This is a genomic window from Vagococcus carniphilus, from assembly GCF_014397115.1.
GTDB classification, from domain to species: domain Bacteria; phylum Bacillota; class Bacilli; order Lactobacillales; family Vagococcaceae; genus Vagococcus; species Vagococcus carniphilus.
The window spans coordinates 115,343-173,013 of record NZ_CP060720.1 but is presented as its reverse complement, the minus strand read 5'-3'; the positions used below and the strand labels follow the sequence as shown (position 1 = coordinate 173,013).

The 57,671-nt window shown below is 32.9% G+C and carries 54 protein-coding genes, 1 pseudogene and 1 riboswitch (2 of these 56 running past the window's edge); of the genes and pseudogenes, 34 read left to right on the top strand and 21 right to left on the bottom strand.

The features are described 5' to 3' along the window. From H9L18_RS00825 to H9L18_RS00810, 4 genes are all read right to left on the bottom strand, one after another. On the bottom strand, nt 1-647 hold the 5' portion of the coding sequence (locus tag H9L18_RS00825) for a ParB/RepB/Spo0J family partition protein (RefSeq protein ID WP_126795795.1). Its footprint begins 250 nt before the window's first position; only the first 647 of its 897 coding nucleotides appear in the window; it begins with the start codon at nt 645-647; the stop codon falls past the left edge of the window. Beyond that, nucleotides 634-1,401: a ParA family protein gene (locus H9L18_RS00820; protein ID WP_126795797.1), complete on the bottom strand. Its 768-nt coding sequence runs from the start codon at nt 1,399-1,401 to the stop codon at nt 634-636. Before H9L18_RS00820 ends, H9L18_RS00825 begins: the two co-directional genes overlap by 14 nt. A 69-nt stretch (nt 1,402-1,470) precedes the next feature. Further along, complete coding sequence (rsmG, locus tag H9L18_RS00815) at nt 1,471-2,190, bottom strand: 16S rRNA (guanine(527)-N(7))-methyltransferase RsmG (RefSeq protein WP_126795799.1); 720 nt, start codon at nt 2,188-2,190, stop codon at nt 1,471-1,473. Between the two features lie 135 nt (nt 2,191-2,325). Beyond that, nucleotides 2,326-2,496 carry a hypothetical protein gene (locus H9L18_RS00810; RefSeq protein WP_185847529.1) on the bottom strand — a complete coding sequence of 57 codons (171 nt, stop codon included), beginning with the start codon at nt 2,494-2,496 and terminating at the stop codon, nt 2,326-2,328. A gap of 139 nt (nt 2,497-2,635) precedes the next feature. On the opposite strand from H9L18_RS00810, the gene H9L18_RS00805 reads away from it, so the two are divergent. After that, complete coding sequence (locus tag H9L18_RS00805; protein ID WP_126795801.1) at nt 2,636-3,064, top strand: GNAT family N-acetyltransferase; 429 nt, start codon at nt 2,636-2,638, stop codon at nt 3,062-3,064. A gap of 355 nt (nt 3,065-3,419) precedes the next feature. Here H9L18_RS00805 and H9L18_RS00800 read toward each other — a convergent pair whose 3' ends face one another. From H9L18_RS00800 to H9L18_RS15545, 3 genes are all read right to left on the bottom strand, one after another. Continuing rightward, the gene (locus tag H9L18_RS00800; RefSeq protein WP_126795803.1) at nt 3,420-4,862 is read right to left on the bottom strand and encodes an ATP-binding protein; all 1,443 of its coding nucleotides are present in this window, start codon (nt 4,860-4,862) and stop codon (nt 3,420-3,422) included. A 168-nt stretch (nt 4,863-5,030) separates the two neighbouring features. Continuing rightward, nucleotides 5,031-5,834, bottom strand: coding sequence for a DNA primase family protein (locus H9L18_RS00795; RefSeq protein WP_126795805.1), 804 nt, complete (start codon nt 5,832-5,834; stop codon nt 5,031-5,033). Next, entirely contained in the window at nt 5,831-5,953 is a 123-nt protein-coding gene (locus H9L18_RS15545; RefSeq protein WP_126795807.1) for a primase C-terminal domain-containing protein, read from the bottom strand. The genes H9L18_RS00795 and H9L18_RS15545 overlap by 4 nt, the downstream gene beginning before the upstream one ends. A 182-nt stretch (nt 5,954-6,135) precedes the next feature. Between H9L18_RS15545 and H9L18_RS00785 the strand changes: the two genes are divergently transcribed. Beyond that, nucleotides 6,136-7,305, top strand: a complete 1,170-nt coding sequence (locus tag H9L18_RS00785) for a tyrosine-type recombinase/integrase (protein WP_126795809.1) — start codon at nt 6,136-6,138, stop codon at nt 7,303-7,305. A gap of 69 nt (nt 7,306-7,374) precedes the next feature. Here the strand turns inward: H9L18_RS00785 and mnmG are convergent, their stop codons facing one another. Continuing rightward, on the bottom strand, nt 7,375-9,276 hold the full coding sequence (gene mnmG, locus H9L18_RS00780) for a tRNA uridine-5-carboxymethylaminomethyl(34) synthesis enzyme MnmG (protein ID WP_126795811.1): 1,902 nt from the start codon (nt 9,274-9,276) through the stop codon (nt 7,375-7,377). A gap of 16 nt (nt 9,277-9,292) precedes the next feature. Then, nucleotides 9,293-10,687 carry a tRNA uridine-5-carboxymethylaminomethyl(34) synthesis GTPase MnmE gene (gene mnmE / locus H9L18_RS00775; RefSeq protein ID WP_126795813.1) on the bottom strand — a complete coding sequence of 465 codons (1,395 nt, stop codon included), beginning with the start codon at nt 10,685-10,687 and terminating at the stop codon, nt 9,293-9,295. A 239-nt stretch (nt 10,688-10,926) separates the two neighbouring features. Here mnmE and H9L18_RS00770 point away from each other — a divergent pair, with 239 nt between their 5' ends. Beyond that, nucleotides 10,927-11,145, top strand: coding sequence for a hypothetical protein (locus H9L18_RS00770; RefSeq protein ID WP_126795815.1), 219 nt, complete (start codon nt 10,927-10,929; stop codon nt 11,143-11,145). A gap of 72 nt (nt 11,146-11,217) precedes the next feature. Here the strand turns inward: H9L18_RS00770 and argS are convergent, their stop codons facing one another. The 5 genes from argS to rpmH all read right to left on the bottom strand — a co-directional run bounded on the left by argS (nt 11,218) and on the right by rpmH (nt 15,441). Then, nucleotides 11,218-12,912, bottom strand: coding sequence for an arginine--tRNA ligase (gene argS / locus H9L18_RS00765; protein ID WP_126795817.1), 1,695 nt, complete (start codon nt 12,910-12,912; stop codon nt 11,218-11,220). 330 nt (nt 12,913-13,242) lie between these two features. Continuing rightward, a complete protein-coding gene (gene jag, locus H9L18_RS00760; RefSeq protein ID WP_126795819.1) occupies nt 13,243-13,992 on the bottom strand; it encodes an RNA-binding cell elongation regulator Jag/EloR in 750 nt (249 codons plus the stop codon). A 25-nt stretch (nt 13,993-14,017) separates the two neighbouring features. Beyond that, nucleotides 14,018-14,833: a YidC/Oxa1 family membrane protein insertase gene (locus H9L18_RS00755; RefSeq protein WP_126795821.1), complete on the bottom strand. Its 816-nt coding sequence runs from the start codon at nt 14,831-14,833 to the stop codon at nt 14,018-14,020. A gap of 15 nt (nt 14,834-14,848) precedes the next feature. Then, nucleotides 14,849-15,187, bottom strand: coding sequence for a ribonuclease P protein component (rnpA, locus tag H9L18_RS00750; RefSeq protein ID WP_126795823.1), 339 nt, complete (start codon nt 15,185-15,187; stop codon nt 14,849-14,851). 119 nt (nt 15,188-15,306) lie between these two features. Then, the gene (gene rpmH / locus H9L18_RS00745) at nt 15,307-15,441 is read right to left on the bottom strand and encodes a 50S ribosomal protein L34 (RefSeq protein WP_126795825.1); all 135 of its coding nucleotides are present in this window, start codon (nt 15,439-15,441) and stop codon (nt 15,307-15,309) included. Nucleotides 15,442-15,911: 470 nt separating this feature from the next. On the opposite strand from rpmH, the pseudogene dnaA reads away from it, so the two are divergent. The 14 genes and pseudogenes from dnaA to H9L18_RS00675 all read left to right on the top strand — a co-directional run bounded on the left by dnaA (nt 15,912) and on the right by H9L18_RS00675 (nt 31,190). Next, nucleotides 15,912-17,256: pseudogene (gene dnaA, locus H9L18_RS00740) on the top strand (chromosomal replication initiator protein DnaA). A 154-nt stretch (nt 17,257-17,410) separates the two neighbouring features. Beyond that, nucleotides 17,411-18,541, top strand: a complete 1,131-nt coding sequence (gene dnaN / locus H9L18_RS00735) for a DNA polymerase III subunit beta (protein ID WP_126795829.1) — start codon at nt 17,411-17,413, stop codon at nt 18,539-18,541. 214 nt (nt 18,542-18,755) lie between these two features. Then, on the top strand, nt 18,756-18,989 hold the full coding sequence (yaaA, locus tag H9L18_RS00730) for a S4 domain-containing protein YaaA (RefSeq protein WP_126795831.1): 234 nt from the start codon (nt 18,756-18,758) through the stop codon (nt 18,987-18,989). A 4-nt stretch (nt 18,990-18,993) separates the two neighbouring features. Next, nucleotides 18,994-20,094, top strand: coding sequence for a DNA replication/repair protein RecF (gene recF / locus H9L18_RS00725; protein ID WP_187559353.1), 1,101 nt, complete (start codon nt 18,994-18,996; stop codon nt 20,092-20,094). 21 nt (nt 20,095-20,115) lie between these two features. Further along, on the top strand, nt 20,116-22,062 hold the full coding sequence (gene gyrB / locus H9L18_RS00720; RefSeq protein WP_126795899.1) for a DNA topoisomerase (ATP-hydrolyzing) subunit B: 1,947 nt from the start codon (nt 20,116-20,118) through the stop codon (nt 22,060-22,062). A gap of 23 nt (nt 22,063-22,085) precedes the next feature. Next, entirely contained in the window at nt 22,086-24,590 is a 2,505-nt protein-coding gene (gene gyrA / locus H9L18_RS00715; protein ID WP_126795835.1) for a DNA gyrase subunit A, read from the top strand. A 262-nt stretch (nt 24,591-24,852) separates the two neighbouring features. Beyond that, nucleotides 24,853-25,152, top strand: coding sequence for a 30S ribosomal protein S6 (gene rpsF, locus H9L18_RS00710; protein WP_126795837.1), 300 nt, complete (start codon nt 24,853-24,855; stop codon nt 25,150-25,152). Nucleotides 25,153-25,194: 42 nt separating this feature from the next. Next, the gene (gene ssb / locus H9L18_RS00705; protein WP_126795839.1) at nt 25,195-25,716 is read left to right on the top strand and encodes a single-stranded DNA-binding protein; all 522 of its coding nucleotides are present in this window, start codon (nt 25,195-25,197) and stop codon (nt 25,714-25,716) included. A gap of 23 nt (nt 25,717-25,739) precedes the next feature. Beyond that, nucleotides 25,740-25,982: a 30S ribosomal protein S18 gene (gene rpsR, locus H9L18_RS00700; protein WP_086340744.1), complete on the top strand. Its 243-nt coding sequence runs from the start codon at nt 25,740-25,742 to the stop codon at nt 25,980-25,982. A gap of 147 nt (nt 25,983-26,129) precedes the next feature. Continuing rightward, a complete protein-coding gene (gene rplI / locus H9L18_RS00695; protein ID WP_126795841.1) occupies nt 26,130-26,582 on the top strand; it encodes a 50S ribosomal protein L9 in 453 nt (150 codons plus the stop codon). Nucleotides 26,583-26,610: 28 nt separating this feature from the next. After that, nucleotides 26,611-27,972, top strand: coding sequence for a replicative DNA helicase (gene dnaB / locus H9L18_RS00690; protein ID WP_126795843.1), 1,362 nt, complete (start codon nt 26,611-26,613; stop codon nt 27,970-27,972). A 117-nt stretch (nt 27,973-28,089) separates the two neighbouring features. Further along, on the top strand, nt 28,090-29,382 hold the full coding sequence (locus H9L18_RS00685) for an adenylosuccinate synthase (RefSeq protein ID WP_126795845.1): 1,293 nt from the start codon (nt 28,090-28,092) through the stop codon (nt 29,380-29,382). An 81-nt stretch (nt 29,383-29,463) separates the two neighbouring features. After that, nucleotides 29,464-30,336, top strand: coding sequence for a DegV family protein (locus tag H9L18_RS00680; RefSeq protein WP_126795847.1), 873 nt, complete (start codon nt 29,464-29,466; stop codon nt 30,334-30,336). Nucleotides 30,337-30,458: 122 nt separating this feature from the next. After that, entirely contained in the window at nt 30,459-31,190 is a 732-nt protein-coding gene (locus tag H9L18_RS00675) for a C39 family peptidase (protein WP_126795849.1), read from the top strand. 41 nt (nt 31,191-31,231) lie between these two features. On the opposite strand, the gene H9L18_RS00670 is transcribed toward H9L18_RS00675, so the two are convergent. After that, entirely contained in the window at nt 31,232-32,851 is a 1,620-nt protein-coding gene (locus tag H9L18_RS00670; protein ID WP_126795851.1) for an ABC-F family ATP-binding cassette domain-containing protein, read from the bottom strand. 170 nt (nt 32,852-33,021) lie between these two features. Continuing rightward, nucleotides 33,022-33,227: riboswitch (cobalamin riboswitch) on the top strand. 131 nt (nt 33,228-33,358) lie between these two features. On the opposite strand from H9L18_RS00670, the gene H9L18_RS00665 reads away from it, so the two are divergent. From H9L18_RS00665 to H9L18_RS00645, 5 genes are read left to right on the top strand one after another with little or no spacing between them, the layout of a single operon-like run. Beyond that, a complete protein-coding gene (locus H9L18_RS00665; RefSeq protein WP_126795853.1) occupies nt 33,359-34,465 on the top strand; it encodes an ABC transporter substrate-binding protein in 1,107 nt (368 codons plus the stop codon). 13 nt (nt 34,466-34,478) lie between these two features. Next, nucleotides 34,479-35,501, top strand: coding sequence for a FecCD family ABC transporter permease (locus tag H9L18_RS00660; protein ID WP_126795855.1), 1,023 nt, complete (start codon nt 34,479-34,481; stop codon nt 35,499-35,501). Next, entirely contained in the window at nt 35,498-36,286 is a 789-nt protein-coding gene (locus H9L18_RS00655) for an ABC transporter ATP-binding protein (RefSeq protein ID WP_126795856.1), read from the top strand. The genes H9L18_RS00660 and H9L18_RS00655 overlap by 4 nt, the downstream gene beginning before the upstream one ends. After that, nucleotides 36,279-37,109, top strand: coding sequence for a nitrogenase iron protein NifH (locus H9L18_RS00650; RefSeq protein WP_126795858.1), 831 nt, complete (start codon nt 36,279-36,281; stop codon nt 37,107-37,109). The genes H9L18_RS00655 and H9L18_RS00650 overlap by 8 nt, the downstream gene beginning before the upstream one ends. Continuing rightward, a complete protein-coding gene (locus H9L18_RS00645) occupies nt 37,102-38,733 on the top strand; it encodes a nitrogenase component 1 (RefSeq protein ID WP_126795860.1) in 1,632 nt (543 codons plus the stop codon). The genes H9L18_RS00650 and H9L18_RS00645 overlap by 8 nt, the downstream gene beginning before the upstream one ends. A gap of 43 nt (nt 38,734-38,776) precedes the next feature. On the opposite strand, the gene H9L18_RS00640 is transcribed toward H9L18_RS00645, so the two are convergent. From H9L18_RS00640 to H9L18_RS00630, 3 genes are all read right to left on the bottom strand, one after another. Then, nucleotides 38,777-39,763 carry a polyprenyl synthetase family protein gene (locus H9L18_RS00640; protein ID WP_126795862.1) on the bottom strand — a complete coding sequence of 329 codons (987 nt, stop codon included), beginning with the start codon at nt 39,761-39,763 and terminating at the stop codon, nt 38,777-38,779. A 28-nt stretch (nt 39,764-39,791) separates the two neighbouring features. Beyond that, nucleotides 39,792-40,316, bottom strand: a complete 525-nt coding sequence (locus H9L18_RS00635) for a Gx transporter family protein (protein ID WP_126795864.1) — start codon at nt 40,314-40,316, stop codon at nt 39,792-39,794. A 102-nt stretch (nt 40,317-40,418) separates the two neighbouring features. Beyond that, nucleotides 40,419-42,356, bottom strand: coding sequence for an NAD(P)/FAD-dependent oxidoreductase (locus H9L18_RS00630; RefSeq protein WP_126795866.1), 1,938 nt, complete (start codon nt 42,354-42,356; stop codon nt 40,419-40,421). Nucleotides 42,357-42,643: 287 nt separating this feature from the next. Between H9L18_RS00630 and pplA the strand changes: the two genes are divergently transcribed. The 3 genes from pplA (at nt 42,644) to menA (ending at nt 45,750) form a co-directional block, all read left to right on the top strand. After that, a complete protein-coding gene (gene pplA, locus H9L18_RS00625) occupies nt 42,644-43,564 on the top strand; it encodes an extracellular electron transfer flavoprotein PplA (RefSeq protein WP_126795868.1) in 921 nt (306 codons plus the stop codon). A 119-nt stretch (nt 43,565-43,683) separates the two neighbouring features. Continuing rightward, a complete protein-coding gene (locus H9L18_RS00620) occupies nt 43,684-44,793 on the top strand; it encodes an FAD:protein FMN transferase (RefSeq protein WP_376765024.1) in 1,110 nt (369 codons plus the stop codon). A gap of 15 nt (nt 44,794-44,808) precedes the next feature. Next, nucleotides 44,809-45,750, top strand: a complete 942-nt coding sequence (gene menA / locus H9L18_RS00615; protein ID WP_126795870.1) for a 1,4-dihydroxy-2-naphthoate polyprenyltransferase — start codon at nt 44,809-44,811, stop codon at nt 45,748-45,750. A gap of 45 nt (nt 45,751-45,795) precedes the next feature. On the opposite strand, the gene H9L18_RS00610 is transcribed toward menA, so the two are convergent. Both H9L18_RS00610 and H9L18_RS00605 read right to left on the bottom strand, forming a co-directional pair. Beyond that, the gene (locus H9L18_RS00610; RefSeq protein WP_126795872.1) at nt 45,796-46,965 is read right to left on the bottom strand and encodes an iron-containing alcohol dehydrogenase; all 1,170 of its coding nucleotides are present in this window, start codon (nt 46,963-46,965) and stop codon (nt 45,796-45,798) included. 65 nt (nt 46,966-47,030) lie between these two features. Next, on the bottom strand, nt 47,031-47,795 hold the full coding sequence (locus H9L18_RS00605; protein WP_126795874.1) for a DeoR/GlpR family DNA-binding transcription regulator: 765 nt from the start codon (nt 47,793-47,795) through the stop codon (nt 47,031-47,033). 297 nt (nt 47,796-48,092) lie between these two features. On the opposite strand from H9L18_RS00605, the gene H9L18_RS00600 reads away from it, so the two are divergent. The 5 genes from H9L18_RS00600 to H9L18_RS00580 all read left to right on the top strand — a co-directional run bounded on the left by H9L18_RS00600 (nt 48,093) and on the right by H9L18_RS00580 (nt 52,752). Next, nucleotides 48,093-49,445 carry a Na+/H+ antiporter NhaC family protein gene (locus H9L18_RS00600; protein ID WP_126795876.1) on the top strand — a complete coding sequence of 451 codons (1,353 nt, stop codon included), beginning with the start codon at nt 48,093-48,095 and terminating at the stop codon, nt 49,443-49,445. Nucleotide 49,446: 1 nt separating this feature from the next. After that, complete coding sequence (gene mtnK / locus H9L18_RS00595) at nt 49,447-50,649, top strand: S-methyl-5-thioribose kinase (RefSeq protein WP_126795878.1); 1,203 nt, start codon at nt 49,447-49,449, stop codon at nt 50,647-50,649. A 21-nt stretch (nt 50,650-50,670) separates the two neighbouring features. After that, nucleotides 50,671-51,723, top strand: a complete 1,053-nt coding sequence (locus H9L18_RS00590) for a s-methyl-5-thioribose-1-phosphate isomerase (protein WP_126795880.1) — start codon at nt 50,671-50,673, stop codon at nt 51,721-51,723. A 73-nt stretch (nt 51,724-51,796) separates the two neighbouring features. Further along, nucleotides 51,797-52,456 carry an L-fuculose-phosphate aldolase gene (locus H9L18_RS00585; RefSeq protein ID WP_126795882.1) on the top strand — a complete coding sequence of 220 codons (660 nt, stop codon included), beginning with the start codon at nt 51,797-51,799 and terminating at the stop codon, nt 52,454-52,456. Between the two features lie 83 nt (nt 52,457-52,539). Further along, nucleotides 52,540-52,752, top strand: coding sequence for a zinc ribbon domain-containing protein (locus H9L18_RS00580; protein ID WP_126795884.1), 213 nt, complete (start codon nt 52,540-52,542; stop codon nt 52,750-52,752). 39 nt (nt 52,753-52,791) lie between these two features. Here H9L18_RS00580 and H9L18_RS00575 read toward each other — a convergent pair whose 3' ends face one another. Further along, nucleotides 52,792-53,877, bottom strand: a complete 1,086-nt coding sequence (locus tag H9L18_RS00575) for a helix-turn-helix transcriptional regulator (protein ID WP_126795886.1) — start codon at nt 53,875-53,877, stop codon at nt 52,792-52,794. A gap of 209 nt (nt 53,878-54,086) precedes the next feature. Between H9L18_RS00575 and H9L18_RS00570 the strand changes: the two genes are divergently transcribed. From H9L18_RS00570 to H9L18_RS00555, 4 genes are all read left to right on the top strand, one after another. Next, nucleotides 54,087-55,091, top strand: coding sequence for a LacI family DNA-binding transcriptional regulator (locus tag H9L18_RS00570; RefSeq protein ID WP_126795888.1), 1,005 nt, complete (start codon nt 54,087-54,089; stop codon nt 55,089-55,091). Between the two features lie 123 nt (nt 55,092-55,214). Next, entirely contained in the window at nt 55,215-56,516 is a 1,302-nt protein-coding gene (locus tag H9L18_RS00565; RefSeq protein ID WP_126795890.1) for a pyrimidine-nucleoside phosphorylase, read from the top strand. A gap of 483 nt (nt 56,517-56,999) precedes the next feature. Beyond that, entirely contained in the window at nt 57,000-57,395 is a 396-nt protein-coding gene (locus H9L18_RS00560; protein ID WP_126795892.1) for a cytidine deaminase, read from the top strand. Nucleotides 57,396-57,450: 55 nt separating this feature from the next. Further along, nucleotides 57,451-57,671, top strand: the start of a protein-coding gene (locus H9L18_RS00555; protein WP_126795894.1) for a BMP family lipoprotein. 835 nt of this gene lie beyond the right edge of the window; 221 of the gene's 1,056 nt are visible here — the first part of the coding sequence; the start codon lies at nt 57,451-57,453; the stop codon falls past the right edge of the window.

The following is a 57,671-nucleotide window of genomic DNA, read 5'->3' as shown; positions in this document are numbered from 1 at the left end:
CGAACAGTTAATCCTTCCTTTAAAACTCGATTTGCTAAAGGAATAATTTGATCTGTTTCTTTTAAAGCCAATAACGTTCTTGCTTGTCCCATTGAAAGTTGTTCTTTTTGAACAAGATCTTTAACCACTTGTGGTAATGATAATAAACGCAAATAATTGGCAATATATGGGCGACTTTTACCAAGTTGTTCAGCTAACTCCACTTGTGTTAATTTCAAGTTTTTCATCAGCATCTCATAAGCTTCTGCTTCTTCCATTGGACTTAAGTCTTCCCGTTGCAAGTTTTCTAAAACGGCGATTTGCATCATACGTGCTTCATCAAATTCGCGAACAATTGCTGGAACTGTTTCTTTCCCTGCTAATTTAGAGGCACGGAAACGTCTCTCCCCAGCAATAATTTCATACCCTTTAATAGTTGATTGTCTGACAATAATTGGTTGGAATACCCCTGATTGTTTAATAGACTCTGATAATTCTTCTAACGCTTTTTCATCGAAGGTTTTTCTTGGTTGATACGGATTTGGACGCAATTCCTCTAACGGAATTTCTACAACCGTTTCTTTTTTTATATCAACTTCTTCTATTTCAGAGAAATCTTTAAAAAGGGCGTCAATTCCTCGACCCAATCCTTTATTAGTCTTGCTCACGAGTCATCACTTCCTTTGCTAATGCATGATAAAATTCTGCACCTTTTGATTTTGGATCATAGTCAATAATTGACTGACCATGACTTGGAGCTTCAGATAATCTCACATTTCGTGGAATAATAGTGTCATAAACACGTTCTCTAAAGTACTTTCTTACCTCTGCCACTACTTCTGAACCAAGATTAGTTCTAGCATCATACATTGTTAATAATACCCCTTCAATTCTAAGATCAGGATTAAAGTGTTTTTGAACTAAACGAATGGTATTTAACAGTTGGCTCAATCCTTCTAATGCATAATACTCACATTGGACAGGAATTAAAATCGAATCACTCGCTGAAAATGAATTAATTGTTAAATGTCCTAGAGATGGTGGACAATCAATTAGAATATAATCATATTCGTCCTCAACATCTTTTAGAGCTAATTTTAATCGTGATTCTCTAGCCATCATAGAAGTTAGTTCAATTTCAGCTCCTGATAGTTGAATCGTCGCTGGTGCGATATCTAAATCTTCACGAGATGTTTTTTGAATAACTTCTTTTATTGGTACTTCATTGACTAATACATCATAAATATCTTGAGAAACATCTGATTTTTTTATGCCTATTCCACTTGTCGCATTTCCTTGAGCATCCATATCGACTAACAATACTTTTTTTCCTGAAAATGCAAGACAAGCTCCCAAATTGACTGTGGTGGTTGTTTTACCCACACCACCTTTTTGATTTGCAACTGATATAACCCGTGCCATTATATTTCCTCCAATATGTCTAACGATAGATTTTAATACAGATATTTCTAGTAGTATAAATCCCTTTCTTTAAATAAGGGGTTTTTTATTTGGCGTTCCTGGTTTTCTTGGATATTTATTCGGTGTTTCTTTTTTCTTATCAATAACAACAATGTAGCGTTTATCTTCACTAAACGGTAAAGAAATCTCAATTTCATCTGCCAACTTACCGCCCAATGTTGCAATAGCTTTTTTACTTTCTTGAACTTCTTCTTCACTCTTAGCAGCTTTAAGGGCTAAAAATTGTCCGTTCTTTTTAACAAGTGGTATACATAATTCAGATAGAACATTTAATCTAGCAACTGCTCTAGCCGTTACAAAATCATAAGACTCTCTATGTGCCTTATTTTGACCAAACGTTTCTGCTCTATCATGATATAAATTAACATTTTCTAAATTTAATTCATCACACAGTAATGTTAAAAATTTAATACGCTTATTCAATGAATCAACAATTGATATTTCTAAATTAGGATACACTATTTTAATTGGTATACTTGGGAATCCAGCTCCTGCACCAACATCACAGAGGGAGTAAGATTCTTTTCCTAAATCTAAAGTAGTAGCTAAAGTAATTGAATCGTAAAAATGTTTTAAATAAACTTCTTCTAATTCAGTAATAGCTGTTAAGTTAATTTTTTGGTTCCATTCAACTAATAACTCATAATAAATTTTAAATTGATTTATCTGTTCATCAGATAAGTCGATACCTATCTTAGCTAATTCTTGTCTAAATACATCTGGTTTCATGACTTCTCTCCTTATTGTGAAACAAAATTGTTTCACAGATACTATTACTCTAACGCAATTAACATAAAAATTCAATGATTATCCTCATGATAGACAAGAAAAAACTTACAACTCAAAGCTGTAAGTTTTAAATTTTTACTTTTTAATAAAAATAGGAGCTTCTTTCTTCTTATAATAATCAGGGTTAAACTCATCATCTAATTTTATACCTAGGAAACTACCTATCCATGCACCACCTAGAAAACCCATAGCAACCGAAATTGGAATATACACTCTCTTTTTCTGATACCATTTTTTATTATTCATAAAAGATCCCCCTCATGAGTTGATACCTTTATTCTAACACGGCATTCAATACTCGTCTAAAATTTTCCTTTAAAATGTTTCATGTGAAACATTTTGATTTGCTATACTATTTATACTAACAATAATAAGAGGGGAATAAATGACTGTAAATAAAAACGTTTTCTATATTGAATCTATACCACCAAAAGCAGAAGAATATCTAATTTTACGTAAAAAAGCAGGTTTAAGTTCAAGGCAACTCATAGCAAGTCAAGTTGGTTTAAAAAATAGTATCTATGCCATTTCAGTTAGAGAGAATGAAACACACCGACTGATAGGTATGGGACGCATTATTGGAGATGGTGGAACCGTCTATCAGCTAGTTGATATTGCAGTAGATCCTAACTATCAAGGCCTAAAAATTGGAACTCAAATTATGGAACATCTCATGCTTTTTGTTAATGAGTCTATTAATCAACAAGCCTATGTCAATTTAATCGCTGACATTCCAGCTGATAGGTTATACGAAAAATTCGGCTTCGTTAAAACTGAACCTGAAGGAATTGGTATGTATTTGAAAAGACAGTGAGAAAGGCTTATGCCTCTCTACTGTCTTTTTTCGCTATCTTCCCTTGTTCGATATAGTCTAATCTAAATAGCTCTATTTTTAGATATAAAAAAGAAGCAAATTAGAGTATAAACTACTAACTTACTTCTATTAAATATCATTAATTGTAATTAGTTCCAATATGAATAGCATTCAACATGGCATTCAAAAATAAATCCAATTTATGTGGGCACATATTAATAAATATTATATTTTTTTACTCTACTCTGCTTTACTCTACTCTGCTCTACTCTACTTTACTCTGCTTTACTCTGCTTTACTCTGCTTTACTCTGCTTTACTCTGCTTTACTCTGCTTTACTCTACTTTACTCTGCTTTACTCTACTTTACTCTTAGGTAAGCTATAGTATTGTGTAGGGTCTCTGTCGCTAGAACCATGCCACTCAATCAATTCCTTATCACGCATATCTCTTAATATACTCCTTGCATAAGTTTTTCCTTTTTCTAACACTTCTGAAGCATCAGCTACGGTTATTTTGCCTTCATTATACAAATGTACTATTATACGCAATTCAACATTAGTCAGACTTGAACCATAGTTACTTTTTATGTAATCATCTAACCTATCTGTCGAGCGTAAAGATCTTGATAAGATATTATTTTCTAAAACTAATAACACTGAGTTTCCCTCAGGCTCACTATAGATAGGGTCTTTTAAAAAGAATGATTCCATTTCATCATATATCCTATTAACTCCTTCATTCATCTCTCTAACCCAGCCAAACTCTGTTAATATTCTAGCAATTCTTGGATTTCTTGAATATCTTGTTTTACGCATATTCTCAATAGTAACTATATTAGGTAGATCCCCAGGACTATGTATTTCTAACCTATCATCGTACATTTCTACACGAACATGATCACCTACAAAAGAATAATTTCGATGTACTACTGCGTTAACAATTCCTTCAAACCAAGCAAACTCTGGATATTCTGAAATTTGTTTAAAAACCCCGTCATCTCCTAAGTATTGAAAATCCCTCAACTGCCCTTTTATATCTATTGTTGCTTTTTCGATTAATAAAGGTATTGGTTCCTCATAATTAAATTCTTTTATTATATTCATTCTTTGTCCTGTTTTACTTTTTACTCCATCATATCTTATAAATCTTAATCTACAGTTAGGTAAATATTTAAAAGTGTTTTCTCCAAATAATAATATACCCGCATTAGTAAGTTCTCCATTTTTCATGAACCCTCGTGCTTCTAAAACTTGGATATCACTTACATCTAAGCAGTTTCTATGCTCTTTATACCTTCTTAGTAACTCTTTATTTACATCATCAATACTACTACCTTTAACAATCTCATCTTCAAAACTTCTCTGTCCTCTATCATATTCTAACTGAGTAATTTGCTGATGATTAAGCTGCTTAGTATTGTCACCCATTCTCAAAAAGCACTCTTCTTTATTATTAAGTATTACTCTATCTACGCTCACTTCAACATCTATTACAAGAACGACATCATCTTTATTATTTTTATTAGTAACTGGTACTTCGATAAATTCAAAAATAGGAGTTGGTTTTGTATTAGAATATATGATTTCTCTAAAGGCTTCCACTGAATTAGCTTGTTGATAATTAAAACCTGTCACATCACCATTATCTTCAATACCAATTACTAACTTTCCTCCAGAAGCATTGGCAAAACCAATAATATGTCTAACAATATCTTTAGGTGCAATCTTTGCACTTTTTCTATCAAAAAATCGATTTTCTTTATTGATAATAAATTCTTCAATATCTAAATTGTCCATTTATATTAAAACCTCCTCTTTACACTCTTTAATAAAAATAAGTATACACAATAATTTCAAAGTTGTTAAGAGCTCCACAGTTATATATACAAGTTTCGACAAGTTCTATCAGCTTCATACTAATCTAAAAAGGTATGGTTTTGTCAGGTTCTACATTCCGACATTTTCCTACAATTTAAAAAGAATAATGCTATCATTTGCTATCTTAAAAATGCCATCATTTGCCATCATCAAACTATGAAAAATGTTACCATTGTTACCACGTTCCCCATAGAGCCATATAGATTTACGTCTAGAGATGTTAGGATTAACCACATCACTAATTACTTGCCATAATAGGGTATAGACCTCCTCATCATGATCAGAGAGATCATAAAGCCATTCCTCAATGTCAAATATTCCGTAATTCGTTTTGATTTTTGGATTATTAGCTTTTTCATTGTACTTAGTATCTGTGGTAGATAAAAATACAAAATCCTCACTAAAAGGCATCAACTTTTTAGTTTTACGGTTATAAATACCATTCTTAACTGGTGCTAAGTTCTCATCATTAGTCTGTTCAGTGAGTTCTAAGCCTTTTTTGAGATGAAATAAGACATCTCTAGATAAACGCTCATTTAAAGTTGGCTCTAGCCACGACATAACCATGTATATATCATCTTCATTAATGGTATAAGTACCTTTTTGAGCTTGATACATGGCTAAATTAGAGTAATTGGCAGTACCTAGTTTTTTAAACGCTACAAATTCTTTTAGTTCAATAGCTACCTGTAATGGATGCAATTTAGTTGGCTTAGTTCCCTTACTGCCATTAAATATATATTTTTCCTCTGCTTCAACTAAAAGGAGTTGTCTTTTTTCAATTAATGCAGCCTTTAATTTTTTACCATACAACATACTAGGTTGAGTAACTTCTTTTTGCTTCACTTTACTATTAAATTGTTGATCTAATACTTTTAAATTTTGCATCATTTATGGCTCAACTCCTTTTTAACAATACTTTCAAAGGTTCTATTAACCTCACTATCAGATAATGGCTCATTAAAATTACTATTAGCAAAATGAACCAACTCATAAACTAATGAAGGCATAACAGCAAAACAAAACAATAAAGTTGAGGTAAATTTCGAAACATTTAAACAAATGCAAGAAATTTTAGATGGTGGTTACTCTAAATTATCATCAAAAAAACAAGTTTATCCATCAATTAAAATAATAAGCGATTAATAACCTTCCCAATATGTGCCCACATAAGATAAGGGAGAGTTATACAATGGCAACATTTAAACAGTACACTAAAAAGAATGGTACTAAGGCTTGGCAATTCCAATCCTACTTAGGTATTAACCCTATGACTGGAAAGTCTGTTAAAACTACTAGACGTGGTTTTAAGACAAAAAAAGAAGCCCAACTAGAACTTAATAGGTTGCTAGTGGACTTCGAGAATAAAGAATTTAATAGAGATGATAATATCAAGACGTTTGAGGACTTATATCAAGTTTGGTTTAAGCAGCACTCTAAAGACTTGAAACAAACCACTATCCAACGTATCAAACAACATTTTGATAATCATATCTTGCCTAAATTCGGCAGTAAAAGGATTGATAAGATTACACCTTTATTCTGCCAAGAATGTTTGAATGGATGGGCTGAGCATTTAGCCACATACAAACAGTTAAAAACATATACATCAATGGTATTTAAGTATGGTATCTTAATCAACCTTATACAGATTAACCCAATGGAAAGAACCATTACACCTAAAAAGAAAAAAGATGTTACTAAAAAGGAATCTGATAGCTTTTACACTAAAGATGAGCTTATACAATTCTTTAGCTGCTTAGAGCAATTAGAGGATAAACGAGCATTTACTTTCTTTAGAGTATTAGCTTTTTTAGGATTAAGAAAAGGCGAAGCAATGGCTTTAACGTGGGGAGATTTTAATTTTGATGATAACACTGTAACTATTGATAAAACGTTGGTAGAGCTACAAGATGGCTCTTTCAAGGTTAATACCACTAAGACAGAATCATCTAATAGAACCATAAGTATAGATCAACAGACTATCAGCATACTTAAAGATTGGCGTTCTCATATTAGGAGATTAAAGCTATCTCAAGGTATTAGAGAAAATGACTTTGCTAGTAGCTTGGTATTTTCTAATTCGATTCTATACAATGAAAATCAATTTTTATATAAAGCCTACCCTAATAACATCATGGATAAAGTCAAAAAACACTTTCCAGAGATGAAAATAATAAAAGTGCATGATTTTAGAAAAACTAATGCATCTCTACTATTTGAATCGGGAGCAAGTATAAAAGACGTGGCTCAAAGACTAGGACATCAATCTACTAAAACCACGACAGATATTTATGTAAAAGTAACACCAACTAAGCAAAATGAAACTATCAATATTTTTGAGAAATATATGGCTTTTTAGTCGATATGGCATTCAAAATGGCATTCAATTTTAAATTAAGAGTTTTGAGCATAAGAAAAAGGCTTGATACTAAGCCTTTTCCTCATCTCTTTTCGCTATTTTACCTTGTTCGATATAAACCATTAATATACTAATATCTGATGGATTCACGCCACTAATACGACTGGCTTGAGCAATCGTTTCTGGACGAATTTTCTCTAATTTTTGAACAGCTTCAGTTGCTAAACTATTTATTTTTGTATAATCAATGTTAGCTGGAATTTTTTTAGCTTCCATTCGTTTTAGCTTCGCTACTTTATCATTTGCTTTCTTGATATATCCTTCGTATTTCACTTGTATTTCTACTTGTTCATATACATATCTTGGTACCTCAACTTCTGGTGTTTCGATAAATTGAACAACATCTAAATAACTTAGTTCAGGTCGTTTAAGTAAATCAACTGCTAAAATACCATCTTTTAAAGCTGCACTGTTTTTAGTTGCTAAAAATTCTTGTAACTCTTTAGTTGGTTTTAAGCGAGATGTTTCTAAGCGTTTCATCTCTTCTTCAATCATCTCTTTTTTCGTTTGATACTCTTCATAACGCTCTTCGTTAACTAAACCAATGGCTTGTCCCATTTCTGTTAAACGTAAGTCTGCGTTGTCATGACGTAATAATAAACGATATTCAGCGCGAGATGTTAGTAAACGATACGGTTCATTTGTTCCTTTTGTGACTAAGTCATCAATTAGAACACCAATGTACGCATCACTTCTTTTCAAGACTAATGGTTCTTTTCCTTGAATTTTTAACGCCGCATTGATTCCTGCCATAAGTCCTTGGCAAGCAGCTTCTTCATAACCTGATGTCCCATTTGTTTGACCAGCTGTATAAAGTCCAGAAATTTTCATTGTTTCAAGTGTTGGGCGTAATTGATGAGGAACCACAACATCATACTCAATGGCATAACCACTACGCATAATTTCAGCCTGTTCTAATCCCTCAATACTTCGAACCATATTTTGTTGAACATCTTCTGGTAAAGAAGTAGATAAGCCTTGAACATAAACTTCATCTGTATTAGCGCCTTCTGGTTCTAAGAAAATTTGATGTCTTGGTTTATCACTAAATCGAACCACTTTGTCTTCAATCGATGGACAATACCTTGCACCTACTCCTTCTACAATTCCTGTAAACATTGGTGCACGGTGTAGATTTTCACGAATAACACCATGAGTTTCTAAGTTTGTATAAGTTAACCAACAAGGTAATTGATCTGTTTTATATTCTTCATCTTTGGTTTCAAAACTAAAATGGTTAGGTGTTGTGTCTCCTGGTTGAATCTCTGTTACGTCATAGTTAATAGAACTTGATTTTACTCTTGGAGGTGTTCCCGTTTTAAAACGATCAATCTCTAAACCTAGTTCTTTTAGATGATTCGCTAATCCGATAGATGGTAATGAGTTATTAGGTCCTGAAGAATACTTCAATTCACCAATAATAATTTCACCACGAAGAGCTGTTCCTGCGGTGATAATAACTGATTTACTGAAATATTTTGTTCCTGTACTGATTTCTACTCCCTTAACCACATCGTCTTCCACAATTAGTTTTTCAACAATTCCTTGTTTTAAATCAAGATTTTCTGTATGTTCTAAGGTTTTCTTTAACTCTGTTTGGTAGGCAAATTTATCTGCTTGAGCACGTAACGCTCGTACAGCTGGTCCTTTCCCTGTATTCAACATTCTCATTTGGACATAAGTTTTATCAATATTTCGGCCCATTTCACCACCAAGAGCGTCAATTTCTCGAACAACAACGCCTTTAGCTGGTCCACCTATCGATGGATTACACGGCATAAAACCAATAATATCCAAATTTAATGTGACAAGTAATGTTTTCATTCCCATTCTAGCCGCAGCTAATGAAGCCTCTGAACCAGCATGACCACCACCAACAACAATTACATCATATTGTTTTATTTCTTCCATTCTTTTATCCCCTTCGCTATTTTCCTAAACAGAATTGACTAAATAACTGCGTAATCAATTCGTCCTGGACACTATCCCCAATAATTTCACCTAGTAAGTCCCAACTTCTAGTCATATCAATTTGAAGTAAATCAACTGGCATACCTGCGTCAATACCATTTATTACCTCATCAAGAGCTAAATCAGCTTGCTCTAGTAAAGCAATATGGCGTGAATTAGAGATATAGGTTGCATCTTTTTCTTTTCCTGCATTAGAAAAGAAGGTATCTTTAATGGCTTGCTCTAAATGATCAATTCCCTCACTTGAAGTAACTGAAATCGTTAATACCGTCTCGTCATTTAATTGTCTACTCAATTCAGCTTGATCTAGTTGTGGTGTTAAATCCATTTTATTTAATAAAATAATTCGGTTCATTCCTTTAGTTAAATCAAGTAATTCTAGATCCATTGTAGTAAGAGCTTCACTTTGATTTAAAACAAGTAAAATTAAGTCAGCCTCGTTTAACGCTTTACGGCTTCTTTCTACACCAATTTTTTCAACAATATCTTCTGTTTCTCGAATACCAGCTGTATCAATTAATTTCAATGGGACTCCGCGGACATTGACATATTCTTCAATTACATCTCTCGTTGTACCAGCTATATCTGTTACAATTGCTTTATCTTCTTGAAGCAAGTAATTTAATAAACTTGATTTTCCTACATTTGGTCGACCAATAATTGCTGTTGAAAGACCTTCTCTAAGGATTTTCCCTTGCTTAGCAGTTAATAATAAATGGTCAATAGATGCTTTGACCTGAGTTGCTTTTTCTTTCATTAACCCGCTGGTCATCTCTTCTACATCATCATATTCAGGATAATCAATATTTACCTCAACTTGTGCTAAGGCTTCTAAAATATGTTGACGCAACTCTTTAATTAAAATTGATAATTTACCATCTAATTGATTTAAAGCTAGCTTCATTGACTCGTCAGTTTTTGCTTGAATTAAATCCATTACAGCTTCTGCTTGTGACAAATCCATTCGCCCATTTAAAAAAGCTCGTTTCGTAAATTCACCAGGTTCTGCTAATCTAGCTCCTTGTCTTAGTAGCAATTGAAGCACTTGATTGGCAACAACCATTCCACCATGACAATTAATTTCAACAATATTTTCTCGTGTGAATGTTTTAGGTGCTAACATCACTGAAAACATTACCTCATCCAAAACATAATCAGTATCTGGATCTTTAATATGACCATAATGAATGGTATGACTTGGAACATGTTGTAATTTTTTCTTTTGATAAGCATTGACCTTGTCTGCAATAACAACTGCATCATCTCCGCTCAAGCGAACAATGCTAATCGCTCCTTCTCCAGGTGGCGTTGAAATGGCTGCAATCGTATCAAATTCATTCGTAATATTCATTTAAATACGCCCTTTCTAAAAAAATGCATATAAAAAAGCGCCTACTCCACCCTTTTTGCCTTCAACAAAAAAAGTAGAGACGCACTTTGACTGCTCTCTCGTATTCATATTCAATAGAAATAATAGCATAAACAAGATAATTTGACAATTTTATTCTTCTAAAATTGATCGTACGACTCTTAAAAAAACCTTTATTTTTTAAACATGTTATACTTAATATAGAAAGGGATGGTTTTTATATGTCTAAAGTTATGATTGTTATCGGTTCGGTTATTGATTATCCCACAGTTCACAATAAAGAAGTTGTCGGTAAGGTAGAATTAATATTAGAGAATACTCTCTTGATCAGAGATTCTGTTGATGAGACTCACTTAGTCTTAAAAAGCAGTCTTGAGCAAGATGGCTATTCTATCGATGAAAAAACATATGTCAATAAAAGACAATTTACTAATTCTTAATTTCCTGCCTACAATAGCTAAAAACCCCAATGAGCTCTCAAAAAAAGTGAGTTCATCGGGGTTTTTTACTTTTTACATTTTATCAGGAGATTGAATTCCTAACAAACGTAATCCTTCTTTTATAACAACAGATACTGAATAAACTAAACTCAATCGAGCCTCTCTACCGGCATCTTCTGTTAATATTTTATGTTTTGAATAGTATTTATTGAATTTTTGAGCTAGATCAATTAAATATTTCGCCATCACTGATGGTTCATATTTTTGATAAGCTTCTTGAATTTTATCAGGGAAAATATTTAACGCTTTGATAACTTCCCATGACTCTTCATCATTTAAAGCCACACCTGATTTAAAGTCTTCTACACTCCAGTTAGCCTTCGTTAGAATACTTTCACATCTAGAACGCGTATATTGCACGTATGGGCCTGTTTCGCCTTCAAATTGAATCAACTCTTCTAAGTTGAAGTCAAAGCTGTTCATACGGTCATTTTTAAGGTCATGGAAGATAATAGCTCCTACCCCTACTTGATGAGCAACTTCTTCTTTATTTTCTAAAGTTGGATTTTTTTCTTCAATTCCTTTTAAAGTCGCACTAATAGCTTCGTTTAAAACTTCCTCTAATAGGATAACATTACCTTTTCTGGTAGATAATTTTTTACCACCAGATGTAATTAAGCCAAATGGCACATGTTTAATATTTTCTGACCAATCATGTCCGGCTTCTTTTAAGACTGCTTTTAATTGTTTAAAATGAATTGATTGCTCATTTCCTACAACGTATAAAGCTTCAACAAAGTCATAATTATCATGACGGAAGTTAGCTGCGGCTAAGTCTCTTGTCATATAAAGAGTTGCGCCATCTGATTTTCTAATTAAAGCTGGATTTAAATCATATTTCTCTAAAGAAACAATATCTGCTCCTTGATCAGAGACAAGTAAGTTTTTAGATTCTAATTCTTCAATCACTGGATCCATTTTGTCATTAAAGAACGCTTCTCCATTATATGAATCAAAAGTTACTCCAAGCATGTCATAGACTTTTTGGAATTCTTTTAGTGACTCACCGCGGAACCAAGTCCATAAACGAACGGCTTCAGCATCATCTTCTTCTAGTTTTCTAAACCAAGCACGGCCTTCATCTTCTAAAGATGGGTCATTTTCTGCTTCCTCATGAAATTGCACGTATAATTTTAATAGCTCAGCAATTGGATTCTCACGAACCGCTTCTTCACTTCCCCATTTTTTAAAAGCAACAATTAACTTACCAAATTGTGTACCCCAATCACCTAAGTAATTAATTTTAATCGGGTTATATCCAATTTTTTTAGATAATTCAGCTAAAGCATTTCCGATAACAGTTGATCTTAAATGTCCCATAGACATTGGTTTAGCAATATTAGGTGAAGACATATCAATTGGTACACTACCACCTTCTCCAATATTAGCCTCACCATATTGTGCTTTTTCAGAAACAATTGTTTTTAAAACTTCTTTGCTGACAGCTTCTTTATTTAAAAAGAAGTTGATATAGCCTCCAACTGCTACTATGTTTTCATAATTTGTTTGATCTAGTTTTTCAATTAATTCCTCAGCAATCATATTAGGAGCTTTTCTATAAACTTTTGCTAATGAAAAAGTTGGAAAAGCATAATCACCATGAGCACTCATCTTAGGTACTTCTAAGAAATTGTATAATTCTTCCTGACTTAACGCATCACCTATTGCTGCTTGTAAATCTGCTACTATTTGTTTTTTGTAATCCATTATTTTCTCCTTTCAAATTAAAAAAATCAATAAAAAACGCCCCTTATTACTTCTAAAAAAACAGTAATAAGAGACGAACATTTTAATCCGCGGTGCCACTCTTGTTGTTGGAAAAGCCAACCACTTTATTTAATATTTAATTAATCTTTCAAAAGTAGTTGCGTTTCCTCTAAGCATTGGTCTGGCTTTCACTATTCCAGGCTCGCTAATTCAATAATTTTCTTATAAGTACTTAATCTACTCCAAGTAGTATAGCAAAAATTAAGATAAATTTCTAGATAAATCCATTATAAAAAAAGAGCCGCTAGACTTTTCTAGCGACTCAGTTTTTTACTTTTTCAATTCAACTACTAAATAACGATGAGGTTCATTTCCCTCTGAGTGTGTTGAAATATCAGATTCTGTTGCTAAGATTGAATGAACTTGTTTTCTTTCAAAAGCTGGCATTGGTTCTAAGAAAACAGGTTGTTCTGTTTCTCTTACTTGTCTTAATGTTTGTTTAGTTAAACGCTTGATGATTGCCTCACGACGTTCTCTATAATCACCCACATTAACCACAATTGAAATTCTATTTTTAGCAATTCGATGAATGTAAACTTGAGCTAAATATTGAATAGCATTTAATAATTTACCATGCTTTCCAATCAATAACCCTTTCTTTTCTGTTTCAAGATTAAAGATAACACGCTCTTTATTTCTAGAAACTTTCACCATAGCTGGTGCACCTAAATCTCTTGTTATATCAGTAAGATATAGAGCTAAAGCAGTTACGGCCTCATCATCAGATAAATTAACTAATTCCTTTTGTTCCGAAACAACTTCTTCTACCACTTGCTCTTTTACTTTTTCAACAACAGGAGTAGGTTCAATCGTCTCTTCTTTTTCTACTACAACTTCTTCCACAACATCAACGGGCTTAATACCTTCCACAACAACAATTGCTTCTTTTTTACCAATTCCTAGAAATCCTTTTTTACCTTCTTCAATAATTTGAATATCTGCTTCACTTCTTGTTAACTGAAGTGTCTTTAATCCTAATTCGATGGCTTGATCTACGGTTTCTGCTGTAAATTTTGGCATAATAAGAACCCCCTATAAAGTAGTTTTATTTCTTTTTCTTCGGATTGTTTGCTTTGCGTAACGCTTTTTCAAGATCAGATTTTTTCTTCTGTTCTGCCTCACGTTCGCGTCTAATTTTAAATGGATTATTAATTAGTAATGTTTGAATAACTTGGAAACCATTTGAAATTACCCAGTATAATGATAACCCACTGGCTAACTTAATCCCCATGAATAAAATCATGGCTGGCATAATGTAATTCATCATTTTCATTGAGCCTTGAACTTCAAGTTGACCCATTGATGTTAACTTCGTACTAATAAACGTAAAGACTGCTGCTAAAATCGGTAAAATATACGTTGGGTCAATTTTACCTAGCTCTAACCAAAGGAATGTTCCTTGAGTTAATTCAGGTACTCTAGAAATTGCTTGCCATAAAGCCATCATAATTGGCATTTGAACAAGTAATGGTAAACAACCTGATACAGGATTGACACCATGCTCACTATAAAGACGTTGTTGCTCTTCTTGAAGCTTTCTAACAGTCTCAGCATCCTTAGAAGCATATTTTTCTTGTAATGCTTTTAATTTAGGTTGCATTTCCTGAGTTTTTCGCATGCTTTTCGTTTGATAATGCATCAACGGCATTAAAAGAATACGAATGATAATAGTGAAGAGGATAATCCCGATACCAGCATTACCAAATGATAACGCCTTAATGGCCTCCCCAAAATAATAAACAATGTAACGATCCCACAAACCTGTACTTGAACTGTCAACTGTTCCTGTGCCACAACCTGTTAAGACAAACACAAGAGCTAACATACTTAAGACAAGTAGCCAATTCTTCTTTTTCTTCACTAATCTAGACCTCACTTATTCAATTATATTTGCTAATTTAAAAACATGTTGTATGTTGTTTTTCACTTCAACTAAAGATAAACCAACAATATTAGGTCTTGCAATCAAAACCACATCAAATCCTGGCTTAATATTATCTTTTAATTCAAATAAAGATTCTCTCATTAACCGTTTTACATAATTTCTTGTAACAGCATTTCCTATTTTTTTTCCAACAGATAACCCAACTCGAAAATGAGGATTCTCCTCTGCTGGACAAATATAGACTACAAAATTTCGATTAGCATAAGAATCTTTTCTATAAATAATTTTTTTAAATTCTTTTTCTTTCTTTATACGATAGGACTTTTTCATAACATTATCCCTTTTACCTCTATAATATTCATAAACAATACCATTATCATGATAGCATAAAGCGCTTGTTTTTTTCATTTTTTTATAAAAAAAAATCACTGAGTCTAAGATTCAGTGATTTATGCTGCTAATACTTTTCTTCCTCTACGACGTCTACTTGCTAACACACGACGACCGTTTTTTGTGCTCATACGTTTACGGAAACCATGCACTTTTTGACGTTTACGTTTTTTTGGTTGATATGTTCTTTTCATTCAATCCACCTCCTAAAACTAAATATGCTTTCTAAATCACTTAGACAGACTATGACATTATACAAATAAATTCATAGTTTTGTCAACTCATCTTTGAAGTAAATATTAAATATCTTATACACAACTACTATTATAGATATCCACATGTGTGTTAATCACAGTAAACTCTAAAAAAACTATCCCTGACTTATTTTCGACTTATCAACAGATACACATCCTGTTATTAAGTTATTCACATTTTTATTTTTACTTGTTAATAACTATATCAAAGCTTTTATATTACTGACTTGTAAACTGTTGATAACTTGTTAATATTTCAAATTTCTTTTTTAGTTATACACAATATAATTCTATCTGTGGAAAACTAATATTACAATTTGTTAACTTATTATCCACAGACCTAAAAACCAGTGGAAAACTTTTTCTAAAAATGCTAGAATGAACGAGAAACTATTTTTTAGGGGATAGTTATGCCCAATATTGACTACATATGGAAAGAATTGGAAGATGATTATCGAAAGATATTAACACCTCCAAGTTTTAATGCTTGGATTGAACAAGCTAAACCGATTAGTTTAGTTAACAACTTATTAACAATTGAAGTACCTTCCAACTTACATAAAGAGTATTGGGAAAAAAATCTTGCTGCTAAAATTGTGGAAACTGGTTTTAAATTAACAGGAGAAGAAGTAACTCCTGTTTTTATTCTTGAAAACGAAAAAAAAGAACCTGAAAAAAAACCAGATCCTATCCAATCAGAATTACCTGATATCGTTAAACAAAATAGTAAAAAAGCTTTATTAAATTCAAAGTATACGTTTGACACATTTGTTATCGGTAAGGGAAATCAGATGGCACACGCTGCAGCCTTAGTTGTTTCCGAAGATCCAGGAGCTACATACAATCCTTTATTCTTCTACGGGGGAGTAGGTTTAGGTAAAACACATTTGATGCACGCTATTGGTCATCAAATGTTAACCAACCAACCTGATGCTAAAATTAAATACGTCACCAGCGAATCCTTTGCTAATGACTTCATTAATTCTATTCAAAACAGAACATCTGAAAGTTTTAGACAAGAATATAGAAGCGTTGATCTGCTGTTAGTCGATGATATTCAATTTTTCGCAGACAAAGAGGGAACACAAGAAGAATTTTTCCATACATTCAATACACTTTATAACGAAGGTAGGCAAATTGTTTTAACAAGTGATCGTCTACCAAATGAAATTCCTAAATTACAAGAACGCTTGGTTTCTAGATTTGCTTGGGGCTTATCAGTTGATATTACTCCTCCAGATTTAGAAACAAGAATTGCCATTTTAAGAAAAAGAGCAAATGCTGAAGGTTTAGAGATACCTGATGACACACTTTCTTATATTGCTGGCCAAATTGATTCAAATATTAGAGAGTTAGAAGGCGCTTTGGTAAGAGTTCAAGCTTATGCAACTATGAATGGTAATGATATTTCAACCAGTTTAGCAGCAGATGCTTTGAAAAGCTTAAAACCAGCTAAATTAAAAAGCGAACTTTCTATTCTTTTAATTCAAGAAGAAGTTTGTAAGTACTATCATCTACAATTAAAAGATTTAAAAGGAAAAAAAACGAGTTAAGTCAATTGTAGTACCTCGCCAAATTGCGATGTACCTTTCAAGAGAATTAACAGATAACTCATTACCAAAAATTGGAGCAGAATTTGGTGGAAAAGATCATACAACTGTTATTCATGCTCATGAAAAAATTCAACAATTACTTGATAATGATCCAACTATTCAAAAAGAAGTTGGAGAACTTAAAAATATCCTGATTTCATAATTGTGGAAAACTCCTATTTTTAAACTAGAGTTATCCACATGTTATTAACAGGATATTTTCCTTAGATTTTCTTAGGTCCAAATACTTTTCCACAGTATCAACAAGACCTACTACTATTACTATATTTTCTTATATTATTTAAAAGGAGAAACCCATGAAAGTCACACTAAATCGAAATGCTTTTTTAGAAGAATTAGCCACCGTTCAAAGAGCAATTTCAGGAAAAACTACTATTCCTATTTTAACCGGTGTAAAATTACAATTAGCAGAAACAGGCTTAACATTAACTGGGAGCAATGCAGATATTTCTATTGAAACTTTTTTAAGTGTTGAAGATGAAAAAGCTAATATGGTCATTGAAAAAACAGGTTCGATAGTTTTGCAAGCACGCTTCTTTAATGAAATCATCCGTAAATTACCTGAAGAAACATTAACGTTAGAATTAATTGAGAACAATCAAGTCATTATTTCCTCTGGTAAAGCTTTATTTAATGTGAATGGTTTAAATTCTGAAAATTATCCACATTTACCAGTTATCGATAATCAAAATACATTTAAATTATCTGCACGTGTATTAAATAAATTAATTAGTGAAACAGTTTTTTCTGTTTCACAACATGAAAGTCGTCCTATTTTAACAGGGGTTCATTTTGTATTAGAAAATAATGAATTATTAGCTGTTGCAACAGATAGTCATCGTCTTAGTCAACGAGTTATTACAATAGGTGAATCAAATAATGCGTTTGATATTGTTGTTCCAGGAAAAAGTTTACAAGAATTATCTCGTTCATTTAAAGATGAAGAAGAAATTGTTGAAATTTCTATTATGGAAAATCAAGTCTTATTTAAAACAGAAGGAATGCATTTTTATTCTCGCCTACTAGAAGGTAACTATCCTGATACTAACCGATTAATTCCAACAACTTTTAGTACAGAAATTGAGTTTAATGTACCTGACTTGTTAGCAGCAATTGATCGAGCGTCTCTTTTATCTCATGAAGGACGTAATAATATTGTTAAGCTATCAATTAGTTCTGAACAAGTTATCATTTACGGTAACTCACCAGAAATTGGGAATGTGGAAGAATCACTTAACTACATTAATGTAACAGGGGAACCAATTGATATTTCTTTCAACCCAGATTACATGAAAGCATCACTTAAATCTTTTGGTAATATTGATGTAGTAATTAAGTTTATTTCTCCAATTCGACCATTTACATTACAACCAACAGATGATGAGATTAATTTTATTCAATTAATCACACCTGTACGTACTAATTAAATTTACAGAAAACTATCTTAGGATAGTTTTTTTTTTATGTATTTAAAAAAACAGCCTTATTTTACGTTTTAAGCAATATATCCTTTAAAATGAAAAAACTATCGATTTTTAATCGATTTGCTTTAAAATGCAAAAATATAAAGAATATTTGTTTTTATCTGCTAAAAAAGGTATAATATCATTAGCTAAACCTTGAAAAAGAAGGTGAAAATTTGTGAAAAAAAGTTTTTTATTAAAATCTGACTATATAACTTTGGGTCAATTCTTAAAAGAAGTCGATGTGATTTCTAGTGGTGGAATGGCTAAATGGTATTTACAAGAGCATGCTGTTTATGTAGATGGTGAGCTTGAAAATCGTCGTGGTCGAAAGTTATATGCAGAAATGATGATTGAAATACCTGATTTAGGTACTTTTTTTATGGCTAAAATGCCAATAGATAAGGATTAAAACCATGAATATTGAAAAAATTTCATTACGATCCTATCGTAATTATGAGTCTTTAGAACTTGATTTTTCTCCTAAATTAAATGTTTTTTTAGGAGAAAATGCTCAAGGAAAAACGAATCTTTTAGAGAGCATTTATGTATTATCACTCGCTCGTAGTCACAGAAGTAATAATGAAAAAGAAATGATTCAGTGGCATCAAGAGTTTGCTCGTATTGAAGGAAAAGTGAAAAAAAGGAATGGATTGCTTGATCTAACTATGATTATTTCAAGTAAAGGTAAAAAAACAAAAGTTAATGGTTTAGAACAAAGTAAATTAAGCCATTATGTTGGCAATTTAAATGTCATTCTTTTTGCTCCAGAAGATTTATCTTTGGTTAAAGGAGCTCCTCAAAATCGTCGTAAATTTTTAGATATGGAAATTGGGCAAATTAACCCACAATATCTACATCATTTAAGTATTTACCAAAATGTTTTGAAACAACGAAATCAATATTTAAAAAAACTGGCCTTTAGCTCTAATAAAGATCTAGTTTATTTAGATGTTTTATCCGAGCAATTAGCTAATGCTGGGGGTTTTGTGTTGTTTCATCGGTTAAAATTTTTAAAGAAATTAGAAGTGTGGGCTAATAATATTCATCAGAAGATAACTTATGGTAAAGAAAATTTAACAATAAATTACAAAAGCCAGCTAGAGTTAGGTGATGAAATGGATGAGACTCAACTCTTCGAATTACTTCATACAGAGTTAAAGAATACCGTTGAAAAAGATCTAAAACATTTAACTACATCTATTGGACCTCACCGAGATGATTTATTATTTTTTGTAAATGAAAAAAATGTTCAAAATTTTGGTTCCCAAGGACAGCAAAGAACAACAGCTTTAAGTGTTAAATTAGCTGAAATTGAATTGATTAATGAAGAGATTGGAGAGTATCCAGTCTTACTTTTAGATGATGTATTAAGTGAGTTAGATGATGATAGGCAAGTTCATTTAATGGAATTTATTGAAAATAAATTACAAACTTTCTTAACCACAACTAGTTTAGCGCATTTAGAAAATAAATTAAGTATCACACCTAGAATTTTTAATATTTCTGAGGGATAGTAGAAGGGAACAGTGACTAATTTGACAGAAGAAAATTTAAATAATGAGCAAAACCAGGCATATGACGCTAGTCAGATTCAAGTTTTAGAAGGATTAGAGGCTGTACGTAAACGACCTGGGATGTATATTGGATCAACTGGTCCTCAAGGTTTACATCATTTAGTATGGGAAATTGTTGATAATTCTATTGATGAGGCATTAGCAGGTTACTGTACTGAGATTAACGTAGTTATTGAAGAAAATAATAGCATCACTGTAACAGATAATGGTCGTGGGATTCCAGTTGGGATTCAAGCTAAAACAGGACGACCTGCTGTTGAAACTGTTCTAACTGTTCTTCATGCAGGTGGTAAATTTGGCGGTGGTGGTTATAAAGTTTCAGGGGGACTTCACGGAGTAGGTTCTTCAGTTGTTAACGCGTTATCTGAACATTTAAGTGTAAAAGTTCATGTAGATGGAAAAATCCATTTCCAAGAATTTAAACGTGGAAAAATTTGTGCAGATTTAAAAGTTATTGGTGACACTGATAAACGTGGAACAGTTATTAACTTTAAACCAGACGCAGAAATTTTTACTGAAACAGATATTTTTGAATATGATAAATTAGCAACTCGTATTCGTGAACTTGCTTTCTTAAATCGTGGTTTGAAAATTACGATTGAAGATATGCGTGGAGATGAAACTAAACTAGAAGCTTTCCACTATGAGGGTGGAATTAAAAGTTATGTGGAATATTTAAATATGAATAAAACAGTCTTATTTGAAGAGCCTATTTTTACAGAAGGTGAACAACAAGAAATCACTGTTGAAGTAGCTATTCAATATACAGATGGCTATCATACTAACCTATTAAGTTTTGCTAACAACATTCATACTTATGAAGGTGGTACTCATGAGTTTGGGTTCCGTACAGCATTAACTCGCGTAATTAATGATTATGCTAGAAAGCAAAAGTTAATTAAAGAAAACGAAGAAAACTTGAGTGGAGAAGATGTGCGAGAAGGAATTACAGCTATTATTTCTATCAAGCATCCAGAGCCTCAATTTGAAGGTCAAACAAAAACTAAATTAGGTAACTCAGAAGTTCGTACAGTAACAGATCGTTTATTCTCTGAAGCATTTAATAAATTCTTATTGGAAAATCCAGATACAGCAAAAAAAGTTGTAGAAAAAGGTATTTTAGCATCTAAAGCCCGTTTAGCGGCTAAAAGAGCTCGTGAGGTGACTCGTCGTAAAGGTGCTCTTGAAATTAGTAGTTTACCAGGTAAATTAGCTGACTGTTCAAGTCGTGTACCTGAAGAGTGTGAATTATTTGTCGTCGAAGGGGATTCTGCGGGTGGATCAGCTAAAACTGGTCGTGACCGTAGAACACAAGCTATTTTACCAATTCGAGGAAAAATTTTAAACGTAGAAAAAGCTTCAATGGATAAAATCTTAGCCAATCAAGAAATTCGTTCTTTATTTACAGCTATGGGAACAGGTTTTGGTTCAGATTTTGACGTATCTAAAGCTAGATATCATAAGTTAGTTATTATGACAGATGCGGACGTTGATGGGGCTCATATTAGAACCTTGCTATTAACACTTTTCTATCGTTATATGCGTCCAGTAGTTGAAGCTGGTTATGTTTATATTGCGCAACCACCACTTTATGGGGTAAAACAAGGAAAAAATATTACATATGTTCAACCAGGAAAAGAAGCAGATGAAAGATTAGCTGAAGTAGTTGAGTCTCTTCCAGCAACTCCTAAACCAAGTGTTCAACGTTACAAAGGTCTTGGGGAGATGGATGACCATCAATTATGGGATACGACAATGGATCCTAAAAAAAGAACTATGCTACGAGTTAGTGTAGAAGATGCTATTAAAGCAGATGCTGTTTTTGAAATGTTAATGGGAGATAAAGTTGAGCCAAGACGTGATTTTATTGAAGCGAATGCTCACTATGTTAAAAACTTAGATATCTAAACTAGATAGAAGGAGGAGCGTTCATGTCAGAGGAAATAAAAGAAAATATTAAAGATATAAATTTAACGGATGAGATGGAAGATTCGTTTATTGATTACGCCATGAGTGTTATTGTTTCTCGTGCTTTGCCAGATGTTAGGGATGGGTTAAAACCAGTTCATCGTCGTATTTTATACGGAATGAATGAAATGGGAGTTACTCCTGATAAGGCGCATAAAAAATCAGCACGTATTGTTGGGGATGTTATGGGTAAATACCATCCTCATGGTGATAGTGCGATTTATGAATCAATGGTGCGTATGGCGCAACCATTTAGTTATCGTAATATGTTAGTGGATGGCCATGGTAACTTTGGTTCTGTCGATGGTGACGGAGCGGCTGCCATGCGTTATACCGAAGCAAGAATGAGTAAAATTGCGATTGAAATGCTAAGAGATATCAATAAAAATACAGTTAATTTCCAAAATAACTACGATGAAACAGAAAGAGAACCAGAAGTTTTACCAGCACGTTTTCCTAACCTGCTAGTCAATGGTACAACAGGGATTGCTGTTGGGATGGCAACTAATATTCCACCTCATAATTTAACTGAAGTTATTGATGCCTTAAAAGTATTGATGGCTAACGGTGAAGCAACTACAGCAGATCTAATGGAGGCGTTACCTGGACCTGATTTTCCAACGGGTGGACTCGTTATGGGTAAATCTGGTATTCGTCGTGCTTATGAGACGGGTAAAGGTAAAATTATTGTTCGCGCTAAAGTTAACATTGAAGAAATGAAAAATGGTAAAGAACGCATCATCGTAACAGAAATTCCTTACATGGTAAATAAAGCAAAACTTGTTGAAAGAATTGCTGATTTACACCGAGAAAAACGAGTAGAAGGAATTACTGATTTAAGAGATGAATCTTCTCGTGAAGGAATGCGTATTGTGATTGAGGTTCGACGTGATGTTAGTGCGTCAGTTATTTTGAATAATTTATATAAATTAACCTCTCTTCAAACAAGTTTTGGTTTCAATATGTTAGCAATTGTTAATGGTGTACCAAAAGTCTTAAGTTTGAAATCAATTTTAGAGCATTATTTGGCTCACCAGGAAGAAGTAATCGTTAGACGTACAGAATTCGATAAAAACAAAGCAGAGGCCAGAGCGCACATTTTAGAGGGCTTACGTATCGCTTTAGATCATATCGATGAAATTATTCGTATTATTCGTTCTTCTGAATCAGATGAAGTGGCAAAAAATGCTTTAATCGAAAATTTTGAGTTATCAGATCGCCAAGCGCAAGCAATTTTAGATATGCGTTTACGTCGTTTAACTGGTTTAGAACGAGATAAAATTGAAAATGAATATCAAGATTTATTAGTATTGATTGCTGATTTGAAAGATATTTTAGCTAATCATGACCGTGTACTTGAAATTATCAGTACAGAATTAGATGAAATTCAACGTAAATACGGTGATGAAAGACGAACAGAGCTACTAGTTGGTGAAGTTCTAAGTCTAGAAGATGAAGATTTGATTGAAGAAGAAGATATCGTCATTACGTTGACACATAACGGTTATATCAAACGATTACCAAGTACTGAGTTTAGAACACAAAATCGTGGTGGACGTGGTGTTCAAGGAATGGGCGTTCATGATGATGATTTTGTTGAAAACTTGGTGTCATGTTCAACTCACGATAGCTTGCTGTTCTTTACAGATACAGGTAAAGTTTACCGAGCTAAAGGCTACGAAATTCCTGAATATGGTCGAACAGCTAAAGGAATTCCAGTGATTAATTTACTAGGAATTGATTCGTCTGAAAGCATTGAAGCTATTATTAGTGTAGAAGGAAAAGCAGAAGAAGATCATTACTTATTCTTTACAACTAAACTAGGAACAGTGAAGAAGACGTCAGTTACAGAATTTGCTAATATCCGTACTAATGGTTTGAAAGCTATTGGTCTTAAAGATGGTGATCAACTGATTAATGTGGCATTAACTAGTGGTCATGAAACGATTATCATCGGAACAAATAAAGGATATTCAGTAACATTCAACGAAGAAAAAGTTCGTTCAATGGGACGTAGTGCAGCAGGTGTTCGAGGTATTCGCCTTAGAGAAGATGACTATGTGGTCGGTATGGATATTCTTCATCCAGAATCAGAAGTTTTAGTTATCACTGAAAAAGGTTATGGTAAACGTACTTCAGCTGCTGAATACCCAGTGAAGGGCCGTGGTGGTAAAGGAATTAAGACTGTTAATATCACAAATAAAAATGGTAACTTAACAGGTTTAACGACAGTAACAGGAGAAGAAGATATCATGTTAATTACGAATAAGGGCGTTATCATTCGATTTAGCATTGATTCTGTGTCTCAAACAGGCCGTTCAACTCAAGGGGTACGTTTAATTCGTTTAGAAGAAGATGCTCTTGTTTCTACAATGGCAAAAGTAGCTAAAGAAGAAGAGGTAGAAGTTGAGGAACAACAAGAAGTAGTAGAATCAACTGACGAAACTTCTGAGGAAACGACAGAATAATAATTAAAACTTTTTATTTGGCATTTATTTTTAAGCTAAATAAAAAGTTTTTTTTATTATTTGTGTATCTTAAAGATAAGCGACAAATAATTGATGAGACAACAATGGGGTAGAATGATAAATAAAATCAAATAAGGGACAAAAAAACATTGATTTATCAGACTGAATATAGTAAAATTATGAAATGTGAGTAAACAAATTGTTTACTTTCCTTGTTCCTAATAAAATTAGGAACCTTTAGTCCATAAGGAGGTGAAAATCAATGAATCAGGCAACAAACTACGAAATTATGTACATCATTCGTCCTAACATTGATGAGGAAGCAAAAACTGCTCTTGTAGATCGTTTCGACTCAATTTTGAAAGATAACGGTGCAGAAGTATTGGAATCTAAGTTATGGGGCAAACGCCGTCTAGCTTACGAAATCCAAGATTTCCGTGAAGGAATCTACCATATCGTTAAAGTTTCTTCAGCAAATGTTGAGGCAATCAATGAATTTGATCGTTTAGCTAAAATCAATGGCGATATTTTACGTCATATGGTTGTTAAAGAAGAAAACTAAAAATGTTTCACGTGAAACAATTAAACGAGGGGAGATCGACAAATGATTAATAACGTTGTGCTAGTAGGAAGACTTACTCGTGACCCAGAACTTAGATTTACATCTAATGGATCAGCTGTAGCAACTTTTAATTTGGCTATTAACCGTAACTTCACTAATCAAAGTGGAGAACGCGAAGCTGATTTTGTTAATTGTGTTATTTGGAGAAAACCGGCAGAAACATTAGCGAACTATGCAAAAAAAGGTACGCTATTGGGTGTTGTTGGACGTATCCAAACACGTAATTATGAAAATCAACAAGGTCAAAAAGTTTATGTGACAGAAGTAGTATGTGATAACTTCCAATTATTAGAATCACGTAGTGTATCTGAACAAAGACAACAAACAGGTGGCTTTGGTAATCAGGATTCAGGAAATAATTTCAATAATTTTTCTCAAAATCAAAACAATCAATCATTTGGCCAATCTTCAAGTAAAAACGAAATGCCGAGTTTCGATCGTGATGCAGATCCATTTGGAAGCTCATCACAAATAGATATTTCGGATGACGATTTACCATTCTAAAAATAGAATAGGAGGGGCAAACAATGGCAGCTCAACAAAGAAGAGGCGGAAGAAAACGTCGTAAAGTATGTTACTTTACAGCTAACCATATTGATAACATCGATTATAAAGATGTAGAATTATTATCAAGATTTATCTCTGAAAGAGGTAAAATTTTACCACGTCGTGTGACTGGTACTTGTGCTAAACACCAAAGAAAATTAACGATTGCAATTAAACGTGCAAGAATTATGGGATTATTACCATTCGTTGGTGAAGAACAATAAAACACTGAGACATTCATTTTAATGAATGTCTTTTTTGTTTCACGTGAAACATTTACGTTTATATTTATTTCATGAAACTTCATTATTATGTTAAAATGAATAGGTAATGAATTTAGATTTTTTAATATAGATAAGGAGTGACTCTCTATGAAAGTTATATTTTTACAAGATGTTAAAGGTAAAGGTAAAAAAGGTGAAGTAAAAGATGTTGCTGTAGGATATGCACAAAACTTTTTACTAAAAAAAGGGCTAGCTGTTGAAGCAACTGCAAAAAATTTAAGTGAATTAAAAGGTAAAACAAAAGCAAAAGAAAAAGAAGATGCAGAAGTATTAGAAGAAGCCACTAAATTAAAAGAAATTATTGAAGCAGAAGATTTTGAAGTGGTTATTAAGTCTAAAGCTGGAGAAGATAGCCGCTTATTTGGTTCTATTCCTTCTAAGCAAATTGCAGATGCGTTAGAAAAACAACATAAAATTAAAGTTGATAAACGTAAAATGGATTTAAAACAACCAATTAAAGCATTGGGCTATACTAATGTCCCAACTAAGCTACATCAAAAGGTAACAGCTAAATTACGTGTTCATGTTGTTGCTGAATAATAAAGAAGGATAGGGGAATTATTTTAAAATGGAACTTATCCAACAAGATAGAATTCCACCACAAAGTATTGAAGCAGAACAAGCAGTTTTAGGTTCTGTTTTTTTAGACTCAGATTCAATTGTAGAAGCAATGGAATATATTGAGGCAAAAGATTTTTATCGTCGTTCTCATCAAACTATTTTTCAAATTATGATTGATTTAAACAACCGTAATGAAGCAATTGATGCTATTACAGTGAAGGATCAATTAGAACAAAAAAATATGATTGAAGACATTGGTGGAGTTAGTTATTTATCAGAATTAACTTTGAGTGTCCCAACTGCAGCTAACGTAGGTTACTATGCTCAAATTGTCGAACAAAAGTCTTTACTAAGAAGTTTAATTCAAACAGCGACTGATATTGTTACAAGTGGTTTTGAACAAGATGAAGATGTAGAGAGTATTTTGGATGAAGCTGAAAGAAAAATTTTAGAAGTCTCTGAAAAAAGAAATCGAAGTGGCTTTTTGGCTATTGCAGATGTTTTAGGAGATTCAATTAATCAAATAGAAAAATTATCCCAACAAGGTGAAGCTATCACAGGTCTTCCTACGGGATATCATGCATTAGATAAAATGACTGCAGGACTTCAAGCAGAAGAGCTAATCATTTTAGCTGCAAGACCTGCTGTTGGGAAAACAGCCTTTGCTTTAAATATTGCTCAAAACGTAGGAACTAAAACAGACCAATCAGTAGCTATCTTTAGTTTGGAGATGAGTGCAGAGTCCTTAGTTAATCGGATGCTCTGCTCAGAAGGTTTAGTAGAGGCAAGTCATTTAAAGACAGGTCAGTTGTCAGATGAAGAATGGGACAATATCATTGTAGCTATGGGTAGTTTATCTAAAGCTAATATTTTTATCGATGATACTCCAGGAATCAAAATTTCTGAAATTAGAGCAAAATGTCGTAAACTTCATCAAGAACAAGGTGAGCTAGGTTTGATCTTAATTGACTACCTTCAATTGATCGAAGGAACAGGTCGAGAAAATAGACAGCAAGAAGTATCTGAAATCTCGCGTCAATTAAAAAAATTAGCTAAAGAATTAAAAGTACCGGTAATTGCTTTATCACAGTTATCACGTGGAGTAGAACAAAGACAAGATAAGCGTCCCGTTTTAAGTGATATTAGGGAATCGGGTTCGATTGAGCAGGATGCTGACATTGTGGCCTTTCTTTACCGTGAAGATTACTATCGTAGTGAAGACGGTGAAGATGAGGAACCACCAGAAACAAATAATGTGATAGAAGTTATTATTGAGAAAAACCGTAGTGGTGCTAGAGGAACAGTCGAATTACTGTTTATAAAAGAATACAATAAGTTTTCTTCACTATCTCCAAGAGAAGAATTTTAATGTTCGTAATTAAGTTGTTTTTATAAAAATAAATAAATAACGTTCGGTTTTATTGAAAAATAAAAAACATTTTGTTAAAATAGTTAAGTAATACGAATAATAGAATGGAGTGTTAATATGTCATCAGTTGTAGTAGTAGGAACGCAGTGGGGCGATGAAGGTAAAGGAAAAATTACAGATTTTCTAAGTGAAAATGCTGAAGTAATTGCACGTTATCAAGGTGGAGACAATGCTGGTCATACGATTCAATTTGATGGGACAACATATAAACTACATTTAATTCCGTCTGGGATTTTTTATAAAGATAAAATTAGTGTGATTGGTAATGGAGTTGTCATTAATCCAAAGTCGATTGTAAAAGAATTACATTATTTAGCTGATCACAATATTGAGACAACTAATCTGAGAATTTCAGATCGAGCACATGTGATTTTACCTTATCACATTAAATTAGATCAACTTCAAGAAGATGCTAAGGGTGAAAACAAAATAGGAACAACTATTAAAGGAATCGGACCAGCCTACATGGATAAAGCTGCTCGTGTAGGAATTAGAATTGCTGATCTTTTAGATAAAGAAATTTTCGAAGAACGTTTGCGCGTTAATTTAGAAGAAAAGAATCGTCAATTTACTAAAATGTTTGATTCAGAACCTTTGTTGTTTGAAGAAATCTTTGAAGAATATTATCAATATGGACAAGAAATAAAACAGTATGTGACAGATACTTCAGTCATTTTAAATGATGCTTTAGATGAAGGTAAACGTGTTTTATTTGAAGGAGCCCAAGGCGTGATGCTTGATATCGATCAAGGAACATATCCTTTTGTTACTTCTTCTAATCCAGTTGCTGGTGGTGTTACAATTGGTAGTGGTGTTGGACCTTCTAAAATTAATAAAGTAGTAGGGGTTTGTAAGGCTTATACGTCACGTGTAGGTGATGGACCTTTTCCAACTGAACTATTTGATGAAACAGGCCAACAAATTCGTGAGGTTGGACGTGAGTACGGTACAACAACAGGTCGTCCACGTCGTGTCGGCTGGTTTGATACTGTGGTGATGCGTCATTCTAAACGTGTATCAGGAATTACTAATTTATCTCTAAATTCAATAGATGTGTTAACAGGTTTACCAACTGTAAAAATCTGTACAGCTTATGAGTTAGATGGAGAAAAAATATATCATTATCCAGCTAGTTTAAAAGAGTTATCTCGTTGTAAGCCAATCTATGAAGAAATGCCTGGTTGGTCAGAAGATATAACATCATGTAAAACATTGGCTGAATTACCAGAAAATGCGAGAAACTATGTACATCGTGTTTCTGAATTGGTTGGGGCTAGAATTTCAACTTTTTCAGTTGGTCCTGATAGAACGCAAACAAATGTCTTAGAAAGTGTCTGGGCACAAGTTTAGTCTAATATATTGGAGAAGAAGTTAAAAAACTTCTTCTTTTTTTTTATAAATGATAGTAAGATGAAAGGAGGAGGTAATAAAATGAAAAGACAATTTGATTTGTTGGTAGATTCATGTTGCGATTTACCTTATGATTATATCGAAAAAAATGATATTCAATTAGTTAGCATGATTATTAATTTGAATAATAAAGAATATGTAGATGATTTAGGAAAAACATTTGATTATAACTGGTTTATGGAACAGCTAAAAGAAGGTGCTATGCCTAGTACTTCTCAAATAAATATTGGTACTTATTCTGATGTATTTAAAAAATATGTTAGTAGTGAGGAGCCGTTACTTTATTTAGCTTTTTCATCTAATTTGAGTGGCTCATTTAATAATGCTCTTTCTGCATTAAATATGTTAGAAGAAGAGAATGGAAAATTACCTGTTACAATTGTTGACTCTAAAGCAGCTTGTTTAAGTGAAGGTCTCTTAATAAAAGAAATTATTAACCAAAGAGATCAAGGCAAAAGCTTAGAAGAAGTCATAGCCTGGTTAGATAGCACTATTAATAAAGTCCATTCTTGGGTAACGGTTAATGATTTGAATCATTTAGAGCGTGGAGGAAGAATATCCAAAACATCAGCTACAATAGGAAGTTTAGTAAAAATTAAACCGATTATTCATATAGATGAAGCAGGAAGATTAATTAGTGTGGGGAAAGTTAGAGGTCGAAAAAAGGCATTAGAAAAAATTGTCGACGAGACTAAACGCACGATTATAAATGAAGAAAGTCAAACTTTATTAATTGCCTACGCAGGAGATTTAGAAGCAGGTAATTATGTGAAAGAGTTGATTCTTAAAAAATTGAATGTGAAAGATGTTGAATTATTGCCAATGGGACCAACGATTTCAAGTCATACAGGTTACGGGGCAATTGCTGTCTTTTCTTTTGGTATTGATAAATAAAAAATCGCAAATTATTGCGGTTTTTTTATTAACTAAAAATAAGAGATTACAGTATGAAAAGAGATCAAACTTTGGCATAATGGGAACTAGGGTAAAAACTAAGATGAGTCAGGGGGAATTTTATGAAGAAGAAGACTCCGGTTTGGTTACTTTCCTTGGGCATCTTAACGATAGTCTTTGGCTTTTTTTCAATGTATATAAACGATTGTTTAGCTAAACAAGCAGAAGTTGCTCTAGAGCAGCAGAAAAAACAAGAGTTAGCTAAGAAAAAAGTAGTTAAAAAGACTTATTTAGAGGAAGTAAATGATAAAATAAGTGCTAATCAATTTAAAAATCGAATGGAGATACCATTAGTTTTACAAACAGATAAACGTTGGAAAGATACTTATTATGGGGTAGAAGATGGGGATCCTATTCAAAATACATTGGAGATTAACGGATGCGCAATAGCCTCGTTAGCAATGGTTTCCTCTTATTTAGACAAAAAAGAAGAAACACCTTTAGATATTTTAAAATGGTCAGGCAATCGATTCTTTTCTAAAGATCAAGGAACATCATGGAGTATCTTCGGTATGTATGCAGAAGAGCATAATTATCTGTTTGCTGATTTAGAAGATAACATGGAGCTTGTAAAAGCTCATTTAATGAAAGGTCATCCTGTTATTATTTCTGTAAAACCAGGCTATTTTACTGAGATAGGTCATATTATGGTATTATCTGGGTACAACGAGGAAACAAATACGTTTTGGTTAAATAATCCAAGTGATACGAAGAAAAAAAGTCATACAGTTAAAGAATTTAAAGAAGAGTTTTTAAAGCAAGAAGCCATTCGTTATTGGGCAATATACAAATAAAAAAAGCTGACTCAAGTAAAGTGAGTCAGCTTTTTATTATATTAAAAGATTTTTGCTAATTGTTCTTTGACTGTTTCATTTTCTAAAAATTCATCATAAGTTGTCTCCGCACGGTCAACAACACCATTATCAGATACAGCAATGATTCTATTTGCTGTTGTTTGAATAAATTGGTGGTCATGAGAAGCAAATAAAATAGAGCCGTTAAAAGCAATTAAGCCATCGTTTAATGCAGTGATTGATTCTAAGTCCAAGTGATTTGTAGGATCATCTAAAACTAAGACGTTAGCTTTTGAAAGCATTAATTTAGATAGCATACAACGAACTTTTTCTCCCCCTGAAAGAACGTTAACTGATTTCAGCACATCTTCTCCAGAGAATAACATACGTCCTAAGAAACTACGTAAGAAAGTATTATCAGATTCTTCTTTTGATGCATATTGACGTAACCAATCAACAATTGATTGATCTGTATCAAACTCATCAGAAGTATCTTTTGGTAGGTAAGCTTGGCTTGTTGTCACACCCCAACGAACAGTTCCTGAATCAGGTTCCATGTCACCCATAATGATTTTGAAAAGAACAGTTGTTGTGATGTCATCTTTTGCAATAAAGGCTGCTTTATCATCTTTTCTTAGTGTAAAGGAAACATTGTCTAATATTTTCTTACCATCAATTGTTTTAGAAATATTTTCTACTTGTAATAAGTCGTTTCCGATTTCACGTTCAGCTTTAAAGCCAACGAATGGGTAACGTCTTGATGAAGGTTGAATATCATCTAATTCAATTTTATCTAACATTTTTTTACGTGATGTTGCTTGTTTAGATTTAGAAGCATTCGCACTAAATCTAGCAATAAATTCTTGTAATTCTTTTACTTTTTCTTCTTTTTTAGCATTTTGATCTGATTGAAGTCTAGCTGCTAATTGGCTTGATTCTAACCAGAAATCATAGTTACCTACGAATAATTTAATCTTTCCAAAGTCTAAGTCTGCCATGTGAGTACATACTTTATTTAAAAAGTGACGGTCATGGGATACAGTAATAATCGTATTTTCTGAGTTGATTAAGAACTCTTCTAACCAGGCAATAGAGTCACGATCTAATCCGTTAGTCGGCTCATCTAGTAATAAGACATCAGGTTGACCAAAAAGAGCTTGCGCTAGTAAAACTTTTACTTTTTGTCCAGCTGTTAGTTCTGACATTTTTAAATCATGTAGACTTTCTGGAATGTTTAATCCTTGTAAAAGGCTTGAAGCTTCAGGTTCTGCTTCCCATCCATTTAATTCAGCAAATTCACCTTCAAGTTCAGCTGCTTTAATGCCATCTTCATCTGAAAAATCAGCTTTCATATAAATAGCATCTTTTTCTTGCATCACTTCATAAAGGCGTTTATGTCCCATAATAACAGTGTTTAAAACAGTGTATTCTTCATAGTCAAAATGATTTTGTTTTAAAGTTGCTAAACGTTCATCTGGACCTAGTGTGACGCTTCCTGTTGAAGGGTCTAATTCTCCTGATAAGATTTTTAAGAAAGTTGATTTTCCAGCTCCGTTTGCGCCAATCAACCCATAACAATTTCCTGGTGTGAATTTAATATCTACATCTTCGAATAATTTTTTATCTGGAAATTGCAGACTAACGTTTGATACAGTAATCATGTAATCCCTCACTTTTTTTATTTTGCACAAATTTGTGTGTCTATCCGATTATATCGGGCTTAGAGCATGAATGCAAGGTGTAACTATCTGATTAAAATTTGATCATTAGATAAGATAACAAGATGATTAAGAGAAGTGTTGATCAAAGATAATGTGAAGTGAAATACTAATCAATCTCTAATGAAAGCGGTTCTCATCGGTGCTACAATGAGGCTATTGAAAGATTGGTTGATTGGAAGTTGGTTAAAAACCAACACGGTGACCGCCACTGTAAGAGGGAGTACGTAATCGTTTAATACACTGGATAAAACTGGGAAGTAAGATTATTTACGATGAACTTGAGTCAGGATACATCAACCTTTTTTTATAGGCTTACCTAACGGATTCATTAGGTGGTTTTTTTATGGTGTATTAATTAATTAATTCATGTAAAGAAAAACCAAGGAAACTGTTTATTAGGTTTCCTTGGTTTTTTTGTTTATAAAAAAAGATAAAGGAGTTTTTTTAATGACAAGTAAAACAAAATTATTCATGGGAATGGCATTAAGTACTGCGCTATTATTAGGTGGTTGTGGTTCAACTCAAGATAGTACTAAGACTAAGGAAACGAAGAAAGAAGAGACTCATATAGTAGAAGATATTGCTGGAAACAAGGTTGAGGTTCCTAAAAAAATAAATGGAATGGCCATTACACCTCTTCCATGGTCAGCTATTGTTTATGCTGTTGATGGGTCTGCAGATCATATTATGGGTGCAAGAGAAGGAACAAAACAAGCTTATGATATTTCGATTTTACCTAAGATGGAACCTAAGATGGGAGAAATAGATACGTCTTACATTGATAATAATGGCGGTATCAATATGGAAGAAATAGCTAATGTTAAACCGGATGTAGCTCTTTTATGGGATAGTCAAACAAAAGAAAGAGAGCAACTTGAAAAATTGGGAATTGCTCCAGTTATGATTAACAGTGATACGATTGATAATTTAAAAGCAGGGTTTTCAACTGTTGGTCAGTTACTAGGAAAAGAAAAACGTTCAGATGAAATTAATAAAAACTATGATGAAGCACATGAATATTTATTATCTAAAGAAGATAAAGTTAAAGAGGCTGATAAAGTTAAAGTTTTATTTATGAGAGGCGAGACCTTACAATTACAATCTTTTAGTGTGTATGTTAATGATACAGTCATTGAATTAGCAGGTGGCGAAAATGTGGCTCATGATTTAGTTGGAAAAGGTAATGTGGAATTAAATATGGAACAAATTTATAAATGGAATCCTGATATTATTTTCTTAACTAATTTTGATGAATCTAAACCAAGTGATTTATATGATAATAAGATGGAAGGTAAGGACTGGAGTAAAATTTCAGCAGTTCAGAAAAAACAAGTTTATAAAACACCAAAAGGAATCTATCGTTGGGATGTTGCTGGAGTTGAAACACCATTAATGGTTCGTTACATGGCATCTAAAATTCAACCAGAAATTTTCTCTGATGCGGACTTTGAAAAAGAAGTTAAAATATTCTACAAAGATTTCTTTGATTACAATTTATCAGCTGATGATATGGATTTTATAACAAATCGTGAGGCGAATAAAGAAAGTAAATAAGAGGTAAGAAGACATGAACAACATAAACAAATGGAATGTGAAATGGTTGATTTTAGTCATGACTTTATTACTGGGTGTTACAGCTTTGCTTGCTTTATGCATTGGACGCTATTGGATTAGTCCACAAGATGTTATACGGGTTTTCTTAATTAAAGGAAAAATGCTGGATCAGAGTCTTTCAGGAATGGAAGAAAGTGTTATTTTTACTTTAAGGCTGCCAAGAATTTTAGCTGCTATTTTAATAGGTAGTAGTTTAGCTTTGTCAGGAGCAGTTTACCAAGGGATTTTTAGAAATCCTTTGGTATCTCCTGATATGCTAGGTGTTTCAGCGGGAGCATGTGTTGGAGCAGCAGCAGGTATTCTACTAGGTGTTGGTAGCCAACTTGTTCAATTAACTGCCTTTTTAGGTGGATTAGTTGCTGTTTGGTTAGCAATGTTTATTCCTAAACTTGTTCGTAATAATACGATGATTATTTTAGTTTTATCAGGTGTTATTGTAGGTGGATTAATGACAGCAATTTTAGGAATGATTAAATACATGGCTGATGCTGAAACGGAGCTAGCAGAAATCACTTATTGGCAAATGGGAAGTATTGCAAAAGTTTCAATGACAGACTTAGTTAGGATTTTTCCTGTGATTTTATTTGCAACTGTTTTGTTATTAGCTCTTAGTTGGCAAATTAATATTTTGTCATTAGGAGTTATAGAGGCAAAAACACTTGGAATCAATGTGACTCGCGTAAGAACATTGGCTATTCTAGGGGCAACACTTTTAACAGCGTCTTCTGTCTCAATTAGTGGAACAGTTGGTTGGGTAGGGTTAGTTATACCTCATTTAGGACGAATGATTATAGGAGATGATAATCGTAGATTACTCCCAGTAGCTTGTTTACTTGGTGCCATCTTTATGATTGTAGTTGATACTTTAGCAAGAGTTTTAACTTCTGCAGAATTACCATTAAGTATTTTGACAGGATTAATAGGAGCTCCATTCTATGTCTTATTATTATTAAAGCAAAGGACGCGATTAGTGTGAAATTAGAAGTAAAGAATTTATCTTTTGCCTATCCTAAATCAGCTCCTACCTTTTCTAATGTTAATTTTGACCTTCATAGTGGTGAAAGTTTAGTCATTTTAGGACCAAATGGAGCAGGTAAATCGACGTTGTTAAATTGCCTAGTCAATCTGTTAACTCCTGTTAGTGGAACGGTAAAAATTAATGACGCAGAAATTCATCGAATGAATCCAAAAGAGGTCGCTCAAGAGATGGGATATGTTCAACAGCAATTATTATCTGTTTTTTCTTATTCAGTGAGAGACTATGTTGTAATGGGAAAAGCCCCTTATTTAGGGATGTTTAGTCAACCAAGAAAAGAAGATTATGAAAAAGTAGATCAGTTGTTAGAAGAATTTGGATTAAGTCAATTTGCCAATCATTCTTATGCTGATTTAAGTGGTGGACAAAGGCAACGAGTAGCGATTATAAGAACACTTATTCAAACCCCTTCAATTATTCTATTAGATGAACCAACGGCCCACTTAGATGTTGGCAATCAATATAAAACAGTAGAAAAAATAAAAGAATTAAAAAAACAAGGTTATGCAGTCATTATGACAACGCATAATCCAGATCATGCTTTAATTTTAGATGATAAAACAGGTATTTTGGAGGCATCCGGCCGTTTTACATTTGGAGAAGCTAAAGATGTTATTAATGAAAAAATGTTAAATGAATTGTACCAATGTGATTTAAGTCTTAAAGAAGTACCAGAGTTAAATCATCAAATTTGTGTGTATATGGGAGGTAAGAATAATGACTAAAAAAATTGCATTTTATGGTAAAGGTGGTATTGGTAAATCAACTGTAGCAAGTAATGTTTCAGCAACATTAGCTAAACAGGGATACCGAGTTTTACATATTGGATGTGATCCAAAAGCTGATTCAGTAAGAACTTTGGTAGGAAAAAGAATACCTACTATTTTACAACAAATTAAAGCAAAAGGTAGAGAGATTAAAAGAGAAGATTTAGTCTTTGATGGTGTTTATGGAACGCAATGTGTGGAAGCAGGAGGCCCAACTGCTGGAGTTGGCTGTGCAGGGATTGGCATTACAACTATGATGAAAGAGTTGACACGTTTAGGTGTTTTTGAAGAAGAATGGGATTTCATTGTTTATGACGTCTTAGGTGATGTTGTTTGTGGTGGTTTTTCATTACCAATGAGAAAAGCCTATGCAGAAGAAATTTACATAGTTTCTTCATCAGATTTTATGTCTCTTTATGCAGCCAATAATATTATGAAAAGTTTGATTCATTTTGATAAAACGGGTGAGACGATGGGTGGTATTATCTTAAATCGTTATCAAGATGAGATGGATGAAAAAATCGTTTCTAATTATTTAGGAAAAGTTCATGCAAAATGTACAGGAGTTATTCATGATTCAAACTTTTTAAAACGAGCAGATTATCAACAAAAAACAGTTGTCGAAGAATACCCAGAATCACTTGCAACAAAAGAATTTGAAACAATTTGTGAGGCTATTAAACAACCTGTAAAAGATTTAATGATCACACCCTTTGATGAAGATGAGTTGTATGAATGGCGAGAAACATTAGTAGAAGAAGAGGGCCTAATACATGGTTGAGTTAAAGCAAAAAAAAATGCCAGTTAGTTGTCGAAAAGAAACTAAAAGTGTGACTGATTGTTTATTAGAATTGGAAGATGTTTCTATTATCTGTATTGGTCCAGCTTCTTGCTTGCGTACTTTTTATTTTCAAGAAGGTGAGCTAGATATTTTGGATCACGTCTTTTTATGCCAGTTAGATCAGACAGATTATTTAACGGGAGATATTTACAGTAAGTTAGAAAAAACTGTAGAGCAGGCAGTGCTACTACCAGATATTAAAGGAATTGTTTTATTTGCAGGTTGTTCGGATTATATTATTCAAACAGACTATGATTCGATGGTGCTTGAGTTGGAAGCAACTTATTCGCTTCCTTTTTTTCAAATTTGGCGAGGACCAATAGCTAAATGTCAGCATAATAGTAAAGAAGAGATAAAAGAGATAGCCAATATATTGGCGGACAAAAAGCCAAGAAAACATGTTGAATCTGAGAAAGAAATTTTTAAATTACCTGTTTTAGCGAGTGATATTGCTGGAGTTGCTTCTTTAATTGAGGATTGGAATTGTTTACGAGTTCTCTACACACCTGGTAGTTGTACGGATTCTTTTGCTGACAATTCTTTACTTGCTAAACAATCTAATTTTTATTATACGCATTTTTCAGACATTGACTTATCCCTTGGTGGGACATCAGACATTCTTAGTTTTATTTGTGAGCATCATGATGGTAAAGAGGATGTTTGTTTGATGGGCTCTCCTTTAAATCATTTTGTTCATGGTGATTATGAAGAGTTGTCAGAATCGCTTAAGATGGAAGATATTTCTGTCCTTCCATTTATAACAGAAGGATTTGAAGAGGCTGCTATTGGTATTTCAAAAGGACTAATGGATGCTGGTAATTACTTCTTGGAAAATGAAACAAAAGAAAGAACACCTAAAAATCAGATTAATTTAATTGGTTTTACGAAACTAACTTTAGGAAATATTATTAATATTGATGAGTTAAAAGAAAAGTTAGCATGGAATAACTATGAATTAAATGTTATTGAGGGGAACCTTAGAGATGCTTTCTCTAGCATACTAGCAGGACAAGTTAATTGGGTAGTGAGTGAAGAAGGATTGGACTTAGCTAAGTGGTTACAAAAAAATTATCAAATGCCTTATATAGTTGATTTACCAATTGGTAGGTTAGGATTTGAGAGATGTATCGAACAATTGACTCCGTTTTGTGATATTCAATTAATCGATAGGGATGAAGAAGTACGGGATATCGAAAGAACCTTACAAAATAAACACGTTCTTTTACTAGGTCGCCCATCTATTAATGAAGGACTAGAGAAGATGCTTCAATTAGAATTTGAGTGTCAATCAGTTACTAGTAGAACTTACTTGCCAACTGAAAATTTAGCATACTTTTACCAAGATAAAGCAGTTGGTTTCTCAACAATTGAGGAACTTGCAGCAGAAAAACGATCGTATGATATTATTATAGGGGACTCCGCCTATCAAAAAGGCTGTCAATTTTATTTTCCAAAAGCTTCGTTTATTCCATTAAATGATGGAGTTGTTAGTGGCAGCGTGTCAGAAAAACCAATGTCTTTAACAGGAATTAGTGGTAATAATTGGTTAACTTCATTTTTATAATAAAAAAAGTTTTTAGAACCCGAATAGGCATTCTAAAAACTTTTTAATTTTCACGAGTTAAAATTTGTTTAGTAATATCAAAAATTGTTTGTTTCGTATTAGCTTTATTATTCGGTAGCTGTTGAATTAAATCTAAAGCTGTTTGTGTATAGTGATCAGCTAATTGATAGGCTTTTTCTACACCACCATAAGTAATAACACCTTCATGAATAACTCGAGTATCTTCATCTGTCATTTGATCTTTTTTTATTAAAATCGGTTCAAAGAAAGCTTTGTTTTCTTCTAAAGCACAAATGAGAGGTAGGCTATAAACACCTTGTTTGACATCTTCTAAAACAGGTTTACCAATTGTTTCTTCTGTTTGAGAGTAATCTAAAATATCATCAACAATTTGAAAAGCTAATCCAATTGATTTACCGATTTCACGGCAATTAGAAGCTAATTTAGTTGAACCACCATTTTCATAGCAGCCTAGAAAACAACTTAAAGCAAATAGTTCAGCTGTTTTTCCAGATATATTTTGAATATACTCATCAACTGTAATATCGATACGATAACGAGTATTCATTTGTCCCAGTTCTCCAAGAAGAACTTTTTCCATACTAGCTGTGTTTAGTTTGATACTTCTTAAAGAGTCTGTGTATTTAGCTAATAATTTAAAACAAACAATGAATAAATAATCACCAGAATAAACAGCGACATCTTTATCGAATTTAGTTTGAAGAGTAGTGACACCACGTCTTACCTCAGCTTCATCAATGATATCATCGTGAATAAGAGTTGCTGTATGAAGTGTTTCCATAGCAGCTGCAAGAGCAATGCTTTTCTTTTTATCTGTATTTTTTCCAAAAGCTGAGAATAAAAGAAGATAGGCTGGTCTTAGAAGTTTTCCACCAGAGTGAAACAACTCAATAATAGTTTGCTCAATTTCTTTATTAGGTAAATCAATTGAGGAAGACATTAAATCTAAGGTTTTAGCTAAATCTTTTTTTAATGTAGGATAATCATCCCACATGGAATGAATTTGCATGGGTAACCTCCTTTAAAAGGGCTATTGATTATTCGTAATCTAATTTGAATTCTTGAATTGTTTTGACATGTTCCATGACATAATTAGCTGCAATGCCAATAGCGATTCCTGCTAGAATACCAATCCAGGAGAGGACAGGTAAATAGAGCATAACATTCCACGACCTTGCAATCCAACTGGCGACGACTAATTGGCCGACATTATGTAAAAAGCCACCAAAAGCACTAATACCAATGGTACTAATTTTATTTGGTCCAAGTTGTTTCAATAAAAGCATCCCAAGGTAGCTAAGAATAGCACCGGCTGCACTATAAAGTAAAGTCGAAACAGTTCCACCTAGTAGAGTTGTTAGAAATAATCTAAGAATAACTAAGAGAAAACTGTCCTTTACAGGCATCGTAAAAATGGCGATGATGGTAATCAAATTAGCTAATCCAAGTTTAGCACCAGGAGCAAAAGCAAATGGAAATGGAATCATATTTTCGAGTAATCCAATAATAACTCCTTGGGCGACAAGTAAGGCTATATAGATTAATTTTTTATTTTTATTCATTGAAATCTCCTATCATATAGTGAGAATACTATCAATTAAAAAGGAAAGCAATATAAAAGAAAGTTCTAGAAGAGGTTTCTTCTAGAACTTTTAGTTTATTAGTTAAGCACTCTCACCGTATCGTGATTTAACATCACCATACCACCACTTGCCAGCAGTTTTCTGAATCCAAGGAATCACCCATTTATCTAAACCAAAGGCGCGTCCTGAACCATTCATCAGTGCAAAGGCTACAAATAAGAACCAAATGTTAACCCAGTAGAACATACCTGATAGACAGAACATAACAACTAAAACAATAGTAGCTGCATTAGCTAACCATGTAAATAAACCAGCAATAATCGCTAAGGCAATTAAAACTTCAACAATTGTCATGAATTTTTGCATGAATAAAGCAACGTCTTGGTTAGGCATAATAAATTCCATAAGAGAAGAGAACCATTTAGGCATAGATTTAAAGACTGTCATAGGTTCTTCACCGTAAGCATAGCTTAAACCAAATGTAGGATCAGCAACGGCTCCAGCTGCTGCGTCGGCTGCACCACTTGCTGCAGTTGTCGCTTCAGCTGCTTCACTTGCACCACTTGTTGCATCAGCTGCTTGTTGCAACCAAGGGAATGGGAAGACAACGTTATCTGTAAACCATGAACCTTCACCAAACCAAGTACCTGGTTGTAAAACTTTACCATTACCAACTATTTTTTTCATTGATTCAACTAACCAAACTGAACCATAGAAAACACGTAGAGGAACAGACCATAAAACGTTACTATTACGAGATGTATGTCCACGCATGACATTTCGTTGATCACCAATTCTGAAGAATTCGTGCATAATGTATTGGAACATATAGTAACCTGAGCGAATATCAAAGAAGTAACGTAAGTTAATGATATGTTTCATTAACATTGCGAAGAATCCACTCATGTGAATCTTATCAAAGACACAAGCTACAGCGTATTTAGAACCAATTGAAACCATGAAACCGTCATATTTACCTTTGTAAGCTTCTTTTTCAGTTCCATTGATTTCTGCTAAAATATTTTTTGCTGCACAATGACCAGTTTGTTCAGCGGCCTGAACAATTTGAGGTGTTGGCATGTTTTCTTTTTCTTCAAAGTAAACTAAATCTCCGATTACGTAGATTCCTTTATCTTCATAACCTTTAGCTTGCATGAATTCGTTAGCTACTAAACGAGCAGCACGAGCTGATTCCATTTCAAATTCTTCAGCGTCACTGTTAGCTTTAACACCAGCAGTCCAGATTAAAGTATGAGTTGGAATTGTTTCACCAGATTTAAGAACAATGTGATCATCAGCTACTTCAACGATTGGTGTATCTTTTAAGATTTTAACACCTTTTTTATTTAAATATTTTTCAGCTTTACCAGCGTCATTACGATCTAACATGTTTAAGATTGTAGGAGCTGCTTCAACGACCATTAAGTTAATTTCGCTTGGATCAAGTTTGTTTTTCTTAGCAATAATTGCTTTCCAGTCGATTAATTCTCCGACCATTTCGATTCCTGTGAATCCAGAACCACAGACAACAAAGTTTAACATTGCTTTGCGTTTTTCTGCATCTGGTTCCATAGCAGCTAAAGTAACTGTTTTTTCGATATGTTCACGGATTTTGATTGCGTCATCCATTGACCATAAAGTGAAACCATGTTCTTTAACACCAGGTGTTCCAAAGTCGTTAGGTTCTCCACCCATAGCTAGAACTAAATAATCAAATGAATAAGTGCCTTGTTCTGTTTTTACAACTTTGTTTTCTTTGTCAACGTTAACCACTGAGTCAGTGACGATGCTAACATTTTTTCTTTTACAGAATAATCTTTGTAAGTCATATTGGATTGCTTCAGGTTCAACACGCCCACCTGCAACTTCGTGTAACTCAGTCATCATTGTTTGGTATGAATGACGATCGATTAAAGTGATATGGATGTCGCTATTTTTCTTCAGCTTCTTAGATAACATTTTTGTAGCTGCTATCCCTGAATATCCAGCACCGACTACAACAATCTCTGTTTTAGCCATGATAAATTTCTCCCCTTTTCTTTAAGTAAAATATATGAAAATAAAATAATAAAATGATTACGTGAAAAAAAATACACAATCGTACTCATTATAAAGCCTCAAGTAAAAAAAGTCTAATTAAATTTAATTATTTCTTATAAAAAATGAGGAGAATCTTATCCTAATGCTAATTTGTGAAAAGTTGAATAAAAAGAGCAAAAAGAATTGCTTTTTAATCAAGAATAAGTTAGAATAAATCTGTAAATTAGTTCACATGATTAAAAAAATTAAAGGATGGTTTTATAATTATGAAAATGAAAAAATTAATTACTGGCGTAACTGTTTTAGCTATGTCAACTCTATTGTTAGCAGCTTGTGGCGGAAGTAAAGATAAAGATACAAAAGAATCAACAGCAGCATCTTCATCAGTTGCTAAAACAGATGAGAAAAAAGAAGAAGCACCTAAGAAACAAATCGCTGGTGGCGAACTTAAAGACGGCGAATATACATTAGAAGAAAAAAATGAAAATAACGATTACCGTGCAACATTTACAATGGTTGTAAAAGACGGTAAAATTACTGAATCTAAATATGATAACATCAACAAAGATGGTAAATCAAAAACAGAAGATAAAGATTACAACAAAGCTATGGAAGAAAAAGCAAAAACAAGCCCAGAGAAATTTATTCCTGAGTTAAATGAAGCTTTAGTAGCTGCACAATCTGCTGATGCTGTTGATGTAGTAACAGGAGCAACTCACTCTGCTGAATCATTTAAAAACTATGCACAACAATTAATCCAAGCTGCTCAAGCTGGAAAAACTGATAAAATCGAAATCGATAATGGTGCTAAATTAAAAGATGGTGACTACACATTAGAAGAAAAAAATGAATCTAATGGCTACCGTACAGTATTTACAATGGTTGTAAAAGACGGCAAAATTGCAGAATCTAAATATGATAACATCAACAAAGATGGAAAATCAAAAACAGAAGATGCAAAATACAACGATATGATGAAAGAACAAGCTAAAACAAATCCAGAAGCTTTCATCCCAGAATTAAACAAAGGTTTAGTTGAAAAACAAAAACCATCTGAAATGGATGTAGTAACAGGAGCAACTCACTCAACTCATTCATTCCAAATGTATGCTGAACAATTAATCAATGCTGCTGAAAAAGGCGACACTGCTAAAATTGAAGTAGACAACATTGTATTTGAAAAATAATCTCTAAATTTATAGAGTTGTGGCAAAAGCATTTTAACTTTTGTCACAACTCTTTTTTATTTGAAAAAAAGTGAAAATTATAGTTAAATGGGTTAGAAAATAAAATTGGGGGAAATAGGATGACATCACGTAATAAACGTTGGCTAGCATTTTTGTTAACACCCATGGCTGTGTTAATGTTAGCTTCATGTAGTACTGGCGAAAAAGATTCAAAAAATGTAGAGAAAAAAGCAAGTCAATCGACACTCTTAAAAGAACCATATAAAAAAGAAGAGTTTTTAATGGGAACTTATGTAAGAGTTCAGATTTTCGATGAAGGTAAAGAAGATGTTTTAGAAAAAACTTTTGATAGAATTAAAGAATTAGATAAGAAGATAACGGTTAATCAAAAAGGATCAGAGGTTGATGAAATTAATGATCAGGCAGGTATTAAACCGGTAAAAGTGTCTGATGATGTTTATCGTCTGACAGAAGATTCTCTTTATTATAGTAAAGATTCTAAAGGTGGTTTTGATTTAACGATTGGACCAATCACAGAATTATGGCATATCGGCTTTGATGACGCGAGAAAACCAGAGCAAAAAGAGATTGATGAACAATTAAAATTTGTTGATTATGAAAAAGTAAAACTAGATAAAAAAGAGAGTACTGTTTTCCTAGAAGAAAAAGGTATGCAATTAGATCTAGGTGCCATCGCTAAAGGATTTATCACAGATGAAGCAGTAAAAGTTTTAGAAGAGAATGGTGTCACCTCAGGAATTGTTGATTTAGGCGGGAATATTTATGTTTTAGGAGATAGTCCTAGAAGTAAAGATGGCGAGTGGAAAATCGGTATTCAAGATCCTAATGAAGCAAGAAATACTATTGCAGGATCTGTGAAGAAAAAAGACATGTCACTCGTAACGTCAGGTATTTATGAACGTAATTTAGAAGTAGATGGTAAACTATATCATCACTTATTTGATTCTAAAACAGGGTATCCTTTTGAAAATGAACTAGCAGGTGTAACGATTATTTCGGAAACGTCTGTTGCTGGTGACGGTCTTTCAACGGGAGTCTTTTCAATGGGTGTAAAAGATGGAATGAAATATGTTGAAGCCCGAGGTGATATCGAAGCTATTTTTATTACTAAAGATGATGATATCTATTTAAGTAGTGGTATTAAAGATAATTTTAAATTAAATGAAGACTCTCCTTATAAAGTAAAAGATATTAAAGAGCTAAAATAGGAGGAGAAGGATAGAATGACCATGAAAGTTTTTTTAGAGTTGGTGGAAATTAGAACAAAATTAGCTAGTCTTTTTCCTTTTTTAGTAGGGCTGTTATTTTCAGCATTTTACTTTGATCAAATCAATGCTCAAAACATGTTCCTATTTTTCTTAGCTATGTTGGTCTTTGATATGGCAACAACAGCAATTAATAACTTAATGGATTTTAAAAAGGCTAAAAATGACCATTATCAAGAAAACACTAATATAGTAGGAACAGCAAAATTAAGTGAAAAAAAAGTTAGTTTTTTGATTTACTCAATGATTACTTTTTCAAGTTTAATCGGAATTTATTTAACGTATCAGACGAGCTTATTGTTACTAGCTATGGGTGGACTATGTTTTTTAATTGGTATTTTTTATACGTTTGGACCAGTTCCTTTATCACGAATGCCATTAGGTGAAATTTTTAGTGGCGTGACAATGGGATTTGGTATATTCTTTATAACGATTTATTTAAACATTTCAGACTTAGGTGTTTTAAACTTAACTTTCATAGAAGGTAAGTTTCTGTTATATGGACAAATCAAAGAATTATTATCGATTGTCTGGGCATCTGTTCCGATGATTTTCACAATTGCCAACATTATGCTAGCTAATAATTTATGCGATTTAGAGCAGGATATTTCAAATCATCGTTATACTCTACCTTATTATATAGGAAGAGAAAATGGAGTGAAGCTATTTCAGTTTCTAATGTATAGTTGTTATTTCTTTATTATAGGTGGGGTTATTTTAGGCATTTACCACTGGGCAATGTTAATTGTTTGCTTAAGTTTTCCAATTATTCATAAAAATGTTCAAATTTTTAGTCAGAAACAAGAAAAAGCAACAACATTTGGTATTTCCATTAAAAATTTAATTATTTTTAATGGCGCTCAAGTTATTGGTTTGATAATGAGTTTAATTTTGAAATAAAAGAACTGGTCATATAAGCATTTACGCTTATATGACCAGCTTTTTTTATAGGGCTAATTCTAAAATATTAATAATGTCTTCAGAGTTAAGAGGCTTTAAGTGACCCACAGTTTGTGTGTCATCTTTTGTTGCTCGTTTAGCCATCTCTATAAAATGAGTGTTATCAATATCAAATTCACTTAAAGAACTTCTCATTCCCATTTGGTTGAAAAATTCTTTTGTTTTTTCAATACTCAGAGAAATAATCTCATCTTGTGTATAGGCAAAAGGATCGATGCCAAACACACGAACACCGTATTGAACAAAAATATCTGGATGGAATTGACTAACATAAGTCATCCATGCTGGGAAAATAACAGCCATTCCTTCCCCATGAACAATGCCGTACTGTCCACTTACTTCATGCTCGATTCTATGAGAAGCCCAATCTGGTTCACGTCCTAATTCTAGACTGTTGTTGTGGGCCATAGAAGCAGTCCACATAATTTCAGCTCGTAGCTCATAATTTTCTAAGTCATTGATTAAGTGATTACCATTGATAAGTAACGATTTTGCAGCTCCTTCTAAGAGAAAATCCGTTAAATTAACATTAGTAACACTTGTAAAATAGCGTTCTAAAAGATGAGTTAGGATATCTGAAACACCTACACCTGTGTGGTATTTAGGTAATTTCAATGTGTATTCAGGATTTAAAATAGAAAACTTAGGAATAATCAAATTAGTTTCAACACCTAATTTGTGTTTTTCTTTGGAGACAATAGTTGCATTAGACATTTCAGAACCAGAAGAGGCAACTGTTGCGATCACGCCAATTGGTAGTGCTTGTGTTACTTCTTCTTTTCCTAAAAAGAAATCCCAAGTATCACCCTCATATAAAGCACCAAAAGCCAAAGCCTTAGCCGTATCAATGACACTACCGCCTCCAACAGCTAAAATAAAATCAATCTTATTTTCTGTTACTTCTTTTTCTAATCGCTGAATAAGACTCAATTCAGGGTTAGGTACAACATCCCCATTTTTAAATAACTGGATATCAAATTTTTGACATTCTTCTTCAATGGTTTGGTAAATGCCTAAATCGAAAATATAATCGCCACTATATAACACTAAAACATTGTTTGTTTGAGTGTACGTGCTGATTAATTCCCCAACTTTTTTCTCTTCGCCTTTTCCAAAATAAATATTTGCTGGGTTGTGATAATTAAAATTTAACATATGAATCAATCTCCCTTATAAATGTTAGTTAGTTGGAAGAAATACATTTAATAAAGGATAAGTTATTAATATATTAATCGAATGTTTGCTTCTTCAAAGAAAGAAAGCCATTCGTCATTAATCGGTTGTTGATCAGTGATAACAGTTTGAATCTTCGAAAAGTCAGAAATCAAATGAATTGTTCTAAAATCAAATTTAGTATGATCCACTACTAGAATAGTTTGTTTAGATTGAATCATAAATTGTTTTCTAACAAGAGATTCTACTTCACTATTATCAGTTGGACCAATCCCAAGAGAAAGACCAGAACTACTGATAAAGGATTTATCAATTAAATACCTAGCAATATCAGATTGAGCGTTTGCTCCAACAAAAGAATGAGAAACACGTCTGAAATTTCCCCCAATCCCGATTAAATCGATACGAGGGTTTCCTTTTAAACAATTGAAAATATCAAGAGAATTAGTAATGACAGTTATTTTTAACTGTGTATCTAATAGTTGATTAGCAATAGCAAGACAAGTTGTAGAGCTATCTAAAGCAATAGAATCGCTATCTTCAATTAAATCAATTGCTAGTTTAGCCATCACTTCTTTTTCTTCCATATACATGGATTCTCTTAGAGGAACAGGCACTTCTTTATCCTTGATGTTAGGCATAAAAGCTCCACCACGAACACGTTTTAGTTTTTTTTCGTTTTCTAAAGTATCTAAATCTTTTCTGATTGTTTCTTCTGTAACGCCTAGCATTAGACTTAAATCAGTTACTTTCACACTACCATTTTTTTCTAATAAAGTTAGAATTGCGTTTAATCTATCGTATTTTATCATGTTTATATCTTTCCTTACTTTAAGGGTTTTCGATACTCTTATCTTAACAAAAATAAAAAAAAAGTAAAGATTAAAAAGAAATATAACAGAAATTATCGAAGAAAAACAAAGAATAATATTTTAATTTCTTTTGAAATTCTTCGAAAGGTCTTGTTTTTCTTTTTTTATTTAGTTATAATCCAATTAGTTGGAAGCGAATACATTTATTTCTTAAGGGGGATGAGTTAAAAAAATCGTATTCTATTAAGCTTTTGTTGTAAAAATTTTAAATTTACAGAAATGGGGAAAAGTAAAAAAATGGAAAAGAAGAAAAAAGGGCACTTTATGGGGATGGTCCCACTTATTATCTTTTTAATTTTGTACATGGCAACAGGTTTAATTTCAGGAAGTTTTGAGAATATGCCATTAATGGTAGGTATCTTAATTGCATCGGCAATTGCTTTATTAATGAATAACAAAGATAAACCTTCTACTTTTGAAGAGCGTGTCATGATGTTTTGTAAAGGTGGAGGCGATTCTGGTTTAATGTTGATGGTGGTTATTTTTATTTTAGCCGGCGCTTTTTACGGAGTAGCTAATGGAATGAAAGCCGTAGATTCTATTACTAACTTGGGACTAAGTGTTTTACCGTCAAACTTAATTTTACCTGGTTTATTCATTATTGGTTGTATTTTAAGTTTTGCGATGGGAACTTCTATGGGAACAGTAGCAGCACTTGCTCCTATTGCGATTGATATTGCTGAAAAAACAGGCAGCAATGTCGCTTTAGTTTGTGGTATTGTTGTTGGGGGAGCAATGTTTGGAGATAATTTATCTTTTATCTCAGATACAACGATTGCTGCAACAAGAAGCCAAGGGGTTTCAATGAAAGACAAATTTAGAGCTAATATATTAATGGTTTTACCAGCAGTTGTTATTAATTTGATTTTACTAGCCTTACAACCAATTGACGCGACTGCTCTTTCAACAGCAACACATGAATATAACCTAGTTAATATCATTCCTTATCTTTTAGTTATTATTCTTTCATTAGTTGGTGTTCAAGTATTACTTGTAATGGTAGCAGGTGTCTTGTCTGGTATGGTAATTGGTTTAATTCATGGAGATTTCAATATCATTGAATTTATGAAAATTGCCCATGACGGTATGAAGGGCATGGAAGATATGGCGATTATCGCTATCTTAGTAGGTGGTTTAGTTGCTTTAATGAATTATTTAGGAGGTATTGATTGGTTACTAGAATTATTAACTAAGAATACAAAGAGTGCTCGTGGTGGAGAGTTATCAATTGCAGCGCTTGTTAGTTTGATGGATATTGCAACAACAAATAATACGATTTCAATTATTGCTGCAGGTCCTTTAGCTAAAGATATTTCAGAAGAATTTGATATTTCACCAGCTAGAACAGCTAGTTTACTAGATATTTTCTCTTCAGCCTTCAATGGATTACTACCTTATGCAGGTCAACTTCTAGTTATTGGTGGAATGGCAGGTGTATCACCTGTTAGTGTAATGCCGTATAATTGGTATTCTATTTTAATGATTGTTATCAGTTTAATTTCAATTGCGATTGGTTTTCCGAAAGGGAAATTATCAGACCATAAAAAAAGTATTGCAAGTCAAGCTGTTGTAGCAGAAGGAGAAGCTTAACATGGAAAAATTTAATACGCATTTTTTAATGTCTCACGAAGAAGTTAAAGAGTATGTTACTCAAAAATTGAATTTATTTTCAGCAGATGCTGAATTAGAAATTAAAGAAGTAGGAGATGGCAATATTAACTATGTTTTTATTGTTGAAGAAATTGCCACTAAAAAAAGTGTTGTTGTTAAACAAGCAGACGTCCTTTTAAGATCTTCAGGTAGACCGTTAGATATTAATAGAAATAAAATTGAAGCAGATATTTTAAAAATTCAATACGATTTAGTACCAGAATTTATTCCAGAAATTTATCATTACGATGAAAAAATGGCAGCTTTAACAATGGAAGATATTTCAATTTATAAAAATCTTCGTTATGAATTAGAAGAGAAAAGAACATTTCCTAAATTAGCGGATGAAATTAGTACATTTTTAGTCGAAACACTTTTATCAACAACAGATCTAGTTTGGGATAGAAAAGATAAAAAAACACAAGTGAAAAACTTTGTTAATATTGATATGTGTGATATTAGTGAAGATTTAGTTTTTACGGAACCTTATAATGACTATAAAAAACAAAATATTATTATTGAAGAAAATCAATCGTTTGTCGAAACATTTATCTATCATAATGAAGCTTTATTAGCAGAAGTTGCAACTCTAAGAAATAATTACATGAATAATGCCCAAGCACTTGTTCATGGGGACTTACATTCTGGTTCTATTTTTGTTAATCAAGATGGTATGAAAGTGATTGATCCAGAGTTCGCCTTTTATGGGCCAATGGGCTACGATATTGGGAATGTTATTGGTAATCTGTTTTTCCCATTAGCTAAAAATGAGTTTTTCGATCAAGATGCAACATTTAGTGAGTGGTTGATGGCAACAATTGAAGCTATTTATAATCAAGTTAACGAAAAAATGGTAAAAGCTTATGAAGAAAAAGTGACATTATCTATCTATCAGACAGACGCTTTTAAAACTAAATTTATCAAAGACATTATGGCAGATACATTGGGATATGCGGGGACAGAAATTATTCGACGCGTTATTGGGGATTCTAAAGTTAAAGAAGTATCAAACGCGCCATTAGGTCAAGAACGTGTAGCGATGGAAAGATGTTTACTAAAATTAGGAATTGATTTAATTCTTCATCGAAATGAGTTTCGTTCAGGAGAAGAGTTAGTTCGTGCTTTTAAATTAGCAAAAGCATAATAATGAAGGGGAAGAAAAATAATGCAAAGAGCCGATTATAATATGCCTTTTCTTTTACAATATGAAAATGTTGCATGGTATGAAGAAGGAAAAGTAAGAATTTTAGATAGACGAATTTATCCAACATCAATTGAATTTGTGGAATGTACTACTCATCAAGAGGTAGCTCAAGCTATTACAGATATGGTCACTCAAAGTGCAGGACCATATACAGCAGCTGGCATGGGAATGGCATTAGCGGCTTTTGAAGCAAAAGACTTAGATTCGGCTGCTCAAATTGACTTTCTAAAAAAAGCAGCTCATACAATAGGTTATGCTCGTCCAACAACAGCTAATCGAATGACTCAAATTACGAATAATTGTTATGAAGTCGGAAAAGTAGCTATTGAAAATGGAGAATCAGCGATAGAAAAAATTGTTGAAACGACAATTGATTCTTTGAATCGCCGTTATACGATTATGGATAAAGTAGGCAGAACGTTACTGAAAAAAATTCCTAAAAAGGGGAAAATATTAACACAATGTTTTGGTGAAACGATTGTGGGTACTCTTTTAAGAGCCGCTAAAGAAGAAAATTATGAATTAGAAGTTTATTGTGCGGAAACGAGACCTTATTTACAAGGTGCTCGTTTAACATCAAGTTGTGCAGCAGATTTAGGCTTTAAAACAACGGTTATTACTGATAATATGGTAGCTTATGTTATGGAAACAAAAGGAATTGATGTCTTTACTTCAGCTGCAGACTCAATTGCAAGAGATGGACATATTGCTAATAAAATTGGGACTAATCAAATTGCAATTGTCGCGCAACATTATGAAGTACCTTATTTTGTAACAGGTATTCCAGATAGTGATAAGATGGGGCGAGAAGATATTGTGATTGAAGAGCGTGATCCAAAACAAGTATTAGAATATCGCGGTATTCCTAACACACTACCAAGTGTAGAAGGAATTTATCCATCATTTGATATTACAGCCCCTTCAAGAATTAGTGGGATTGTAACAGATAAAGGTATTTACTCACCTTATGATTTAGAAGAGTATTTTGAATTAGAGCAAACACGTTTTTATTAAAATAAATAACATAAAAACTATATTCACTAAGAAGTGTTTGTTATGGAAATGATAATAAAAAGGATGGTTTGTCATGAAGTATTTAGAGGAAAGAAAACAATTAGTGGCATATGGTAAAAAAATGTTAGATGAAAAATTAACCACAGGAACAGGTGGTAATCTGAGTATTTTTATTCGAGAAGATAATGTCATGCTAATTACCCCAAGTGGGATTCCTTATAACGAAACAACAGAAGAAGATATTGTACTAATGACACTTGAAGGAGTTGTTCTTGAAGGAAAGAGAAAACCGTCAAGTGAATATGATATGCACCGAGTTTTTTATCAAAAAACAGAACATGTCAATTCAGTTGTTCATACACATTCTGAATTTGCGACTGTCTTTGCTTGTCTTCAAGAGGATATTTTACCACTACATTATATTATTGGATCAATTGGTAATAGGGTAAGATGTTGTCGATATGAAACTTTTGGTACTGCAAAATTAGCAGAAGTAGCCTTTGAAGAGATGAAAGATGATAAAGGCATTTTGTTAGGTAATCACGGAACGTTAGCTATTGGCGAAGACCTAGCTTCAGCATTTTCAGTAGCTAAGGATATTGAGTTTATCGCAAAATTATATTACCGAGCAAAATCTATTGGTACCCCAGTTTTATTAAATGATGAACAGTTAGAAGAAGTGATTGAAAAATTTGGGACTTATGGTCAACTACGTGTTCACGGCCAAAAGTAAGAAATAAAAACGAGACTTCAGACGGATAGTGTTTCAAGTTACTCCATGGTACTATTTTCTCATAAGAAATGAGGGAGAAAAAAATGGAAAAGAAACAGTATTGTTGTGAAAAGTGTGGTAATGATAGTTATCAATCAGATCAGTTCCAAGCAACAGGTGGAAACTTCGCTAAAATTTTTGATGTCCAAAATAAAAAATTTATTACAGTTAGCTGTACAAAATGTGGCTTTACAGAATTGTATCGCTCAGAAACATCAGATGGCTGGAATGTATTAGACTTTTTAATGGGTGGCTAAAAATAACAAAGGCTGTGACTTTTTTTGTCACAGTCTTTTCTATTTATATTCTTTTATGAGTTGTTCATATTGGCTATCACCTAAACCGTAATCAGGAAATAGTTGCATCAGTTTTTCTAATAAATCCTCCTCTGTTAGAGTTAGATTCATCTGAATAAATTGTCTGATTGGGTTAATTGGTTGATGCCAATTTAAGTAAAGCTGAATTCCTTGATGTAAGACAGGTAAGGGTGAATTTTGGTTGTATTGTTTGTTTAAAATAACATCCTGATAGAGAGAAGTAAATGAGCCTAAAGTCATTTTATACTCGTCGATATCGTAAGTTTTCTCATGAACGGCATGATAGTAGATATCTCCTTTAAAATCAATCTGTTCTAAATAAGCTAAGAGAGTTAGTAAATTCATTTGACAGAACATGTCGTCTCCAAACCATAGAATAAGACATTGATAGTCATTTATTTTAAGTTTTTCAAACGGCTGCCACACTTTTTCAATATAAGAAGTTTGACTAACTTGGTGTCCTTTTGCTCTTATGGCTAAGAACTCTTCTGAGAAAATTGGATAGGTACTATCATTGATACACATCGCTTCGTTAAAAGGAACATAGCTGCTGTCTAACATTAATTGGTTGGATTTAAAATCCCGATACATTGCTTCACCATTTAAAATATTTAAAATCGAATCAGTATACTGATTTCTTAGTTTTTCTTGTTTTTGAGAAATCTCTATTTTTTTTGAGCCATCAATCATATAATCACCCATTTCTTTTAGTATTTTGATTGTTTGATAATGTTGAGTTAAAGATTTTGATTTACGGTAGTCATAGGGTGTCATACCATAAAGTTTTTTAAAAGTTCTTGTAAAAGCTTCCTGAGAAGAATAACCATATTTAAGAGCGATATCAATAATAGGTAAAGATGGATAATCTTTTAATTCCTGACTAGCTAAATACATGGAGCGAAGTAATCGGTATCTTTTTAAAGTAATACCGGTGTTTTGATGGAATTTAAAAGAACAGTAATAAGGGGAATATCCCATAAATATACCTAAATCTTGAATAGAGAAGCCTTCTATCAAATGTTCTTCCACCCAATCAATCATTGATTGCATTATTTTTGTATCCATGAAGATCTCCTTTCTATGTTTAAATTTTATAAAAAAATAGTTTATTTTTCTTGATAGTTGTTGTGTTTTATTACAGATAAAAAATCAAATCTAAGTTTTATTATAAGGGGAATGTGTGAATTAGCTACTTTTATTTTAATAAAAAAACGCTACCTTTTATGTTTAAACTTTGATATGATGACCTTGGAAATAGAAGGGAAGAATTGATCGTGAAGATAACCATTAAAGACATTGCAGAAATCTCAGGTGTTTCAACGACCACGGTTTCTCAAATATTGAATAATAAAGGCCAGCGTTTTAGCGAGGAAACAAAACGCAGAGTAATGAAAGCGGTTGAAGAGAACGATTACAATCCAGACTACTTTGCTAAGAATATGATTAATAGAGAGTCTAAAACAGTAGGAATGATTGTGCCTGACGTAACAGATTTATTTTTCTCTAAGGTAATTGAGGGAGTAGAAGCGTATTTAACTAAAAAAGATTACATGATTTTATTATGTAATTCTAACCATTCAAATGAGATGGAAAAAAATTATATTAAACAACTCTTAAATCGTTCTGTGGCAGGCGTTATTTTAGCGAGTCCAAATGCGATGGAGTTAGAAACTAGCTTGAAATCAAGCCCATATATCTTAATTGATAGAGGGATTAACACAAGAGTAGAAGGTAACTTGCTAGTGAAAGAGTATGAAGGAAGTTATGAGTCTGTTCAGTATTTAATTGATGCAGGGCATAAAAAAATTGGCATGTTAACAAATGAATCAGGCTATTATGAAATGACTGATAGATATCGTGCTTATGTTCAATGTTTAAAAGACAACAAATTAATTTATCATGGTGAATACATTGAAGATGGTCCTGTAACGATTGAAGGTGGCTATGAGGCTGCCAAACGTTTATTAGAAAGAACTGATATCACTGCTCTTTGTTGTGGGAATGATCAAATGGCAATCGGGACTTACCGAGCTGCTTATGAATTAGGATTAAAAATTCCAGAAGATTTATCTGTCATCGGATTTGATGATTTAGAAATTTCTTCTTATTTGAATCCACCTTTAACAACCGTTGCACAACCAGCCTTTGAAATTGGCTATACAGCAGCAACTTACTTGTTTCAATCGATTAATTCACCAGAACAAAAAATTCCAAATAGAACCTTTGAAACAGAATTTATTGTAAGAGGAAGCACAACAACTGTTGACAAAAAGAAATAAACATGATAAATTCTATTTGTAAGCGCTATTAGTTTCATAACTACGAAAAGGTAAAACGGTTTACTTTTTTTATTTTAAAAACTTGTAAAACGGTTTACTAAAAAAGAATTGAGGTTTGTATTCATGAGAATGGTAGATTTAATCAAGAAAAAAAGAGATGGTGGCACACTATCTGAGGCAGAAATCAAACACATTATTGCTGGGTATACGTCAGGTGAGATTACTGACTACCAAATGAGTGCCTTCTTAATGTCAGTTTATTTTGAAGACATGACAGATGAAGAAATCACTTGCCTAACAATGGAAATGAGTCAATCAGGAGATGTGATTGATTTATCAGACATTAAAGGTGTTAAAGTTGATAAGCATTCAACCGGTGGTGTGGGTGATACAACAACTTTAGTTTTAGCTCCATTAGTTGCATCAGTTGGTGCGGCAGTTGCTAAAATGAGTGGTCGTGGATTAGGCCATACAGGTGGAACAATTGATAAATTAGAAGCAATCCCAGGATTCCAAGTTGAAATACCAAATGATGATTTTATTCGCTTAGTTAATGAAAGCTATGTGGCAGTGACAGGTCAATCAGGAGATTTAGCTCCTGCAGATAAAAAAATATATGCATTGCGAGATGTAACAGCAACAGTCGATTCAATCCCATTAATCGCAAGTTCTATTATGAGTAAAAAAATTGCTTCAGGTGCAGACGCTATCGTATTAGACGTTACAACTGGTGACGGTGCATTTATGAAGAATATTGAAGATGCTGAACGTTTAGCTCATACAATGGTTCGTATTGGTAAATTAGCAAATCGTCAAACGATGGCTATCATTTCTGATATGTCTCAACCTTTAGGAAATGCCATTGGAAATGCTAACGAAATTAAAGAAGCAATTGACGCTCTTAAAGGTGACGGACCTGAAGACTTAATGGAAATGGTTTATACATTAGGTAGTCAAATGGTTGTTTTAGCTAAGAAAGCTGACACATTAGAAGAAGCAAGAGCAATGCTTGAAGAAAATGTTAAAAACGGTAAAGCGACAGACAAATTCAAAGAAATGATTAGAAACCAAGGTGGAGACGATTCAGTTGTTGATCACCCTGAAAAATTACCACAAGCTAAATATGTCTTTGAAGTACCTTCAAAAGAAACGGGTGTTGTTTCTAAGATGGTAGCAGATCAAATTGGTATTGCTGCTATGTTACTAGGTGCAGGTCGTAGAACAAAAGAAGAGCCAATCGATTATGCTGTTGGTTTATACTTGAATAAAAAAGTAGGAGACGCTGTAAAAGAAGGCGAATCTCTTGTAACAATCTATGCAAATCGTGAAGATGTTGAAGATGTTAAACAAGTTTTATATGACAACATCGAAATCGGAAAAGAAGGCGTAGAACCTACTCTAATTCATAAAGTTATTACCGAATAATAATTGATTTAACTTACAAATCGTTCACAAATCAAAAAAACAAATGATAGTTAATCTTGAAAATATTTAATTTGTTTTCAAGATTAACAATTTAGATGAAAGTCTTTTTCACAGTTTTTAGTCTAAAGATAAAGAGAAACCTTTTAATAATGCAAGTTTTTTAATGTTAATAATTAGAGGGCTTTCATGAAAAAAGATTAAAAATATTTTTGTCTTGAATTTTACTGAATATTGTTTTAAAAAATGGTAAAATTGAGAGGGCTTTAAAAAGTGAAAGGAGGCTAAAATTCGTTAGAATTGTTTTCTAAATCATCTTGGATGAATTGTGAAGCTAGAGAGTAACCAGTTCTAACTTTATCATTTGTTCAATCTCAATGTTTTGTGAGCAAGCTTCCATTAGTGGAGAAGCGGTATAGTTAAACTGTTTTACCAATTGATAGTAAGCGGTTTAGAAAACCAAATGAAAAGAAGGGAAGCATCTTTATGTCAGCAAAACAAGAATGGATTGATACAGCAATTAAAGCAATGGATAAAGCTTATGTGCCTTATTCAAAATTTCCAGTAGGAGCAGCTTTAATTACTGAAACAGGTGAAATTTTTCAAGGATGTAACATTGAAAATGCATCGTTTGGTTTAACAAACTGTGCTGAGAGAACAGCTTTTTTTAAAGCAGTCTCTGAAGGTAACGTATCATTTAGTCATTTAGTCGTTGCAGGAGAGACAGAAGATCCAATTTCTCCATGTGGCGCATGTCGTCAGGTAATGGTTGAGTTTTGTGACCCGAACATGCCGGTGACATTAGTTAACACAAAAGGCGATGTAAAAGAAACAACAGTTTCTGGTCTTTTGCCGTATTCATTTGAAAGTGATCAAATGTAATACAAAAAACTTGGTGTTTAAAAATTTTATATAAAATTCTGGAGGGAATAACACAATGAAAAAAAGCACATTATTAAAAACAGGTTTAGCAGTAGCATTAACATTAACGCTAACAGCATGTGGCGGAAATGCTAAGAAAGATGACGCTAAAAAAGACGGCGGAAAAGGCGATGCTAACCATTCAGTAGCATTAGTTACTGACGTTGGTGGGGTAGATGATAAATCATTTAACCAATCAGCTTGGGAAGGTTTACAAGAATGGGGTAAAGATAACAA

What these genes read in the sequence shown, in the direction of transcription:
- H9L18_RS00585 (WP_126795882.1), top strand. Translation starts at nt 51,797, where the DNA reads ATGAAGTATTTAGAGGAAAGAAAACAATTAGTGGCATATGGTAAAAAA.
- H9L18_RS00665 (WP_126795853.1), top strand. Translation starts at nt 33,359, where the DNA reads ATGACAAGTAAAACAAAATTATTCATGGGAATGGCATTAAGTACTGCG.
- H9L18_RS00610 (WP_126795872.1), bottom strand. Translation starts at nt 46,965, where the DNA reads ATGTTAAATTTTAATTATCACAACCCAGCAAATATTTATTTTGGAAAA.
- H9L18_RS00805 (WP_126795801.1), top strand. Translation starts at nt 2,636, where the DNA reads ATGACTGTAAATAAAAACGTTTTCTATATTGAATCTATACCACCAAAA.
- H9L18_RS00635 (WP_126795864.1), bottom strand. Translation starts at nt 40,316, where the DNA reads ATGAATAAAAATAAAAAATTAATCTATATAGCCTTACTTGTCGCCCAA.
- ssb (WP_126795839.1), top strand. Translation starts at nt 25,195, where the DNA reads ATGATTAATAACGTTGTGCTAGTAGGAAGACTTACTCGTGACCCAGAA.
- H9L18_RS00580 (WP_126795884.1), top strand. Translation starts at nt 52,540, where the DNA reads ATGGAAAAGAAACAGTATTGTTGTGAAAAGTGTGGTAATGATAGTTAT.
- H9L18_RS00820 (WP_126795797.1), bottom strand. Translation starts at nt 1,401, where the DNA reads ATGGCACGGGTTATATCAGTTGCAAATCAAAAAGGTGGTGTGGGTAAA.
- H9L18_RS00620 (WP_376765024.1), top strand. Translation starts at nt 43,684, where the DNA reads ATGACATCACGTAATAAACGTTGGCTAGCATTTTTGTTAACACCCATG.
- mnmG (WP_126795811.1), bottom strand. Translation starts at nt 9,276, where the DNA reads ATGGAAGAAATAAAACAATATGATGTAATTGTTGTTGGTGGTGGTCAT.
- H9L18_RS00575 (WP_126795886.1), bottom strand. Translation starts at nt 53,877, where the DNA reads ATGGATACAAAAATAATGCAATCAATGATTGATTGGGTGGAAGAACAT.
- H9L18_RS00590 (WP_126795880.1), top strand. Translation starts at nt 50,671, where the DNA reads ATGCAAAGAGCCGATTATAATATGCCTTTTCTTTTACAATATGAAAAT.
- H9L18_RS00810 (WP_185847529.1), bottom strand. Translation starts at nt 2,496, where the DNA reads ATGAATAATAAAAAATGGTATCAGAAAAAGAGAGTGTATATTCCAATT.
- jag (WP_126795819.1), bottom strand. Translation starts at nt 13,992, where the DNA reads ATGCCAAAATTTACAGCAGAAACCGTAGATCAAGCCATCGAATTAGGA.
- H9L18_RS00660 (WP_126795855.1), top strand. Translation starts at nt 34,479, where the DNA reads ATGAACAACATAAACAAATGGAATGTGAAATGGTTGATTTTAGTCATG.
- H9L18_RS00605 (WP_126795874.1), bottom strand. Translation starts at nt 47,795, where the DNA reads ATGATAAAATACGATAGATTAAACGCAATTCTAACTTTATTAGAAAAA.
- H9L18_RS00640 (WP_126795862.1), bottom strand. Translation starts at nt 39,763, where the DNA reads ATGCAAATTCATTCCATGTGGGATGATTATCCTACATTAAAAAAAGAT.
- rpmH (WP_126795825.1), bottom strand. Translation starts at nt 15,441, where the DNA reads ATGAAAAGAACATATCAACCAAAAAAACGTAAACGTCAAAAAGTGCAT.
- rplI (WP_126795841.1), top strand. Translation starts at nt 26,130, where the DNA reads ATGAAAGTTATATTTTTACAAGATGTTAAAGGTAAAGGTAAAAAAGGT.
- H9L18_RS00565 (WP_126795890.1), top strand. Translation starts at nt 55,215, where the DNA reads ATGAGAATGGTAGATTTAATCAAGAAAAAAAGAGATGGTGGCACACTA.
- H9L18_RS00680 (WP_126795847.1), top strand. Translation starts at nt 29,464, where the DNA reads ATGAAAAGACAATTTGATTTGTTGGTAGATTCATGTTGCGATTTACCT.
- H9L18_RS00645 (WP_126795860.1), top strand. Translation starts at nt 37,102, where the DNA reads ATGGTTGAGTTAAAGCAAAAAAAAATGCCAGTTAGTTGTCGAAAAGAA.
- dnaN (WP_126795829.1), top strand. Translation starts at nt 17,411, where the DNA reads ATGAAAGTCACACTAAATCGAAATGCTTTTTTAGAAGAATTAGCCACC.
- H9L18_RS00770 (WP_126795815.1), top strand. Translation starts at nt 10,927, where the DNA reads ATGTCTAAAGTTATGATTGTTATCGGTTCGGTTATTGATTATCCCACA.
- H9L18_RS15545 (WP_126795807.1), bottom strand. Translation starts at nt 5,953, where the DNA reads ATGCCTTCATTAGTTTATGAGTTGGTTCATTTTGCTAATAGTAATTTT.
- mtnK (WP_126795878.1), top strand. Translation starts at nt 49,447, where the DNA reads ATGGAAAAATTTAATACGCATTTTTTAATGTCTCACGAAGAAGTTAAA.
- H9L18_RS00670 (WP_126795851.1), bottom strand. Translation starts at nt 32,851, where the DNA reads ATGATTACTGTATCAAACGTTAGTCTGCAATTTCCAGATAAAAAATTA.
- H9L18_RS00650 (WP_126795858.1), top strand. Translation starts at nt 36,279, where the DNA reads ATGACTAAAAAAATTGCATTTTATGGTAAAGGTGGTATTGGTAAATCA.
- rpsF (WP_126795837.1), top strand. Translation starts at nt 24,853, where the DNA reads ATGAATCAGGCAACAAACTACGAAATTATGTACATCATTCGTCCTAAC.
- pplA (WP_126795868.1), top strand. Translation starts at nt 42,644, where the DNA reads ATGAAAATGAAAAAATTAATTACTGGCGTAACTGTTTTAGCTATGTCA.
- H9L18_RS00800 (WP_126795803.1), bottom strand. Translation starts at nt 4,862, where the DNA reads ATGGACAATTTAGATATTGAAGAATTTATTATCAATAAAGAAAATCGA.
- H9L18_RS00795 (WP_126795805.1), bottom strand. Translation starts at nt 5,834, where the DNA reads ATGATGCAAAATTTAAAAGTATTAGATCAACAATTTAATAGTAAAGTG.
- H9L18_RS00560 (WP_126795892.1), top strand. Translation starts at nt 57,000, where the DNA reads ATGTCAGCAAAACAAGAATGGATTGATACAGCAATTAAAGCAATGGAT.
- rnpA (WP_126795823.1), bottom strand. Translation starts at nt 15,187, where the DNA reads ATGAAAAAGTCCTATCGTATAAAGAAAGAAAAAGAATTTAAAAAAATT.
- H9L18_RS00675 (WP_126795849.1), top strand. Translation starts at nt 30,459, where the DNA reads ATGAAGAAGAAGACTCCGGTTTGGTTACTTTCCTTGGGCATCTTAACG.
- argS (WP_126795817.1), bottom strand. Translation starts at nt 12,912, where the DNA reads ATGGATTACAAAAAACAAATAGTAGCAGATTTACAAGCAGCAATAGGT.
- gyrA (WP_126795835.1), top strand. Translation starts at nt 22,086, where the DNA reads ATGTCAGAGGAAATAAAAGAAAATATTAAAGATATAAATTTAACGGAT.
- rpsR (WP_086340744.1), top strand. Translation starts at nt 25,740, where the DNA reads ATGGCAGCTCAACAAAGAAGAGGCGGAAGAAAACGTCGTAAAGTATGT.
- H9L18_RS00785 (WP_126795809.1), top strand. Translation starts at nt 6,136, where the DNA reads ATGGCAACATTTAAACAGTACACTAAAAAGAATGGTACTAAGGCTTGG.
- mnmE (WP_126795813.1), bottom strand. Translation starts at nt 10,687, where the DNA reads ATGAATATTACGAATGAATTTGATACGATTGCAGCCATTTCAACGCCA.
- H9L18_RS00685 (WP_126795845.1), top strand. Translation starts at nt 28,090, where the DNA reads ATGTCATCAGTTGTAGTAGTAGGAACGCAGTGGGGCGATGAAGGTAAA.
- dnaB (WP_126795843.1), top strand. Translation starts at nt 26,611, where the DNA reads ATGGAACTTATCCAACAAGATAGAATTCCACCACAAAGTATTGAAGCA.
- H9L18_RS00630 (WP_126795866.1), bottom strand. Translation starts at nt 42,356, where the DNA reads ATGGCTAAAACAGAGATTGTTGTAGTCGGTGCTGGATATTCAGGGATA.
- H9L18_RS00600 (WP_126795876.1), top strand. Translation starts at nt 48,093, where the DNA reads ATGGAAAAGAAGAAAAAAGGGCACTTTATGGGGATGGTCCCACTTATT.
- recF (WP_187559353.1), top strand. Translation starts at nt 18,994, where the DNA reads ATGAATATTGAAAAAATTTCATTACGATCCTATCGTAATTATGAGTCT.
- menA (WP_126795870.1), top strand. Translation starts at nt 44,809, where the DNA reads ATGACCATGAAAGTTTTTTTAGAGTTGGTGGAAATTAGAACAAAATTA.
- rsmG (WP_126795799.1), bottom strand. Translation starts at nt 2,190, where the DNA reads ATGAAACCAGATGTATTTAGACAAGAATTAGCTAAGATAGGTATCGAC.